The following is a 50,723-nucleotide window of genomic DNA, read 5'->3' as shown; positions in this document are numbered from 1 at the left end:
TGCAAGTTATATCATTCGAGCCAAGGCCAATCGTACCTTAGAGGTCGATGGAGAAGATACGACGTTACTTTGGGACTACATGACCAAACAGAAATCTGTTGGGAAATACACAGTAGATATCCCAAAACAGAATGGAGAGCCAGAAAGGGAAGCCAAGGTCAGTGTGTCCACTGCAGAAGTGAGATTACTGGGAAAAGGAAAACCGAAACGACCTCTTTCTCTCCACGCCGTCTTTGCTAAGGAATTGAATCCACCAGAAGGCAAAAAAGGCATTGAGTGGATGCTGCTGACAGATCTTCCAGTTGAAGACTTTAAGCAAGCGAGGATTATCATAGAGTGGTATAGAAGTCGGTGGGAAATTGAAACCTATTTTCGAGTAGTGAAAGGTGGATGTCAGATAGAAAGTAACCGCTTTAGAACTGAGCAGCGAATGTTGAATTGTATTGCGATCTATATGATTATAGGATGGCGGCTACATTCCATGACAACACGAGCACGAAGGCTTCCTGATGCGCCGTGCACGAGTGCCTATTCTGAAAAAGAATGGCGTATGATATGGATGATGCAAGGTAAAACTTCCCCACCAAATGAACTTCCAAGTATGAGAGATATAACTCGTATGCTGGCAGGCCTTGGCGGCTTTTTGGGGCGTAGCGGTGATGGTGAGCCGGGAGTTAAAACTGTTTGGCAAGGATACACAAAACTGCTTCATTACATGGAGGCGGTGGAAGCTTTAAATGGACTTAAATGATGTGTATAAAACACAGCAGTGGCGTATGGGGAATTATTTCTTCTCAGTATCATCAAGCCTCCAAGGCCGAAGACCACCGAATCTGGATTGCGCCACACTTACCTGTAACACTTATGGCAAAGGATTACTTTTCAGGCCAAGATTCAGCAATAAAGCAGATAACTAACGTAATTTAACAATCGCGCAAAAGTTCACCCTGATTCTACTTACCCTGAGAGAAACCCGATCATTTTCACTGTCGGGCTTTTTTGCTTCTACAGATATTGAGCACATAGATTTCTAGTTAAATTAGAGCTGCCAATTAATCACGGGGAAATGAGCTTTATCCTGGCATAACCAGATTATCGCTCGAACTCCAGACCGAAGACCTGATTGCGAATTCATGATCTTCTCCCAATCGTCCGTGTGAAACACCTTTCCCTGTAGGCGAAACTGCCCAAGAAGCTCTTTCCAGCTAGGCATTGTCAGTATTAATGATTCTTTAGTGCCGTAATCAGTGGCAATCCATACCTTGATGCTGTTATCTGTCCTTATTAATCTCGTCACCTCTCCCTGCCAAGAGGTCAACTGGTTTCTATCGCAATTAACATAATCCGGCACAGCGATTCTCTGAGCAGCTACGTCAGTCGCACGCGACAATATCAAGACACATAAGATAAAAAATAGGATTCTGTTCATAATTTACAGTGAATCGGGGGGAGTAATCCCCCCGATTAATTGTTAAAGGCCGCGATAAGTACTGCTTTGCTCGTCAGCCCGAGTGGCTTGGCCCTCTGTGAATTCATACATACAGCTATCCTCTGTGTAATCCATGAAATTTGTGATCGGATCCAGACCTTCTGCATTACTTCCCCTTGTACAGGAATCCCTACCTACTGGGCACCCATAAGCAGGCGATCTTTCTGCAGGGGTATCGGAAACATAGTCACCATTTCCGCCACAACCGCCCTGGAAAGTGTGATACAAACCTAACCAGTGACCAACCTCGTGAGTAAGAGTATCGCCCTCATTGTAAGGCGCAGCATTACCGCCAGGCACCGAGCCGGTTAAAATCACCACCCCATCATCTAGCGGATCAGAGGAATAATCGCTAGGGAAGGTTGCCCAACCGAGTAAGCCGCCACCAATATCAGCCACATAAATATTCAGATCTCCCGCATCACCGACACGTAAAGAGTTTTTCATGGCTCGCTCTGAAGAGGACCTATAACCAACGTTATACCAAGCGTTATTAGCTGTTACAGAAGTCGAGACCAGATTAAAGGTAAATGGTGTACCTGCGTATGCATCATTGAGCACTGCCATTTGTGCATTAATTACACTGCTGGGTAGAGAGCCATTATTTGAGGTATCAGTAATTATATGAAAGTACACATCAACTGTAACCGAGCCAGCAGGACGTAACGTGTGACTCCCACTACGAATATCCGACTGTCCTCGCAGTGTAGTGAAATGCTGTTCTTTCAAAGCAGCTTCTTGAATAGAGGGATGGTTAGTACCGCAACGCTTAAATTTAGCATTACCATTAGCATACTCAACTGCTGAAGCACTTTCAGCAAGCCCAACTGCAGGCGATACAAGTAAACACAATGACAATGCAGTTTTTATTGAAGTTGAAATATTAGCTTTTCTCATGACCTAAACCTTAATTTTTTTATTAAACTGAACCTCCTAGACAGCCCGCCAACCTTCCACCTTTAAACCAACTTGTGTCAATAGTACCAAATCCAAAAAACATAATAATGACATAAATTTCTTTTATCGGGCGGCGAGTTCGACATAAAGAAATCCACCACTCTAAACTAGAATCCAAACCCACGAAATAAAAGAAAATTACAAATACACCAATGACAGGAAAAATAGTTTCAAGAGAAATCATATATGGGATTCAAACAGGATGACGTTTAAAGGCGGCAACCAAGATCCACATTAAAAAATAATTGTTGAAAATACTAGAAAATACACAAAGTACTATAGATGTTTAACAGAGTTAACATTTTTAGCAATCTTCGGGATACATCAACGTAAACACTCTCAATGTAAACCATATTTTGATTGCACAGCCATCCATAAAAGCTAAATACCATAAGCACCACTATTACATCCAACAAAAGAGCCATTAAGCGATAGATTGGACTTCACACAAAAAACAACTATAGCAATTATTATCATCCATAATTTTTCCATATTTTTTATCTCCGCACTAATCAATCAATTTCCCACTGATATATAAGTTATTGTTATTAGCAATATATCTCAATGCTCAGTTATATATCATAGTTATTTCAATTTTAATCGTTAAGCAGAGCTTATCAATGACGGTCACAAAGATAATTAGAGTGAAGTCCAGAATGTATACTATTCAGGAAGAATGGTATGAAGGTGGTCTCAATCGGAAGAATACATCTGAATTTTCTGTACAAACACTAGAGCGAAACTAAAATTTCCATCGTCATTTAACGGAAAACGTATGCTTCTTTGTTGCCTTAGCATTGCCATTCATATAGGTATCTCCCCCCTTAACTGCCACCATCTCTTGGCTTTTTGAATTTACCTTAGCTAGACTTGGCCACACCATGCCCTCCCTTGGGGCAACAGTAATTTAAGCTTTGCATGAGCAATACTCTAGCGCCTGGAAATACTGACTATTTTTTGGCTTCCACTAATTACTGCTGGATTAGCTACTAGCGGAGCGACACCAGCCGTTCTATTGAAATTGATGCCTACCGTCTGTGGGATGCCCGACCGGTCCCGAGCCCCAGATAACAAGCACACGCTGGATATGAGCCAGTGGGGCACAAACCTCATCAATGCCAGTTGTATCATCACCGGGATTGATTGCAGGTTTGCCCAGTACGCAGCCTTTGATGACCCAGTGAGCTTTGGTGTGAAGTTTGCGTACAGGTATCAGTAATTTTCTGGTGCCCTGAAGTAAAGCGTAATAAAATCCCCGCTCCACTGAATTAGAAATGACCCCAAATACCATGACAAAAAAAATATCCTCCGCATTATTATTACTGGTGATACTGCTTGTTGCCTATCTCCTTTTCTACCCGGTTCCGGTTGACCCCAAGCGCTGGCAAGCAGCTAAAAACCCTGGCTATTCTGGTAATTACGCGTCGAACAACATTTTAAGTCAACTTGAAATCATTGATATCGGTAAGGATACCGGACCAGAAGATATCGCCATGGATGAACGTGGAAATATCTATGTATCAACCCATGAGGGCAATATCCTGCGCATAAATCCAAAAAATCTTAATATCGAGCTGTTTGCCAGTATTGGCGGCCGTCCATTAGGACTGGCATTCGATCACGCCAGTAATCTGATCGTGGCCGATGCGTATGACGGCCTGGTGAAAGTCGACCCAAACGGTAAAAAATCCAAATTGCTTAGCGAAGTGGACGGTGAGCCTTTGGAATATTCAAATAACCTTGATATTGCTTCCGACGGCACCATTTACTTCAGTGATGCATCCTCAAAATTTGGCGCCAAAGCAAACGGCGGAAGTTATCCCGCAAGCCTGCTGGATTTGATGGAGCACGGTGGGCATGGCCGTGTATTCAGTTTCAACCCTGAGACAGGTAAGGTCACAACTCTGGTCAGTGGACTGACTTTTGCCAACGGTGTTGCTCTGGCGCACGATGAAAGTGCACTTTATATCAACGAGACAGGTGAGTACCGCATACACAAACATTGGCTGAAAGGCCCCCAAAAAGGCCAGACGGAAGTCCTGATTGATGCATTACCGTCCTTCCCGGATAACATGACACGTGGTCAGGATGGGCGTTATTGGGTGGGACTCGTCTCACCGCGTAGCCGCCTGGTCGATAAACTCTCAGATAAGCCTTTTGTGCGCAAAATTATCCAGCGCATGCCTGCGTTTATCCGCCCGAAAGCTACCCACTACAGTCATGTAATAGCCTTTGATGACAATGGCAACATAGTTGCTAACCTTCAGGACCCAAGTGGTGCCTACCCTACCAATACCAGTGTGCTGGAAACCGATAAATACATCTATATTGGCAGTTTGACTGCAAAGGATTTTGCGCGTTTAGACAAATTGACATTGAATTCCATGAGCAATGATGGCTAATGCACCACACATTTTCAGGAATAGATGCCCTGCTTGATCGCATCGTGGCCAGATTCATTCGTTAGTCCGAAAAACGCGAACAGTGAATCCCCTAACCACTACGATAGTTCCCACGCACTCATTACAGTGCGTGCAACAGCTTTTAAAGGGCGCCTCTAAAAATTGCGCTTTCCTGAATTTTATCGCCTGAAGCTCCCATGAATCGGTGTTGACGGATGCCAAAAAAGTAAATTATAGAGATGCCTTAAAGTCGGCAGATTTTTCAGGTAGATCAGGGGCACTTAAAAAGCTAGTGCCAAACGGGATGCCATACTTCCTCAGCCGTTCAAAGCTATGAATTGTGTTGGCGCTACCAAAATAGATCACTACACAGTTAACGGCTGATTCAATCCGTTTTGAATATTCTAGAAAGTACAATTCATGATAGGAATAACTACGAAGCATAAAAGGCCCATCCAAACATAGAATCATACGCATCAATCGGCTCTTTTTGTACTTCAGCATAACCGGCAGTTTATTGTCGCCGCGAAACACGATCATCGAATTTATCATGCTAGTGTTGCCACTGGGAATAATGCCGTGTATGTCAGCCTAATCAAGCACGAGTTATAACCAATTCTGGTGTTTGAGGGTTTGAGGGTTTGAGGGTTTGAGGGTTTGGAAAAAGCAGCGTATCTAGTTGATTTGTTGTCGCCAAACAAACAACCCACCAGGAATACGCCGCTATGGACAAGAATAACGTTGTTGAGTTTGCAGGTCGACAGGAGGCAGCTAACCCATTGACAGAACGGGGCGCACGAGAGCTGCTTCCGCAGCCAGTGAAGGCAGAGTTGTCGACCTTCATGGAAGCATTCCAAGATCGTCGCCTAGACGACGGCCGTGCGGCTGTAGTCCGCAATGGCCACCTGCCGGAACGCGAGATTCAGACCGGGATCGGTCCGGTGAAGATCAAGGTACCGAAAGTCCGAAGTAAGGACGGCGAGCCGGTAAACTTCCGTTCTGCTTTGGTGCCCGCCTTACGTACGCAAGGCCCGCTCGCTGGAGGCGGCGCTGCCGTGGCTATACCTGAAGAGTGTTTCAACCGGTGAGATAGAGGAAGGCAAGCTCTGCGCGCTGGTTGTCATTGACGTGAACGAGCAAGGAGAAAAACACTTTCTGGCCATTGAAGACGGAGAGCGTGAATCGACGTTGAGCTGGAAAGGTGTATTGGAAAAGCTGAAAGAGCGCCCCCCAGAGTTGGCAATTGGAGATGGTGCCATGGGGTTCTGGGCGGGGCTGGAAGAGACCTACCCGGAGACGCGCCAACAGCGCTGCTGGGTACACAAGACGGCTAACTGCCCAAGTCGAGCCAACCTCCTGCACGACATCTGGCAGGCTGAGACAAGGGCTTATGCGGTGAAGGCATTCGACACCCTCATCAAGACGTACGAAGCCAAATACCCGAAAGTTGTCGAGTGCTTGTTAAAGGGCCACGAAGAACTGATGAGCTTCTACGACTTCCCGGCAAAACACTGGCAGAGCAACCGGACAACGAACCCGATTGAATCGACGCTCGGAACGATACGACACAGGACGAAGCGCTCCAAAGGCTGCCTGTCGAGAGAAGGAATGCTGCAGATGCTGTTTAAGCTGGGAGTGTGTGCGGAGAGAAAATGGAGAAAACTCCATGGCTTTGGCTACCTCGCCAAAGTCATCACCGGAGTGAAATTCAAAGATGGAGAGGAGGTGCCAACGGCCCACCAAGGCGCTGCTTGATCAGACTTGTTGAACACCAGAATTGACAATAACTCCGGAGGGAATTGAGTTTTTATCTATTAAAGTTCGGAAAAATTTATTTCGGTAAAGGCTCGCCCAGATCATTCCATGCATCCAGTAATAGGTTTAATAGATCACGAGTATCGGGATCTGCGTTGAGAATTGGAAATTTAGGATCTTCTGGTAACCCAAATTCATCTGCCCGCCGACTTTCGAAAAGCCAATTGCCGTCTACTTTAACCAATTCATTTCGGTATTCTGCAGCCATAGCGACGCGATAACCTGATCGGGTCGCTATGATAACTACAGTAGATGCTTTGCCTGAGGCCGATTGTCCGTCTTCTGAAATGTAATGTAGGGGTGAGCAGGTAATATGTCGGCTTCCTATTTTACTATGGACCACTGCATAGCGTTCTAGTTTTTTCCTTCCTTTAATCATGCGATTGCCGTTTATAAAGCGGCCATCAGGTGTAAACAGTGATGCCCAGCCATGAGTGTCGTGGTTATCAACGGCTAATGTGTAGCGAGCGAGCAAATCACTAATTGCAAACCGGTCCTTGAATAGTTGAAGCTCATTCATTTGTCTAGCTCGACTTTTTCACGAGTGGATACTAATGAGAATAGTTTCTGCAGCTAATTTTGTGAATATATTTCTCTAAAGAGTTGTTCGATATGTATTTGAACCGAGTGTTAACCTCAGAACTAAACATCAATCGATTGGAGTTTTTCGATACTGGAATAGAAAGGATCTATCCAAGTTACTGGATTCGACACATACTGGTAGTTGTTTACACCTCCCAATAACCCAATCGGGTCCGGCTGAGTAAACTCACCAACCTCTGGATCATAGTACCTAAACCGGTTGTAGTGCAGCCCGGTTTCTTCATCGAAGCATTGCCCCTGGAAGCGGATCGGCTGCTCTATCTCATTTTCATGGGCTAAGGCAATATTGCCATAGCTCTTGTAGGCAACACTCCATACCACTTCACCTTCCTGGTTCGTGAGGGTATCCGGGGTGCCGAGATGATCCTGATGGTAGTGGTAGACCTGTTCTTTATCTTGTTCGCTTTCCTTTAAAGCAACCGGTTTAAAGCTGCCCGGTTCGAAGTAATAGGTGCGGGTACTGAGGTCCTGTTTGGTTGTCCGGTTTGTTTTCCTTTAGGAGGACATCGCTATCTCAGAGGAATTCGGTTTGTTCGCTGTTCGTGGCTTTGCCAATACGGCGCCCCAGGGGGTCGTATTGGTAGTGGGTCACCTGCTGGAACTATTCTGCGCCCTTCTCTACCTTGAGTTTTTCTACACGGACCAGCTGTTGGCGGATGTTGTAGTGATAGCGGGTTTGCAGTTTTGCCCTTTACCACGTAGCTCGGCGATGCGGTTGCTGTAAATGTCGCACCGGTAGTGGGTATCACCGAGGAAGGCTTAAACGGTTACCTTTGACCTGAGTGGCGCTGGCCTGTTGTTTAGCTTCGTCTTTTGAGTTGGCGGCGGCAAGAATATTGTGTGCTGGGTCGTGTACAAAATATTCGGGGTTGGGGCCGTCCACCTGAGTCAGGTATCGATATACGCTTCAGGATTGAAGGGTGCGGGGTGATCAGTTGATCGGTATCACTGCCTGCAGGGCGGCGGTGCAGACTTTGGAATTGGCCGGCGAGGTTAAAGGCGAAGTTAAGTACTTCTCCATCATCCAATATGGTAGCTATAGCCCCCTAAACGGTATCCCTCTCGAGCCAATCTCAGGCTTGCCTGTCTGTGATGACGCGAACATTGGCATCATATGTTTCACTTCTTGAGTATTATCTCGGCCAGACCTAAATCGATCCACTTTCTTTGGTGTAATCCCTAACAAGAAATGGGAAAAACCACATAAAAATTCGCACTGAAAGCAACTCCCCTCCTTCATTAAAGGATAAATATTAAGCCTGTATTACAAATTAGTTTCCACCGAAATTAACACATCAAAAACAAAAAAATCAAGTTGACACGGACTTAAAGAGCCACTTTAAAACCAACCTCCTCCTATAAAACTAATTTCAAACTAGGTACATATATCGAAATATTTTTTGGCACAAAAGAGCCCCCGAAACCCACCAAAATTAGATCTTTTTAAAATTAACAATATCGCACTCTTCAAAAACTGGACTCCCTGCATAATATGCAACCAACTCATCTGCAAAATAATAAAACAAATGAGGTTTATGTATCTTTTTTATAAAATGGAATGGGATTTTCGACTCCCCATAGAAGGCTCCAGCCAATTGACCATATATAGCGCCAATAGTATCACTATCTCCGCCAAGGTTTACGGCTTTCACAAGCCCATCTTCAAAATTTGAAGTATTATAAAAAGCCCACAAAGCCGCCTCTAAAGAATCAATGACATAACCGGATGAAAGTATTTCATCTCTTGTTTTTTTCTTATAAGATCCAAGTGCTATTTTGTATACCTTCTCGCAAAGGGGGTGATATTCCCAATAGCAGTTAACTGGAGCATACCCTTCGCTCAAAAGTATATCTTTTTTCTCGCCATACAAAGCGCCAAGAATCAGAGCTGAAAAAAACCGACATGAATCCACACATTCAATTGCGGAATGAGTTGTTCTTGAACTTTCTCCAGCCATTCGGATACCATCCTGTGGCAGGCTAGCAAAAAAAAGTGGGACCGGAGCCAATCTCATCAGGGAACCATTACCTGCGGATCTTTCATGGTCAGAACCAGAAAATTCTTGCCCTGTTTCAGAGAATTTACTGAGGGCTCTCGCCGTAGCATTTCCTATATCAAAACATCTACCAGTGGAACTAAAAAGACCTTCCTTCCACCAGGCTAAATAAAGCTCCATTTGATTTCTTGCATCGAAAGATTTCTTATCAAGCAAGCTATAGGCTAGACAAAGAGCCATGCTAGTATCATCAGTCCACTGACCAGGCTTCAACTTAAATGGTCCACCCCCTACAATTTCTGTTAGATCCTCTTTATCCGGCCTCTCACCAAATTCCAGGGTTGTGCCCAGGGCGTCTCCAATAGCCAGACCTAATAAGCAACCTCTATATCGATCAGCTAGAATACTAGAGTTCTTCCCCATTGATCGTGTAAAATGGAATAAGTCTGCCTGTGATCGAGGAGATTCCCGATAGATAAAGTAGTTTAAAAGCCATTGATTTTTAGTTTGACTTTCTTCATTAAACTTATTAGATAATGGGGGAACACTCACCTTAACAGCCATTATTCTTCTTCCAAATCAATACGCCAAATACCATCTTCATCTTTTTCTTTCTTAGTTATTTTAAATTCTGTCCCCGGACGGAACAAAACCTCATCTTCGGAGGGGACTGCAGATATGTCTTGTATTTTTACACCTGTTTTAGATTTTATAGTCATTTGTACATTTCCAGAAAAAGCTTCATCTGGGTCTGAAGTTGAACTACTAAACCCTTTATCTGAATATGTTTTTCCCACACCAGGAAAACGCTCATGAACTTTCTCTTCTGTCATTGGGGCACCGCGATAAGTTATTCCTTCAAAATTTCTTAAAGGGTCAGCTGAAAGTTTTTCAAGTGCCCTACTTGCCGCATTATTAACAGGATCCCACGTCTCACTTATTTCGGGGTATTTTCCTCTCAGCACGCCATTCATCTGCCTATAGTATGGACCGGTATAAGTCCGAAGTGCTAAAAACTCATGCTGATAAAGATTATCCGGTAATCCCTCCAGAGAATTTTGCAACTGATTACTATTTTCAACAAAAGATAAGCCAGCATGTTGCTCAACGACGTTATTGACATTTAAATCTTCAAGAAAGTCAAAATCATCGGGTATTTTATTTACATCACCCTTAGGACAATCGTCATTATTTGCCGTAAGCCCAAACGGATCAACCCATCTAACTGGATTAGGCACATACCGATAATTATTCGATCCACCCAATAACCCAATCGGGTCCTGCTGAGTAAACTCCCCCACTGCCGGATCATAATACCTAAACCGGTTATAGTGCAGCCCGGTCTCTTCATCGAAGTACTGCCCTTGGAAACGGATCGGTTGTTCTATCTGATTTTCATGGGCTAAGGCAATATTGCCATAGCTCTTGTAGGCAACACTCCATACCACTTCACTTTCCTGGTTGGTTAGGGTATCCGGGGTTCCCAGATGATCCAGATGGTAGTGATAAACCTGCTCATCTTCTTTTAACGCAACAGGTTTAAAGGTACCCGGTTCGAAGTAGTAGGTGCGGGTATTCAGATCCTGCTTGGTGTGGATGTCGCTGTTGCTTTCCCGCAACAGGACATCACCATCCCAGAGGAATTCAGTTTGTTCGCTATTAGTGGCCTTGCCAATACGTCGACCAAGCGGGTCATATCGATAGTGGATAACCTGCTGGAACTGTTCTGTGCCCTCCTCTACCTTGAGTTTTTCTACACGGACCAGCTGTTGGCGGATGTTGTAGTGGTAGCGGGTTTGCAGTTTCTGCCCTTTACCACGCAGTTCGGCGATGCGGTTGCCGTGAATGTCGTAGCGGTAGTGGGTATCACCGCGGAAGGCTAAACGATTACCTTTGACCTCGGTGGCCCTGGTCTGCTGTTTGGCTTCGTCTTTTGAGTTAGCGGCGGCAAGGATATTGTGTGCAGGGTCATGCACAAAATATTCGGGGTTGGGGCCGTCTACCTGGGTCAGGCGATCCAGGGCGTCGTAGTGGTAACTGCGGGTTCCACGCAGGCTGTCTTCGATCTTGGCAATCTGGCCGGCTTTGTTGTACTGGTAACTGCGCTCCAGGATTGAGTTTGTGCCCTGGGTGGGGTCGGACACTGGGCTCTGGTTTGCACTGCTGGTTTTGCCCAGGCGCAATTTCTGCAGGCGGCCTTGTGGATCGTAGTCTCTCTGGCTTTCCAGTCCGTTGCCGTGTTGGCGTTGGCTTTCCCGGCCCTGTTCGTCATGGCTGATGCTGGTGATCAGTTGATCGGTATCACTGCCTACAGGGCGGCGGTGCAGGCTTTGGAATTGACCTGAAGGATTGAAGGCGAAGTTCAGTGTTTCACCATCGGGCAGAGTTGTGGCGATACGGTTGCCGGCGGCATCGTACTGGTGGCTGAGCTTGTCTTTTCCCTGCCAGTCGGTGGTAACGCGGCCATTGGCATCGTATTCCCAGCGCAGTTTACGGTGGGTATTTTCTGCTTCGATAAGTTGTCCGCTACGGTTGTAGCGGAAGTTGGTGATTCCGTCCGGGGTGGTTTCTTCCAATAAGCGGCCGAAGGGGTCACGTTCAAAAATGGTGTCGATGCCCTTGCCGCTGACTGTGTCGGTTACGGCTCTGGAACTTACCAGATGGCCGGCGCAGTTGTAGGCGTAGCGGGTAACACGACCGTCGAAGCCAACTTCTTCAATCAGGCGTTCGTTGAGGTCGTATTTAAGCTGGTAGTGCTCGCCGTTTTCATTGGTTAGGCCAATTAAGTTGCGCTCGCCGTCGTAGTGATACTCCAGGCGGCTGCCGTCCGGGTTGGTACGGATCTTAACCTGGCTGAGGCCATCGTAGGCGTAGCAGGTGCTGCGGCCTTCGGAATCCATTACTTCAGCCAATAACCCTTGGGGGTTGTAGCTGTACTGGGTGCGGGCACCGTCTGGAGTGGTCACCGCATGGATACGATCCAGGGCGTCATATTCATAGCGGGTTATCTGGCCCGGGGCGTGCTGCACTTCTGCCAAGCGACGAGCACCGTCGTAGCGGTAGTGCTGGGCGCGGCCCATGGGGTCTTTGACCGCTGCGAGCTTGCCTTCGGGATTCCACAGGTAGCGGGTGGTATTGCCGAGAGGGTCGGTAACGCTGCCGATCAGGCCAACGGGGTTATAGCCGTATTGGGTGCTGTTGCCGAGGGGGTCTTTGCTGGCAACGATCTGGCCATTTTTGTTGTATTCCCGTTGCCAGCTATTACCGGCGGGGTCGGTAACTTTTGCGGGCAGGCCTTCACCGTTGTATTCGATACGGTGGTTATTGCCGGCGGCATCGGCCTTTTGTATCAGGCGACCCTGGTCATCGTATTGGTAAATTTCTTCGCGCAGGCTGCCATCGTCGCTGGGCAGCTGTATTCGGGTGACCTGACCCAGGTCGTTGTAGCTGTAGAGAGTCTCTGCACCTTCCGGGTCGCGGTGATAAATCGGTAGGGCACGGTCGTTAAAGCGGTAGCGCTCTTTACCGCCGCGGGTATCGGTGACGGTAACGCCCTTGCCGTCATCGTCCCAGGCAAACTGGTAATTGTAGGTATCCTGCCCATCGATCGGGTCACCCCACTGGCGCACACAGCGGGCGGAGGGGCCTTCGGCATCCCATTCAAAGTGGAAGTGGTAGCCGGTTTTTAGGGTGCGCTGCTTAATGACGTGCTGGTGATATTGATACTCCTCACTGTGGCCGTCAGCATCAGTAGCTTTGGTCAGGTCGCCTTCATCGCTGTACTCATAATTTGCGAGTACTTTGATGCGGCCGTCACGGGTTTCTTTTTTCAGCTCACCGATGCGCTGGCTGTTTGGCTGCCCTTGCGGCGGGCTGATATGCAGGGCTTCACCGATACTGCTTTCGATACAGATCAGGCGTTCGTCGATATAGTGGAACAGGTAATAGTTACCGTAGCCATCGCGGATTTCTGCAAGCTTGAGGGTGCCTTTATCACCGGTGGCCCTAAAGTGTTTTTGTACTCCGTTGGGGGCGCCGTAGGGGGTCACTATCCAGTGATCATCATTAACGCGGGTGAGGCTTAACTGCTCCACTACGTTGTGGCTGCAGCCGCTGTCTCCTGGAGCGGGCAGGCTGATTACCCGGCCCTCGGCATCGTGGAACTGCACTGCTTTGCCTGGGCGCCACGCCAGCTTTTCACCCAGGGTGTGGGTCCAGCCGTGGCCCAGGCCGAAGTCTTTGGCATTACTGCTGCGGTAGGTGCGCGCCACGGTTAGTGGCAGTGGACCATCCAGTACGGCATCGACCAAAGTAAGGCGTTCTTCACCCGTTTTTAGGTTAATAGGGTCGCCACCTTCGCAGGCCTTGCCATTACATTGGGAGCTATCCCCGTTGTGGTTTTCCCCAGTCTGGCTATTGGCTTTATCCGCTTCGCTGGATTGGCTGGTCTTACTGCTATCGCTAGCCTGAGAATTATTGCTGTTATTACCAGAGCTATTTCCGCTTTGGTTGCTGTTATTGGCACTAGAGCTACTGGAACTACCACTGGAGCTTGAACTGCTCGAAGAGGGGCCATTCGAATTGGATGGGGCTGCTGCATCGGAAGAGCTCAAGTCGGAAAAGCTGGCTCCATTGCCCTTGGCATTACCACCTCGCTTTTTGGCAAGCAGATTACGTTGCTTTTTCAACTTGGCGAAGTCGAGCATCAAATCGCCTATGCCGCGGAAAGCTCCCAACAGGCGCGTATTTTTCGCCATGGCCGCCACAGCGCCAACGCCACCGGTAACCGCCGCCAGTACGATGGTGAGAATAATCTCAAAGGCACCACCACCAGCCATTTCGGTGATTTCAAGGCTGTGCTGAGCTTTTACATAGTCCTGGGCAAAGCGAAAAATCGAATCCCGCAGTGCCGGCTCGTCATAAATCACCTGGGCCACTTCGAGAGCCAGCTCCAGCTGCTGCCTGGTGATCTTGGAGGGATCAAAGCCAAGCACATCGACTGCTTCCCGATGCACTGCAGAGAGGTACTCTTTGCCGGATTCCTCGAAGCTCTTATCGTACAAAAGGTAGTTTGCTGTTGCCGTGCTGAGTTCCCTGGCCTGGCGCATGGGATTAACGAGCGCAGCTACTTCCATCACGTCCTTGCCCCAAACGGCCAGGCCCCAAGCGGCATTGCCCAAGCCGGTAGCACCGCGATCAATATAGGCACCCACTTTCTCTAAGGGGGAGCGCTGCTCGTGACGCTGCTGGATCAGCGCCGCCTCGGCTCTTTCTTGGGCGATAATCTGCTGTAAGCCCATGCGGATCTTGGCAATCAATTCTGACTGCTTGTCAGCAAGAGCGCTGGCTGCAAACGGAGCTTCTTCGATAATCAGGCGATTTTGGACCAGGGCCAGGTAAATTTCCTGCTCCCGACTGGAAAGGTGACCAGGTACTTCGCTCAACGGCCCCAAAAAGACAGTACCTGCCTGGCTTGACTGGATACTGACACTCAGCGCATTACAGGAGATACCATTCATACCAAAAAAGTATTCGTGGATCTCCTGGATTACAGCATCATCGAACATCGACAACAACTGGCTGGCATTGACCTTCAGGGGAATGCCCGTCTGGTACGCCCAACCAACTCTGACCATATAACGAACGCCTTGCCTGTTCTCGACACTTAGCTGCATGGATAATCCTTCAAACGCCGTAAGCCCGCTTTGCGCCAGCCTTTTACTATCATGTTCTGGTCCAATAAATCGTCTTGATTTATTTTTTCGTCTCTGTATTGGGGCCCCGGCTCTACTACCAGGTTCCTTCATTAGTACTGCTTAATTTGCAGCCAACAATAATACGTTCTGCACGGTTGAATCCCCCTAAATAACTTGTTGGATTAGGGTAATCGCAATTTGTGAAATCTTGAATAGTGAATACCATTGCCTATTTGGCTTATGGAAATTCTATTCGCCAATAGTATCAATTCACCGGTATTTGGATGAGGTGAGGCCAAAGCTACTGGCAGGAAATACCTGAAATTACGACCTGCCGGGCAGGTTACCGCAAATGGACCAACGGGGGTAGATAGCTGTCATTACACGAGTACTACAAATCAAAGAGAGAACTTGACAAAAAAAGATATTTAAAATTAATCGAATTTGGCCACCTCCTGGAACTGCTCCAAGCTGTGGGTAATTTCTAGAAACTAACCTAAGGGAAAATTAAATTACAAAACTAGGTCGTAACAAAAAATGATCTATATAAGGAAGAACCGACCTTACATAAGCCATAGTTTTCGGGCGGTCATAAGCATACTTATTCACCTTAACCGACACATTAGCGGCAATTAAGAATGAGATGTGAAACCGCCATAAAGCAGTTTTACTCAATAAAACGGCAAGCTATGGAAAGGGAAAGAAAACTTTTTTATGCAGCCAGCGCCCAGATTTTACATCTAAGACACTTTTGCCATCACCAATCCTGCAGAGATTTTGGCTGGTGATGGCTTACATCAAAAACCTACTATTCGATCTCTTTGATACGCATGGAACTGGTGTGCCCACCCACATTGAGGCGCTCACCCTGTGTGATCAGTACCCTTTGGCCTTTCTGCAGGTCGATGCGCTGGCTGAGTACTTCGATAATAGACTCTGTTAAATGACCTAGCGGGACCGCAGCCGGGTCAAAGCTGATAGGCTCAACACCACGCAAGAGTACCAGTTGGCGTGCAACATTTGGATGTCGTGTCATTGCGTAGATAGGCAGGCGGGTATTGGCGCGAGACATCATGCGAGGGGTGCGTCCGGACTCGGTCAGGGCCGCCACGGCACAGAGATTCTTCACCCGGGAAGCCACATCAATTGCTGCCTGAGCAATTACGGTATCAATACGGTCTGAGGCACCGTGCTCCTCCGGTGTACAGGGCACACTGCCTAGATACTGTTCAGCACCCACAATCACCTCACTCATGGACTCCACTGCCGCCACTGGGTAGTCACCAGCTGCAGTTTCGGCAGAGAGCATCACTGCATCGGTACCATCCAGCACCGCATTGGCCACGTCCATTACTTCCGCGCGGGTGGGCGTCGGGCTGGTGATCATAGACTCCATCATCTGCGTCGCAGTAATCACACCGCGATTGAGCGCATTGGCACGATTGATCAATTTCTTCTGTACGCCCACTAGAGCTGGATCGCCGATCTCCACACCCAGGTCACCACGGGCCACCATAATGGCATCGGATGCGAGAATCAGGGCATCCATCTCCGCATCGTCAGCTACAGCCTCGGCACGCTCCACTTTGGCCACAATCGCGGCCTGACTGCCGGCCACTTGCATGGCTTTGCGTGCGGTTTCCAGGTCTTCTGCACAGCGGGGAAAGCTCACAGCAAGGAAATCTACCGCAAGTTCAGCGGCCAACTCGATATCCCGATAATCTTTTTCTGTAAGTGCCGGTGCAGAAAGGCCGCCACCAAGTAGGTTGATACCCTTGTTGTTGGACAACTTGCCACCTTGCAGCACACGACAATAAAGTTTGCTCGAGGTAGTGCCAGTTACCTCTAGGCGGATCTTGCCGTCGTCCAGAAGAAGGATATTGCCTGATTTGCAATCGCTGATCAGGCTGGGGTAATCGACTCCTACGCGGTGCTCATCACCACCTTCGGGCGGGCAGTCGAGATCCAGCGTGAATTCGTCATTATTCTCCAGGTCGACACTGCCTTCGGCAAAACGGGCTATGCGAATCTTGGGCCCTTGCAAATCTCCCAGTACACCGACAGTTTTACCCTGTGCAGTTGCGGCATCACGCACCTCTTCCACCCTGCGGCGGTGGTCATCGGCAGAGCCGTGAGAGAAATTCAGGCGCACAATATTCACCCCGGCGCGGATCATTTCCTCAATTACGCGAGGCTTGTCTGTGCCGGGCCCCAAGGTAGCGACGATTTTTGTATGGCGAATCATATGGTCCCGTCAGGTGTTTATGAAAAGTTGAATTTGCCGGGCCGACCCGTCACCTTTTCGTGGGGGATTGATCGACCCTAAATGTACAAGGCGAGCTCACAGGTTTTCCCATACCTGTGCGCCGGCCCTACGGCCAGCGAATATCGATCAGTTCACTCAGGCGGACTCTGCAACCGGCAGACCCAGCTGCAGCGTGGCGGCCATGGCCAAACTGGTATCCAGCATGCGATGGGAAAAGCCCCACTCGTTATCGTACCAGGCCATTACTTTCACCAGGTTGCCATGTACACGGGTGTGATTGGCATCGAAGTGGCTGGAGGCACTGGTATGATTGAAGTCCACAGATACCAACGGCTGGTCACAGTAAGTTAGAATTCCATTACTGGCTTCTGCAGCCCGCTGCATTATGCGATTCACTTCCTCGACCGTAGTATCCCGCCCCGCAATTAGTTGGCAGTCCACCAAGGAAACATTGCTCACTGGTACTCGCACCGCCATTCCATCCAGGCGGCCTTTCAACTCCGGCAGTACCAAGCCAACAGCGGCGGCGGCGCCCGTCTTAGTAGGAATCATATTGTCAGCTGCCGCGCGTGCCCGATAAATATCCGCATGGACAGCATCCTGGGTATTCTGGTCATTGGTGTACGCATGTATGGTGGTCATAAAGCCACGCTCTATACCCAATTCACGGTGTAACGCCTGAGCCACAGGTGCCAGGCAGTTAGTCGTACAGGACGCATTGGAGACCACGCGGTGATCAGCCGTCAGGTTTGCATCATTTACGCCATACACTACAGTGAGGTCAGCGTCTTTCGAAGGTGCGGAAATCAGCACGGCACCGGCACCCGCTGCAATATGTGCGGAGGCGGAAGCCTTGTCAGTAAAACGACCGGTGCACTCCAACACCAGGTCCACGCCCAATTGTCTCCACGGTAATTTGGCAGGGTCGCGCTCCTGACAGACTTGCACTCGGTCACCGCCAATGACCAATGCATTACCATCCACTTTTACTTCGCTAGAAAAACGGCCATGAATGGTGTCGAAACGGGTGAGGTGCGCATTGGACGCAACCGGGGCGAGATCATTAATTGCAACCAATTGGATGCGATCACTGTAACCGGACTCGTAGATGGCTCGGGTGATGTTGCGGCCAATACGACCGTAACCATTGATGGCAATTTTAACTTTCATCTGGCTTTACCCTATTTATAAGCTTCTGGTTTCCCATGCTGCACCCATCAAAGAGCGCACTTTAAAAAACGTTTATGACGATTAACCTGGCAGTACAGCAAGCCATCTCACTTGCCCGGTTACCGTTTCTAAAACCCCAAAACCACACCTCTGGAAAGATAGTCGACCTAATGCTGGCAGCAGGTTAAGATTTTAATGTCGCAGCCTGCTTTGACAGCCGGGTGATCTCTGCCCAGTTTTTCTCCCGAACCAGCGTACTGGATGCCATCCAGGAGCCACCCACACAAACCACGTTATTAAGCGCCAGGTAATCGGCTGCGTTATCCGGGCTGATTCCCCCCGTCGGGCAAAAGCGCACTTCCGCCAAAGGGCCTGCGAGGGACTTCAACATGGGGACACCGCCGGCAGCTTGGGCGGGGAAAAATTTTTGGTAGCGATAACCTTGCTCATATAGGCGCATAGCTTCCGAGGCCGTAGCGGCACCCGGCAAAAGCGGTACTTCGCCAGCATCCGCTGCAGCCAGCAACTGCTCTGTCGCACCGGGACTCACCAGAAAGCTGGCTCCGGCATCAACGGAGCGACGCAGATCATCACCATTTAACACAGTACCGGTACCCACATGTGCTTCAGGTAAATGCTTGGCAATCTGCTCCACCACTCCCAGTGCGGCCTCTGTACGCAGAGTGACTTCGAGTACATTCAACCCTCCCTCAAGCAACGCAGTTGCCAGAGGTAATGCATCTTCAACCTGATCAACAACCAACACTGGGACAACGCCAGCAACCTGCAAAATGTCGGCGATATTTTTCTGCATCAATCAATTCCAAATCATTTGTTAAGGCGCCCAATAAACAGTGACCGGTTTCAGCCCCTGCTTGAGAATACTGCGCACCGGCATTTCTATTTCATCGCTTCCGAGTAGCGCCTCACGATAAACTTTCAGTTTTTCCTCACCAGTAATCAGTAGTTTGATATTTTTGGCCTGCAAAATCGCACTCAGAGTCAGTGACATACGCTCAGTATTTGCACCAGTTACTTCACTCTGTTTAGCGGTAATCGCACTGCATAGCTTGCCAGATTCCGGCTTTAACGCTTGCACAAGACCTTGTGCATCAGGGAACAACGAAGCGGTGTGGCCATCATTGCCCATTCCCAGTATGCAAACATCAAAAGGGCGTGATAGCTCGGCATAGGCACGCTCACAATCAGGCTGGCCTTCAGCTGCAGTTGCGTATAGGTTTTTCATGCCCAGCAATGTAGCTTCTGCCGCATAATTTTGGATTAAATTGTTTTCAATAAATGCCTGATTACTGCCACTATGAGATTTATCCACCCAGCGTTCATCTACCAGTGCGATAGTTATCTTTGACCAAGGCAAGGGGCGCTTGGACAGCTCCTGGTAAACCGGCTTAGGAGTACTGCCACCAGAAACCAGAAAGGTCGCCTGCCCCTGCTCTTTAATACCCTTTTGCAGCTCGCTGGCGCAGTCATGAACCAGTGCTTGTACCAAGCGTTCACGATCGGAATAAAATTTTTCTTCAGCCATGAATATTTCCATTTTTCCAGGGAAATGCGCCCTCTAGTGGCAGAACACCTCCCACAGTCATTACTTGGCGTTAAACCAGTGGCGGCCACTGGGGGCCAGTAACTCACTGGATTCCTTTGGACCCCAGCTGCCAGCGGTATAATCTTTTGGCTGGTTATTGGTCTCACGCCAGTGTTCAATAATCGGATCCACCCAAGCCCAGGCTGCTGCCACTTCATCACGGTGAATAAACAGAGCTGAATTATTCGCCGCCGCATCCAACATCAAGCGTTTGTAGGCATCGCTGTGGAAACTGTCGTAGGTATCCGAAAGGGTTAAATTCAATTCTGCCGGTTGTAATTCAGTGGTAAGACTGTCCATTTTCTTGGCCATTAATACCAGCTTGATACTCTCTTCCGGCTGCAAGCGAATGACCAGGCGATTGGGAATAACTTTACCGGCACTTTCGTCATAGACGTGGTGGGATACATTTTTGTACTGCACCACAATTTCTGCACAGCGTTTTTCCATGCGCTTGCCGGTACGCAAGTAGAAAGGCACACCAGCCCAACGCCAGCTATCGATATGTGCCTGAATGGCTACAAATGTTTCTGTAGCACTGACGCCGCCTTTTAATTCATCCAGGTAACCTGGCACCTGTTGTCCATCAATTTCACCGGCAACGTACTGTCCGCGTACTACATTTTTGTCCACATCCAACCCGGTAAGTGGCCGCAATGCCTCCAACACTTTAATTTTCTCAGCACGAATATTTTTCGCGGACATAGTATTGGGGGATTCCATCGCGATCAGGCACAGCAGCTGCAGTAGATGGTTTTGCACCATATCGCGCAAGGCTCCGGTTTCATCGTAAAAACCAGCGCGCCCTTCAAGACCTACAGTTTCTGAAATACTGATCTGGATATGATCAATACTTTTCGCATCCCACAAGTGCTCAAACAATACATTGCTGAATCGCAGCGCCAGCAGATTTTGTACCGTTTCCTTACCCAGGTAATGGTCTATGCGGAAGATGTTATTTTCCGGAAAATAGCTGGCAATCTTGCTGTTAATTTCATCGGAGGTTTGTGCGTTGTAACCCAATGGTTTTTCAACGACTACGCGGGAATTTTCACTAATCAGCCCCTTAACAGAAAGATTTTCACAGCAGGGACCAAACACCGCAGGAGGGATAGCTAGATAGAAAATTCGCACTCGCTTGGGATCAGCACCGAGGATATCCGCCAAGTGCTCCCACTGATCATCGGGCACGGCAATATCCAGTGCGATTGGGCGCAGTAATTGACTAAAACCATCCCAACTGGATTCACTGTACTCACCTTCGCGCAGATATTGCTGTAACGCCTGATGAGCCGTCTGTATATATTGGTCAGCATTTTCTTGACGGCGACATACGGGAAGGATTCGGCTATCACCAGCCAGGCTCCCTTCCCGATATGCGCGGTACAGCGCCGGGATCAGCTTGCGCAAAGCCAAGTCACCGCCGCCGCCAAACAACACCATATCAAATGGGTTATGCATAAATTTCGCTCTGAAATTGTTCTGTTGCGGTATCGTTCGACACCGCTTTAATTAAAAAAGAATACTGGCACCGCTCTCCGCACCACTGGCAATAGCACGCATCTTGGTGAAGAGTTCACGACCCATACCTCGTGCACTTTCGGACAAGTCACACTGCGCGGCTTCACGCGCGGTAAATTCTTCTTCATCCACATGTACGTGCAGTACCCCAGCTTCGGAGTCCAACTCGATAATGTCGCCGTCGCGCACCTTTGCGATGGGACCGCCCTCAACCGCTTCCGGCGACACATGAATAGCCGCAGGCACCTTGCCAGAGGCTCCAGACATACGTCCATCAGTCACCAGCGCCACTTTAAATCCGCGGTCTTGCAGCACACCCAAGGGGGGAGTCAGTTTGTGCAGTTCCGGCATACCATTGGCCTGGGGGCCTTGAAAACGCACTACCGCCACAAAATCTCGCTCTAATTCGCCCGCTTTAAAACGTTCCAATAACTCGTCCTGATTGTGCAGAACTATCGCCGGCGCCTTAACTTTAAGGTGCTCGGGTTTGATCGCTGAAACCTTGATCACACTACGGCCGAGATTGCCCTCCAGCAATTGCAGACCTCCGTGATGAGAGAAAGGATCACTTACCGGGCGAATTACCGAGGTGTCACCACTTTCTTCCGCAGTGGGACGCCATACCACCCCATCTCCAGTCTCATTAAGGAAGGGGTCATCGCAATAGGGCTTGAGTCCCGAACCACCCAGTACGGTATAAACATCGTCATGTAACAGGCCGGCAGAAAGCAGCTCACGAATCAGCAGCTGCATGCCACCAGCCGCGGCAAAATGATTGATATCTGCACTACCGTTCGGATAGACGTGACATAGCAAGGGCACCACTTCGGAGAGATCCGCCATATCCTGCCAAGTCAGCTGAATGCCGGCAGCTCGCGCCATGGCCACTAGGTGTAGTGTGTGGTTGGTGGAGCCACCGGTGGCCAGCAGCCCCACTATTCCATTCACAAAAGCTTTTTCCGTTAGGATTTTCGCGATTGGCGTATGCAGGCTGGGCTCGGTAATTTTTGCCAACTGGGCCACTGCTGCTTCGTTCAGGGCATCCCGCAAACCGGTGCCAGGATTAACAAAAGAACTGCCTGGTAGCTGCAGGCCCATGATCTCCACCAGCATCTGATTGCTGTTGGCGGTACCGTAGAAAGTACAAGTACCAGCACTGTGATAAGAGGCACTTTCGGCTTCCAGCAACTCTTCGCGACCGACCTTGCCTTCGGCATAGAGTTGGCGCACCCGCACCTTTTCCGCATTAGAGAGACCCGTGGGCATGGGGCCCGCGGGAACGAAAATGGAAGGTAAGTGACCGAAAGCCAGGGCACCGATGACAAGGCCAGGTACAATCTTGTCGCAGATACCGAGGAACATGACGCCTTCAAACACATCGTGAGATAGCGCCACAGCTGTGGACATGGCAATCACATCGCGGGAAAAGAGACTCAGCTCCATCCCCGCTCTCCCCTGGGTCACACCATCACACATCGCGGGCACACCCCCAGCCACTTGGGCCGTAGCACCGTGACGCGCCGCCGCCTCTTTCAGGCGAGCAGGGTAAGTGCCATAGGGCTGATGCGCGGACAGCATATCGTTATAGGCAGTAACAATACCCAGGTTGGGTCCACGCCCAGACGCGATCAGCTGCTTGTCTTTTTCTGGTGAGGCGGCAATCGCGTGAGCCAAGTTGCCACAGGATAAGTGCGCACTAGCTCGCCCCTCGATATGCGCCTTTTCCACCTGCGCCAGATACTGGGCACGAGTTTCCTCACTGCGTTGAATAATGCGATCGGTAACTGCCTGAACCTTGCTGTGAACCATGACTCTTCCGTATTAATTCTGCTGTGGCGCGGGCCTAAGCCAATTCGCTCGCGACATACTTTTGGAGGTGACTCAACCACCAGTAATCATCAACCTTTTGAAGGGCATACCATTTGGAAGATCCTCTCACTCCAATGCTTGGGTTGTAGTGCGACTGATGGCCTATCACCCAATATCAGTGCCTGGCCCTTTAGACCCTGACTGCGTGCGAAACCCGTTTTCTAGGTATCCGATCCAATAAAAAGAAAAAAATCGTCCATAAAAACTATTCCGGGCCTATTTACAGGGTTTTCTTGCTGCTATTCAGAATCCCAAATCACGCCCATACAGCCCGCCGTATCCTGTTTAGCGCCCTGCATATTAATAGGGGGCCGCTACCTCCTCCCTTTCTCTTCGGGGAGAAGCTCTGCACCCTGTGTTTCCAAGCCCCAGGTAAACCCAGTCCACCTTAGTGGAGCCCATTATGTAGTAAAACTACAAAACCAATCAAGGGTTTACTATTAGTCTTGGAAAACCAATCCATTACATGCCAATAATTATCGTGAAAGTGGCGCTAAACCCATCCAAATACCACGTTAAAGCCTTTTCTAGACAGACAGTGCAAAAATTTTGAGACCGACACATCAGTCATATGTAAGAATTTTACATAAAAAAGAAGGAGCTGACAGAGAGCAAGAGAAAGCAAGACACAAGCGATAGGTCTCACTCACAACCTGAAAAAGGCTTTACAGAGAAGGGTTAACCGCAACATTACTGATAGAATCCGGCGCTCGCTGGCGGTAATGGGATAACAGCAGCCACACTATTACCCAGGCAACTCAATGTACAACAGACTCAGACAACAAGGATCGATACACAATGAAAGTCACAATTAATGACGTGGCCGAGCGCGCGGGCGTATCGATTAAAACTGTCTCCCGGGTCATCAATAACGAACCCTCGGTGCGCCCAAGCACCCGCAAGCGGGTACTGGAGGTGGTGCAAGCACTTAATTATCGCCCCAACTTGGCGGCTCGCAACTTGGCGGGGACCCACTCCTACTCCATCGCCTTTATTTACGATAACCCTAATGCCTATTACGTTATCGATATGCAAAACGGTATCCTTGAAGCCTGCCGGACTCAGGGCTATGAACTTTTGATCCACCCGAGCAATGCGAAATCCAGCACCATCCATGATGAATTGCGCCGGTTGGTGGAGCAGAGCAGGATTGCGGGCCTGGTACTCACCCCTCCCTTTTCCGAAACTCAAGAAGTGATTGAGACTCTTAATTCCCTGGATGTTAAGTATGTACGGATTGTGTCATCCCATGGCACAGATGAGGGGGAGCACAACTGTATCCGCATTGATGACGCCGCCGCAGCTTTTGAAATCACGCAACACCTGTTGGGGTTGGGACACAGGCGTATTGGTTACCTGTCCGGAGGCACCGAGCACTTCTCCACCCTGGGCCGCCTGGAAGGTTATAAAGCAGCTCTGCAAAAAGCTGGTCTACTCTACGATGCGCAGTTAGTGGCACAAGGGGAGTATTCTTTCGATTCGGGCGTAGAGAGCGCAACTGCACTCCTGAAGTCCAGTCAGCCGCCTACAGCAATTTTTGCCGGCAACGATGAAATCGCCGCAGGCGCTTTATTTGCCGCGCGTAAGCTCAACTTCGACGTGCCCCGGCAGCTCTCTATCACCGGCTTCGAAGACAGTCCCTTTTCGCGCCAAACTTGGCCCAAACTCACCACCGCGCATCAACCCAATGAGGAAATAGCCCGCTGTGCGGCAGAGCTGACACTTGAGCAGGTTCACTGCAAGGGCAGTGGAGAGAGAGACAGCCAGAAAAAAATAAAGCAAGAAAAGACAATTATTCGCAGCTTCACCCCCAAACTGATCGTGCGGGAATCTAGTGGGCCAGCGCCTGAAAAAATATGCAGTAGTTAAGGCTTTCTATTAGGCCGGAAGTAAAAAATACACTTCTCTCGCGACATGCTGTGAATCCATCCTCATATGCTCATTATCGGTACCCATGCCTCATACGGTCCCGAGTAAAATGTATTCTTCCCCCGCCTTTTTAGTGAGTATGACTTTTTTAAAGTACGAGGAAATCATTTACCAAAAACAGGGCGGCCACCAATCCAGGTTTTTCGCACTCGAAATTGCTTGTCCAGCTGAATTAAATCCGCCCTTGCACCAGGGACAACCCTCCCTGTATTCAACCCTAGAAATTGGGACGGATACAGGCTCGCCATACGCAAGCCCTCGCCAATTTCCACATAACACCAGCGACAAATATTTTGCACTGCACCGATCATATCCAGATGTGAACCGGCCAACTCTCCTGTGCTAGAGGTTAACTTGTCTCCTTCGCGGGTAACCACCCGGTCGAATAATGGAAAACTAAGCGCATCGCTTCCCACCAGCGACATGGCATCGGTGACCAATATTAATTTACCGCGCGGCTTGGATTTTAAAGCAAGATTCATAGCCTCGGGGCAAACATGGTGGCCATCAGCTATCAACCCACACCAGGCCTCATCACTAATTAAGGCTGTCCCCACCATGCCCGGCTCACGGGAGTGCAGCGGTGACATGGCGTTGTAAAGATGGGTAAACCCCGAGGCCCCAGCCTCCAGCGCCGCACGCACGGTTTTCCCATCGGCATTGGAGTGGCCGAGACAGACAGTGACCCCCATTGATACCAACCGGCGAATATCTTCCACCGACACAGTTTCCGGAGCCAGAGTGATAACCTTGACACCCAGGTCATCACGGGCATACAGGGCCCATTCTGCATCGCTCAGGGAACGGATCAAACCCTGCTCATGAGTCCCCTTCTTAGGGATACTCAGATGTGGCCCCTCAAAGTGAATGCCAATCACCCCTGGAATCCCTTTTTTTAGTGCGTCACTCACTGCGTCGGCGGCACGCTGCATAACTTCGAGCCGATCGGTGATTAAAGTAGGTAAGAAGGCAGTAGTGCCGAATTGTGCATGGGCAGCACCAATGGTGCGCAGTGCCGCGACGCTGGGCTCCTGATTGAAGAGTACACCGCCGCCGCCATTTACCTGCACATCCACCAAGCCTGGAGCCAACAGGCCGGCAATATATTGCGCGCCACTCGGCGCGCTCTCTCCAATGGAAAAAACCTTCCCATCCTCTCCAACAGTCAGGGCAACTTCTTCAAGAATCTGCTCGCCGTCAAACAATTGCTCCACTAATAGGGTATAACCCACGCGCCCCTCCTTAATAATTCCCCTATTACGGGGGTTCTGTGGGCAAATTATTATACGGTCTGAGTCACCTTTTTCAGTCCCGCCGGTTCGTCCGGGTTTATGCCACGGCTAACGGCCACGTGGGCGACATCAATATAAAAGCGCTGCAGCAATGCCAGCGGCGCCACTCGTGGATGCACCCCTTTACGCGGTACATGCAGATTGACCAATGTGCCTCCCCGACGCACTATATCGTCAATCTGCTCACTGTGGCAGCGAAAAGATTCATCCTCGATTGGTACATTAACCACGGTCAATTTGCCTTCCACCAAGGTCACTGGGCCGTGTAAAAACTCCGCACTGGAAAATGACTCAGCGTGGATATTGCACACTTCTTTCAGCTTCAGGGCCAATTCGCGAGTAATTCCATAGCCGGGGCCACGCCCAAGCACGACCAGGTTTTGTACAGCGGCAAGGTCTTCGGGGCGCAACTGGATATCCGCATTCACCGCCGCTTCCAAAGTCTCCGGTAATTTATCCAACGCCTGCTTCAGTGCTTTATCCTCGGTCCAGTAGGCCACCAGTTGCAGGATTGCAGATAAGGTTGCCAGATAGCTCTTGGTGGCGGCTACCGCCTTTTCCGGGCCCGCCTTCAAGGGAATCACCTGATCGACGACCTCCTTAATCGGCGCCTGCTCATCATTCACTAGCGCAACAGTATAGGCACCGCACTCTCTGGCCATTCGAGCCTGGGCGAGGATGTCCGGGCTGCGACCAGACTGGGATATCACCAGTACCAGGGCGTCATCCAGTTTTAATTTGCGTCCGTAGACACTGGAAACCGACGGTGCCGCAGCAAAGGTAGGCGTACCCGTTTCTATCTCTATCAGGTATTTGGCAAAAACACCGGCATGATCGGAGGAGCCACGCCCCACAATCATGACAAATCGCGGAGGCTGCCCACGCAAGCGCTCGCCCAGGCGCGCCATATTTCCAGCATTGTTTTGTAGCTGCTCGGCAATTCTTGCTGGGGCCTCCCGGGCCTCAGCTTCCATGATTGTGGTGGCCATGCCGCCCTCCACTCGTACTGACACTGGTACCCAGTCCCTCATTCCCTTTATCTTCGTGGGAAAAACTAGGACCACAACAAATAGTCTATGCGTTAGCCACACACAGGTCACACCCATTTGTCACAATGGGTTGCCACTGTCATTCCCTTTCCCAAGCAGGGAAGGGCCGCATGGCCAATCCAACATTTTCAGCGCCAACTCACCAAGTAACAGTCCATCATCTATGCTTGGGGTTGACCCATCGGCAGCGGCCGAAAATTTCCACAGGAAAGAGTCGATGGCAAAGCCAGCTAGCACGCCAATAATGTATTTCTGGCGCACTGTTGCGCTAATTGCCACCTTTCTACTGATCAGCAGCTGCTCCAGTATTCAGTTCGTCTATAACAACATAGATTACTGGATACGATGGAAGGCTAGCGACTACGTCAATCTGGATAGAAACCAGAAAGGCGAGCTGAGCGCGGCCCTGCAAAGTTTCTTTCGCTGGCACCGGCAAACACAATTACCCCGTTACGCAGACTTCCTCACTCAGCTGGCGGAACGGGTTGATGAAGGTGAGCTGGAAAACCCCCAGCTGGAACCTGTAGAAAAGCAAGTTGAAAAGTTCCTGCTTACTGCCAGTGAAAATGCCTACAATCTTTTGCTGCCAATTGCCGCTCAGCTCAGCGAGCGCCAGATTAATGAGCTGCAAGGCAATCTTCTAAAAAAAGATCAGAAAAGCCTGAAAAAATGGCAAAAATCTCCGGAAAAAATCCGGCGTAAGCGGGATAGGCAGATACGCAGGGAAAGCGTCCGCTGGCTCGGCACCCTTACAGAAGAACAAAAAAACCTGATTGCCGCCTGGGTAGCCAAAATAGAATACAACCCCCTGCAACGCAGTGAGCAGAGACGCCTCTGGCAAGCAAAGGTCATCGAGTTATTACGTACAAAGCCGACAGGATACCTGGAGAGGTTGCGCAGCCTACTGCTTAACCCAGAGCAACTCTGGTCGCCCCAGTACCGTGAGGCTCAGGAAAAACGCAAACTGCAGGCGCGGGAACTGGGAGAACAAATATTATCCAGCACCAGCCCAGCCCAGCGTCGCCACCTCAGCAATACACTACGGAAATACGCCCTCGACTTCCGCACCCTCGCCAGCCAGTGACTATTCAACCGAAGCGACAAGTTAAAACATTCGGGCTTTAAGTACTACTGGGTCAGAAGGAAAGAATACCCTGCACTCAAGACGCGCGGTGAATACATCCCTGCAAGCTCGTAATCGGCATCCATGCCTCATACGGTCCCGAGCGCAGGGTATTCTTTCCTTCCCCCTTTTTAGTAGATTCAAAAGAAAAAATTTAACCCGTTCTAATACAGGGCTGACGAAGCCGCACACCGCCTGCTAAGCTCGCCAACTCCAATGACTAGCGAGGGGAAATCACGTGCAAATCGAATCCGCTACCAGCATCCAATTAGCAGAGTTAGAAAAGGAATTGAGCGCCCATTATGAGCGTATCTGCCAACACGAGCTGAGTTTGGATATTACCCGCGGCAAACCCTCAGCAGAGCAATTAAATTTATCCGATAATCTCGACGGCATCCTCGCTGCCGATTATCGTGCCGCCGATGGCACCGATACGCGCAATTACGGTGGCCTGATTGGCCTCACCTGTGCCCGTGAGCTGGGCGCTGATATGTTACAGGTACCCACAGAAGAGGTCATTGCCGCTGGCAACAGCTCCCTCACCTTGATGTATCATGCAGTAGTAACAGGTTACCTGTTCGGCTTTGCTGGCAATACCCCTTGGAGAGAATTGAAGGCGCCTAAATTTCTCTGTCCAGTACCCGGCTACGACCGTCACTTCACCATCTGCGAACAACTCGGCATTGGCATGATCAACATCCCCATGGATGAGGAGGGCCCCGATATGGACGCAGTAGAGAAACATATCCGCGAAGACAGCGAAATCATTGGCATCTGGTGTGTCCCTAAATACTCCAATCCCAGTGGCGTCACCTACAGTAAGGAAACCGTGGAGCGGTTGGCACAATTGGGGCAGATTACCAATCCCGGTTTCCGTATTTTCTGGGACAACGCCTACTCGGTTCATGACCTTGGCCACTATGTGAGCCTTCCTAATATCCGCTCCGCCACCCTGGAAAATGACACTGTTGATTCAGTGCTGCAGTTTGCTTCCACCTCCAAGGTTACCCATGCTGGTTCCGGGGTTGCCTTCGTAAGTGCCAGCAGCGCCAATCTGGCATCCTTGAAACACCAGTTGCAAGCCATGACCATTGGCCCGGACAAGGTCAACCAACTGCGCCATTCCCGTTTTTTTACCGAGTTCACCACCCTAAAAGAACACATGCGCAAGCACGCCAATATCCTTAAACCCAAGTTTGAATGCGTATTGGAACACCTTCAACACGGCCTGGGTGAATCTGATCTGGGTCAATGGGAAAAGCCTGAAGGTGGCTACTTTGTCTCTTTCAATACGCGCCCGGGTTGTGCTAAGACCGTGGTACAACTGGCAGCGGATGCAGGAGTAAAGCTCACACCGGCGGGTGCCACCTTCCCCTACCGAAAGGACCCTGAAGACAGCAATATCCGTATTGCCCCGAGCTTCCCATCCCTAGAGGAGCTCGATACAGCCATGTCTGTATTTGTACTCTGTGTAAAACTGGCAAGCGTTCGACAACAGTTGAAACAAGCAAGCTAATTGCCACCGGGAATTTCATCGAAGATACTGCGGAAAAGGCGACCAACACGGTCGCCTTTTTATTCATTATTTACTGCCGACAGCCTTATCCTGCTAAATAACGTTTGGCAAACTTTTCATCGGCCAAGTCGAGGTCGACTACCACCAACCCATCTACGGAGTCACAAAAATCCGGATCGATATTAAAAGCATGAAAACTGGTGCCTCCCGGCTTAGTGAGGGCAGCATATTTTTTAAAGAGTGGTGGCAGTACCACCCCTTCTTCTCGCAGTACTTGCTTTAGTTGGCGCATATCAGCTATCGAGTCTCCCTGTAATTCCGGTAGGGTTTCACGCCCCTGGAGAAAAGGCAGGCGCGCATCTCCCAGGGAATTTTTCGGAGCAAAGTAATGGGAGAAATAGCGAACTATGGCAGATTTGGCTCGCACGGAAAAAGTACCGGGCATGGAAACCGGCCCAAACAGATAACGTATTTTATTGCGTAAAACCCATTGGCCGATGGCACACCATAGTAAATCCAGCCCTCGCCCTCGCCAATATTCGGGCAGTAAAAAACTGCGCCCAAGCTCTGCAGATCCCGGCAGGCATTGGCGTGGTGGGCAGAGATAATTGAAAAGCGTACTACTATAAATTTCCCCTTCACCAAGAGCCTCCGTTCCCGCCAGGCGATAGGCCCCGGCAATGACTTGGCGCTCATGATCCCATAGCAACAGGTGATCATAATGGGCGTCGAAGGCATCCCAATCCCGGCTATGCCCCGTACCCTCCCCCACTGCCCGGAAAGCCACCTCTCGCACCCGGGCCAATTCACGCATCACCGGACAATCAGCCCTCTGCCGATAAAGACGTACGGAGAACTCACCTTGTGCTGTCAACGCTTCGCAACTTTCAATTATTTTTGCCACCTCGATTTGAGGTTCCGCCGCTGCAATTATCTCGGGGCCAAGAGGGGCGGGTGAACGCTGTAACCTATACACATGCTTGCGCCAGAGCGCTGCCTGGGCACGTGGAGTCAGGGGCCAACTGCGGAAATGCTCCGCTTCGAGCGGGCAACCAATTCGGATATCAATACCTCGGCTAGCCTGCTTAAACATCTCTCGAATCAACCAAAGTGTCGACAGTGGCTTATTCAGCATCGACAGGCCATAAAACCACCAGGAATTTCTGCCGAGTACCTGCACCGGAAGAATCGGTGCATTAACCTTTTCCGCGAAGCGTACAAACCCGGGATTCCATCGACCATCGCGCACTCCCTGAGGGGTCAAACGTGACACTTCCCCAGCAGGGAAAATAATAATGGCACCATCCTGGCCGAGGTGATCATAAATCCCCTGAACATCCGCACGGCTGGTGCGCCCCTGAAAATTGTCCACAGGTAAAAAATAAGGGCGCAGAGGTTTGATATTCCAAAGTAACTGGCTGGCAACGGCCCTTACATCTTTGCGCACCCTCGCCACCATATCGATCAGTGCAAGTCCGTCGAGACTGCCGAGGGGGTGATTGGCAACAATAACCAGCGGTCCACTGACAGGAATCCGTTCAAGTTCGGAGGGCGTTAACTCGTAGCGGAAATTCAATTCGGTAAAAAGCTGGCGGATAAAATCAATTCCACCCAAATGCGGAAAGCGTCGACCAAATTCCATTATCTGCTCTTCGCAACAAATTTTTTTCAGCGTTGCTGAAACCAACTTTCTGGTTGGCTTTTGCGGCGCGGCGCTATACCAGGCATTTTTCTGCAGGAGCGCTTCCAGTTGAATCATGCTGCCACCACCTCTGTCATTATACTGGCGATTTTGGGTGCCCGGTACCAATGCAACAGTTCCAGCCTGCCATCCTGCTGCTCCACCACAGCACTCATAGAGTCGACCCAATCCCCACAATTGGCATAGGTCACTGTACCCTTCCCGATATTTTCAGTGCGCAGTGCCGGGCGGTGGATGTGTCCACAGATAATTCCATCCATTTCCCGCGCTGCTGTCTCTGTTAAGGCAATATTTTCAAAATCCCTCATCATCTGCCGGGCTGCACCCACACGATTTTTTACCTGGCTGGCCAGTGACCACCAGGGTTTGTCAAAACGGCTGCGCCAGTAATTGATCCAGCGATTAAAGCGCAGCATGAGATAATAGCTGCGATCACCTATGTGGTAGCTCACGGGATTCATTTTTAGTTGGTGCTCAAATTGGTCACCGTGAGTGACCCAGTAACAGCGACCATCAACAGCAGTGTGTACCCAGTCCCGCTCAATGCGAATATTGCCGAGGCGCTTGCCGGCCCAGCTGCGCATTGGCGCATCGTGATTCCCCGGAATATAAATCACCTCGGGAGTGAGATTGCTTAATTCCGACAGCATGCCCAGTAACATGGAAGAGGCCTGGCACCAGGTACCTCGCCCTTGTGTCAGGGCATGCATATCGAAAATATCTCCCACCAGGTAAACCGTATCGGCACGGTTCTGCGCCAGAAAGTCCGCCAATCGATCAGGCTCACTGTCCCGACTACCCAAATGAACATCGGATATCCACAGTGCCCGGTAGCGATTGCTCATAGTTAAGAATCCAGCCTCTGACCAGTTATCACCCCCCGTGCAGTTACCATTATCGGTACAAAAGGGGGGCCACCAGCCCGACAAATACCATTAAGTTAGTTTTATGAATCAGTATTCAACGAGCTGCAATCGAGTGAATTTCTGTAAAATCATCGATTGCCTCGGCAATCACTTTGCAGCGATTTGATGACAGTCCGGAGGATTTTTATTGAAGCTTATATTGCAGAGTAAAAGAAGGGATTGCGGAGGCATTCGACGCCCAAATCTACCGAACCGAAGGCCCAGCAGATTTGGTGGGGCAAAAATAGAGAGAGGATTTTAGTCGGTATCCTGTGGATGCCTGACAGGAGGGGCAAACGGAAACTTCGCCACCTTGTCACCCTTGACCTCAACAATCTTGCCTGTCCCCTCTTTCTCCACTTCGTCAATACGCACGATACTATGCATGGGAATGTAGGAGCGGGTTACTGAGGCAAATTCGTTTTTTAGCTTTTCCTCACTGGGATCAACAACCAGCTGGGCCTTCTCCCCAAATACAAACTCCTCAACCTCGATAAAGCCGTACATATCGCTCTGATAGATAGCCCGGGCATAGAGTTCATACACTTGGTTCTGATTGTGGAAAATTACTTTATATATCGGGTTGGCCATAAGTCTCTCAGGAGGGGGTATGCCCCGAAGATCGAAATTGTTCAGAAACCGGGCAAAGCCCGAAAAAGCGCGCAAGAATAGCACAGCTTCTCACCCGCTAATATAGCCATCTATGCAGTACCGGGTCGTGTCGCTATAATGCCCCACCCTTTCAATTGACCAGTTTTTAATCAGGCGCGATATGTCCGATACACCGGCGAAAAAGCTATACATCAAAACCCACGGCTGCCAAATGAATGAGTACGATTCTGCCAGGATGCGCGATCTGCTTGGCGAGTCCCACGCCATGGTACCTACTGACGACCCCGAAGAGGCGGACGTGCTGCTGGTCAACACCTGTTCTATTCGTGAGAAAGCCCAGGAAAAACTATTCCACCAGTTAGGTCGCTGGAGACGCCTCAAAGAAAAAAATCCCGACCTGGTCATCGGCGTCGGCGGCTGTGTAGCCAGCCAGGAAGGCGAGGCCATCGCCAAGCGTGCACCCTATGTGGACCTCATTTTCGGCCCGCAGACTCTGCACCGCCTGCCGGACATGATGGAAACCCAGGAGCAGAAAAACGGCGTAGTGGTTGTGGATATTAGCTTTCCGGAAATCGAAAAGTTTGACCGACTGCCCCAACCCGAAGCTGACGGCGCTACCGCCTTCGTTTCTATTATGGAAGGTTGTTCCAAGTACTGCACATTCTGCGTGGTTCCCTATACCCGCGGGGAGGAAGTAAGCCGGCCAGTTGCCGATGTACTGGAAGAAGTTGCCCACTTGGCGGACCAGGGAGTACGCGAAGTCAACCTGCTGGGCCAGAATGTCAACGCCTACCGCGCCGCGGGCGAAGACGGTCATGAGGTGGATTTCGCCGAACTGATTACTTATGTTGCAGCGATCGACGGAATCGATCGCATCCGCTACACCACTTCCCACCCTGTGGAATTCTCCGACGCTTTGATCGACGTTTACGCCCAGGTGCCAGAACTGGTGAGCCACCTTCACCTGCCGGTTCAGAGCGGTTCCGACCGCGTGTTGATGGCCATGAAACGGGGCCATACCGCACTGGAGTACAAGTCCAAAATCCGCCGTCTTAAAAAAATACGTCCGGATATCTGCCTGTCATCCGACTTTATTGTGGGTTTCCCTGGCGAGACAGATGGGGACTTCGGGGCCACCATGAACCTAATCCAGGAAGTGGGCTTCGATATTTCCTTCAGCTTTATTTACTCACCGCGCCCCGGAACACCGGCGGCAGATCTGCCCGATGAAACTCCGGAAGAGGTCAAGAAAGAGCGCCTGCAACTGCTGCAAAATCGTATCAACCAGCAAGCTGCGGCTATCGCCCGGCGCATGGTGGGCAATACCGAGCGGGTTCTGGTAACCGGCGTTTCGAAGAAAGATCCCGGCCAATTACAGGGGCGCACCGAAAATAACCGAGTAGTCAATTTCTGCGCCGACAATTTGACCTTGATTGGCAAGTTTGCCGATGTTCTGATTGAGGAAGCCCTGCCCAACTCCCTGCGTGGCACGCTAATTACCTCAGAGTTGGAAGAAAATCTATTTTAAGACCCAGGAAACCGTTCTTCCCGGCAAGATGTGCTTCACAACCACCTCTTGCCGCCAAATTGGCCTAAGGCGTCTAATGAAATTACAAGGTGTAATTAAAATCGGGTAAAGTTAGAACTGATTGGTAGCACTCAAAGCTTTCCCATATGGGGAAAATGGGTATACCCTAGCAATGAACCCTACAGATTAAGGTGCCGGAAACCAGTTTGGAAACTCAAACCCTCGCCCACAGCATCACCCTCGAGCCCAACGACGCCCGCCGTCTCGCCAGTCTCTGCGGCCAATTCGACCAACATCTACGCCAGATTGAACAGCGATTGGATATTGAGATCCGCAACCGCGGCAACCAGTTTGCCATCTATGGCGCGCCCAAGCCGGCTAAGGCAGCGGGTGAACTGTTGAATTTCCTCTATAAGGAGACCGACTCACAGGATCACCTGACACCAGATGAAATCCATTTGGCCCTACAGCAATCCGGGGTGGAGGAGTTACTCAACCAAGGCGACCAAGGTGATTCTGCAGAAACCGACCAGGTAGTTTTAATCCGTACCAAGAAGTGCTCTGTACGCCCTCGCGGGTTAAACCAACGAAAGTATGTGCACGCAGTACAATCCAACGATATCAATTTCGGCATAGGCCCAGCGGGTACAGGGAAAACCTACCTCGCAGTGGCCTGCGCGGTCGAAGCCCTGCTCAAGGATCAAGTGGAACGCATTCTGCTGGTACGACCGGCGGTTGAGGCCGGTGAAAAACTTGGTTTCTTGCCTGGTGACCTGAGCCAAAAAGTCGATCCCTACCTACGCCCGCTCTACGATGCGCTCTATGAGATGCTTGGCTTTGAGACCGTAGGAAAACTGATCGAACGCAATGTTATTGAAGTGGCACCGCTAGCCTACATGCGCGGGCGCACACTGAATAACGCCTTTGTCATTCTCGACGAGAGCCAGAATACCACCCGTGAGCAGATGAAAATGTTCCTGACACGCATTGGTTTCGGCTCAACTGCGGTGATTACCGGTGACCCCAGCCAAGTGGATTTGCCGCGCGGCCAAGCCTCGGGATTACGCCATGCTGTTGAAGTACTCAGTAAGGTAAACGGTATTAGTTTTACCCATTTCGGCGCTAAAGACGTGGTTCGCCACCCTCTGGTGCAGCGCATTGTGGAAGCTTACGATATCCACGAAGCCAACCGGGAAGTGAATGTTGCCAATAGGGCCGACGAGAATGCCGCCTAAGGCACTGCTGCACTTTTATGATTGATTTAACTCTGGATATACAGCGGGCCAGCCGTTTTACAGACCTGCCCTCCGATGAAGACATTCGCACCTGGGTTACCACGACGTTATCCGGTCACCGGGAAGAAGCCGAGCTCTCTGTGCGGATTGTTGATGAGGAGGAAAGCCAGCAACTGAACCATCAGTACCGCGGCAAAGATAAACCAACCAATGTGCTGTCCTTCCATACAGACTTCCCGGCGGAACTAAATCTCCCACTGTTGGGAGACCTTGTAATCTGCGCTCCGGTTGTGCAGAAGGAAGCGGAGCAACAGCACAAAACGCTTTCGGCGCACTGGGCACATATGCTGGTCCATGGCACACTGCATCTGTTGGGCTATGACCACATCGAAGATACCGATGCCGTATTAATGGAAAAGCTGGAGACACAATTGTTGGAAAGTCTCGGCTTTGCAGACCCCTACGCCCCCTTTGAGGAGGCGGGTTAGCAGCACAGGCCTAACCACAAGCTACCTACTAACTGTTACTGATTACCAAGAGACGAGAGATACCCGGAGCATGGCCACTTCCATGACCACTGACGAGCCCCCAAGTAGTCACTCTTCCAATAAACCCCGATCGAGTGAAAAAAACTGGCTGGAGAAATTATTCGGCGCATTTTCTGCGGAACCGAAATCCCGCGATGAGCTGCTGGATATCATCAAGGACGCGGCTGACAACCAACTGGTCGATGCTGAGGCGCTATCCATCATTGAAGGTGCCCTGGATGTTTCCAGCCAGCAAGTTAGGGAGATAATGATCCCCCGCTCGCAGATGGTGGTTGTGGGCCTGGAAGACAAGCCCGAGACTTTGTTGCCCAAGATTATCGAATCCGGCCACTCCCGCTTCCCGGTTGTCGGGGAGAGCATCGATGATATCCGCGGGATACTCCTGGCCAAAGACCTGCTCCCACTGCTCCTCAAAGGCGTTAGCGAATTCCAGCTCGAAGATGTAATTCGCCCTGCCAATATCATCCCAGAAAGCAAACGCTTGAATATTCTCCTGCGGGAATTTCGCGAGAATCGCTATCATATGGCGGTTGTTATCGACGAATACGGCGGTGTCTCCGGCGTTGTTACCATTGAGGATATTCTCGAGGAAATTGTCGGAGAGATTGAAGACGAGACCGATGAGGAGGAAGAGGATAGCTTTATCCGGCGTGTGGGCGACAATGACTATATTGTCAAGGCTCTCACCCCCATCGAGGAATTCAATGATTTTTTTGAGTGTGAGTTCAGCGATGAAGAATTCGACACTATTGGCGGTCTAATCATGCAGTCTTTCGGGCACCTGCCTGGACGCGATGAAGTTACCCGCTTAGGTGACTTCATGTTCCGCGTGCTCTACGCGGATAGCCGACAAATCCATCTGCTGCGCGTGGCCCATATGCGCACACCGCCGGAAGAAGGTTAACCAACAAGCCTTCTCTGGGATCTACTGGCAGGATGTCGAATACTAGCGACGACCTGCCCAAGACTACGGCAGTGAGGGCAGGAAAGATTAGGTGCTCCGGCACTGCAGCTGAGCATCAATTAAGCGAGTCTATGCGAAGATTACTATTTTCCCTCGCCAGCGCTGGCGCTGGCGGGTTGATGACACTATCTCTCGCCCCATTCAATTATTGGATTTGCGGGCTGCTATCCCTGGCCCTGTTTTCCTGGCTAATTCTGCTGGCCTCTGGAGGGAAAACCCTACGCGGGCGAAGCACTCTGTGGCTGGCTTTCTGCTTTGGCCTCGGCTTGTTTGCCAGCGGGAGCTCCTGGGTCTATGTTTCAATCACCAATTTCGGCAATTCATCGGTCCCCCTTGGGCTCGCGCTTACCGGCAGTTTAGTTGCCCTGTTGGCAATTTTACTTGCCACCCCTTTTTATTTTCTCGGTCGCTTCACTGATAACAGGTTCAGCTTTGCCCTCGCCTTTGCCGCCCTATGGTTTATCAACGAATGGCTCCGCAGCTGGGTATTCACCGGATTTCCCTGGCTGTTTTCAGGCTACGCCCATCTGGAGACCTGGCTTTCAGGGTGGGCCCCTGTACTCAGTGTTTATGGCATTGGCCTGCTGATGGCTTTCACAGCGGCAGTGATAGCACTGGCGGCCAGCGGACGCTTGGTGCCACTCAAGCGGCGCAGTCATATCGCCCTGCTCGTGGCGGCCCTGCTTCCCTGGCCTGCGGGCGCCATCCTCACCAATATAGAATGGACCCGCGCCGAAGGCGGGATCATCACAGTGGGGTTGGTGCAGGCAAATATCCCCCAGGAGAAAAAGTGGCTGCCGGAATTTCGTGGCGAAACCATCAGCCGCTACCAGGACGGCACCCGCGCCCTAAACGATAAGGATGTGGATGTCATTATCTGGCCGGAAGCGGCACTGCCGATGCTTTACGGCCAGGCCCCTAATCTGATGCAAGCCCTGCAACGCAATGCAGAAAAAACCCAAACGGACCTAATCAGTGGCATTCTCTACGACAGCCGCAACCCCGATGAAGGCCGTCGCGTTGTGCATAACTCTGCAGCGGTTTTTGGTCAGAGCCCCAGTATCTATCATAAACGCCACCTGGTTCCCTTCGGAGAATATGTGCCCCTAGAAAACCTGATTCGGGGCACTATTGAGTTTTTCGATTTGCCCACCTCTTTTATACGCTCCGGGCCCGATGAACAACATCCCCTCAACGCTGGGGGAGCCAGCTGGGCACCGCTGATCTGTTACGAGATTGTCTACCCACGCTTGGTTGCCAGCAGCGCACTCTCCGCTCAGGTGCTCCTGACTATCAGCAATGACGCTTGGTTTGGAGAATCTATAGGACCTTTGCAGCATATGCAGATGGCCCAGATGCGTGCACTGGAAACCGGCCGCTACTTGGTGCGCGGTACCAATACCGGGGTGACAGCCATTGTGGATCCTCGCGGTCGTATCCTCGAACAACTGCCTCAATTTGAAAGGGCGAATATGACAGGCGATATTCGCGCTATGCGGGGCGCTACCCCCTTCATGCTCGCCGGTATCTCTATCGTCTTTGCCCTGGCGCTGCCGATGCTAGCGCTGGCAATTATTTTGCGCCGCAGGACAACGAGTAAAACCCGCAGCTCTATCACCGGCGAGGTCACCGACCAATAGCCCGCCTTTAAGGCGCCCACGATGTTCTTGCCCCGGCAAAGCACCGCGGCAAGAATAACTCCACCGCCGCCAGGGTCGCACCTCTACTGGGGATGACTGCTATGCTGCAAGCAAATTATCTTTAAAAAATTTGGCAGGGATGCCCTTCTATGCATTGTTTAATCAGTGGTGGCACCGGCCTCATAGGTAGACTTTTTTGCCAACGCTGGCTCGCCCGAGGCAATACAATCACGGTATTGAGCCGACACCCCGATAAGGTGCGTACCCTCTGCGGGGAATCTGTCGAAGCTTACAGCGAGCCCGAGGAGGTTAAACATCCAGTAGATGTCGTGGTGAACCTGGCTGGTGAACCTATCTCACGCCGCTGGACCGACAAACGCCGCAACGAAATTCGCAGCTCACGTCTGAATACCACCGAAAAGTTGGTGCGCTGGACTCTCGCTCAACGTAAGCGCCCAGATTACTTCCTGTCGGGATCGGCAATTGGTTACTACGGAGACCGTAGCGGGGAGCTACTCAACGAGGATAGCCCTCCCGGCGGTGGTTTTTCTGCCCAGCTATGTCGCGACTGGGAGGCTGCAACCCTTCCCCTGCAAAGGGCGGGAATCTGCGTGGGAATCATACGTACCTCTATAGTGCTCTCTACCCGTGGCGGCGCCCTGCCACAGATGTTACCGGCTTTTCGACTTGGGCTCGGCGGTCCCATGGGCTCCGGTGAACACTGGATGAGCTGGATTCATGAAGAGGATGAGGTGGGATTAATGCTGCACGCTATCGACAAGCATTTGTGTACAACATTCAATGCCTGTGCTCCCGAAGCGGTGACTAACAATAGCTTTTCCCGGCTGCTGGCCCAGCAGTTACACAGGCCTTCCTTTATGCGCTCACCGGCATGGCTCCTAAAGATCCTTTTCGGTGAAATGGCGGAGCAATTGCTGCTGGCCAGCGAACGGGTCGAACCCCGCACCGCCCTCGACAGCGGCTACAGCTTCCAGTTTCCGACACTGGAGCAAGCTCTGGCCGATTTAATAAATGGCAGCAGCACCAGCAAAGCCAGCGCTTAAGCACCTGTTAAAAAGGCGGCAGAGGCCTGCAAAGAGCTTCGTCAGGACGCTCAGGCAGCGGCCATGCTGCTCTCCAGCGCCTCCGACAAATAGCGGCGACTGGATTCGCTGGTTACGAGGTCCCCGTGACACTCCATCGGCGCAGAGCCCACCCACTGGGCATGCCAGCGATACCATTGGGACTCTTCAGCCCTCTCACGCAGCTCGATAAATTCCACTTCTGATGGGTCAAAGTGATACTCGCGGACAATTTGTCCCGCAAAGGTTTCAAAATTCTTACTTAGCTGAGCGCCACTCTCTGCGCCGGCACATAGAAATAACAGAGTTCGCCCATCCTGCTTCACGCGTTTGAAGCCAATCCAAACCGCACGGTTTAAGCGATTGTGCAGTTGAATAGGACTAAAAGAAACCGGGATGCCATTCATATTAAGGTTATCTCGTTTATTGTTATGTTTGTTATCCACAGTCGCTACTCCATATTAAAAGATAATCAGCAGGTTGGTTCTGTGGCGCCAGTCATCCTAAGTCCGGTACAACTAGCATTCAAGAGTACTTTTTATCTGGCTTGACGCCTGTTCCCTCATATCCTGTAGCCCTCTGAAATTCCTTTAGTGCAAAAGTTCCTCAACATTTCCGAATTGGCGGCAGGGGCCTAAAGCGATACCAAGCCTGCGCCAACAACTCTCGCCAATAGGTTTGTGTCCGCAACAGCGCCGCCGCGCTGGGTACCCAGCGCAACACGCCTTCCCGGGCCCGTGGCAAAAGCTCTGCAGAGCTTCCCACGGGTAGCGGCTGCACTTGCAAGCCCGCGCTGTTGAACACCGCGGCGGCCCGAGGCATGTGCCACCAGTGAGTGACCAGGACAATACTTTTCACATCAGCACCGTGCAATATCGCAGCGCTGTTTACCGCATTCTCCGCGGTAGTACGACTGCAATCGTCGCGCCAACTTACCGAACGGGACACTTCTCCCTCTAATAATGCCGCCATCATCTCAGCCTCGGCCGCGCGCTCATTTCGGAAAACCCTACCTCCCGAAACCATTATCGGCAGGTCTTTCGGCGCGTGTTGCGCAGCCCACAACGCCCGTTCAAGGCTCGATGCAGAGAGGCGTTCGCTACCGGATTCACCGTCCCTATAGCGCCCACCACCGAGGATTACGATGGCCTGTGGCGCTGCACCTGTGATATCCGGCGCACCTCCCAGTCGTTTTCCCAACCAACTTGAGAAAGCTGGAGTAGCGCTAATCCACAACACCGTGAAAGAAATCACCGCTAGGGGTAGGGAAAACTTTTCCAGCAGGGAACCTGCAGGCAGAAAACGCAGGAAAAATGCCAACAGCAACCCCAATAGAGGAGCCAGGGGTGGCATCAGCAGGCTGGACATAATTGTATGAAATTCGATCAATACTCTAGGCCACCCTCTATTTGTCGAAAACAGCCGTAACCACAGCGGTGGCACGGCGTTATCTGCGTATTCTCTGGTGGGAGAGCACGGTAACCACACCCCAGACACTGCAGCTCCTCACCAGCGCCCACATATTCACCGGCCAGAGCCCAAGGTTTACCCTCCCGGATACAGCGCATCAGGTTAGGCCAGGCCGTTTCCGTTGGGTCTGCTGCGTTAAGCAGCCAGTCGCCGCCGCGCTCCTCCAAAGTGCGCAACTCCCCGCCAAGGCCTTGGAGGTAATCCGAAGCGCGATGCAGGTCATCCTTTAGCCAGGCGCGAAGAAAAGCCACTTTATTAGCGGTAAGATCCTCGACTGCCAACTCTCCTTCAATTAAATTTTCCAGATCCTCACGAAACTCATCGGCCAGATCATCCTTCGGCGGTAACTTTGGTTCCTTCGTCACGGTATCCCTCCTATAATCTCGCGTTTACGCATCCTAATAGATGCTCCGGAGACGGCAATTGATCGCGATCAACCCCAAAGATTGCAGATCACCGGCAGTCCCACCCAGTACATTGCACGGTTTCCCCGCAAATTTTTGATCACAGAGTATAGGTCCCCAATCAATGGAAGAGCAGTACAACCCCTCCGCAGTCGAAGCTTCCGCCCAGGAATTCTGGGAGGCCGAAAAGAGCTTTGAAGTAAAGGAAGACGCCGGCAGGGAAAAGTTCTACTGCCTATCCATGTTCCCCTATCCCAGCGGCAAGCTACATATGGGGCATGTGCGCAACTACACCATTACCGATGTCATCACCCGCTACCAACGTATGCAGGGTAAGAACGTACTGCACCCCATGGGCTGGGATGCTTTCGGTCTGCCCGCAGAGAATGCCGCCATCCAGAATAAGACCGCTCCAGCCAAGTGGACCTACACCAATATTGATTACATGAAAGGGCAGTTGAAAGCCCTCGGTTTCGGCTTTGACTGGTCGCGCGAACTGGCTACCTGTCAGCCCTCTTACTACCGCTGGGAGCAATGGTTCTTTACCCGTCTGTACGAGAAAGGTTTGGTCTACAAGAAAAATTCCGCGGTGAACTGGTGCCCACACGACCAGACTGTACTCGCCAACGAGCAGGTGGAAGACGGAGCCTGTTGGCGCTGCGGTACCACCGTGGAACGCCGCGAGCTGGCTCAGTGGTTTATCAAGATCACCGACTACGCAGAAGAGCTGCTGCAAGATCTCGATAAGTTGCCCGAGTGGCCCGAGCAGGTGCGCACTATGCAGCGCAACTGGATCGGTAAGAGCCGAGGTGTAGAGCTGAGCTTCGCCCTGCCCAAGCCTGTGGCCGGTGTGGATCACTTTGATGTGTATACCACCCGCCCGGACACCCTGATGGGAGTTACCTATGTCTCCCTTGCTGCCGAGCACCCTATCGCCCTGGAGCTTGCCGAGTCCAACCCAGAGCTAAAAGACTTTATCGCCGAATGCAAAAAGCAGTCCCTGTCCGAAGCCGATATGGCCACCATGGACAAAAAAGGCATGGATACAGGGCTTAAAGCTCTTCACCCCATCAGCGGTGAAGAGGTCTCCGTATGGGCCGCCAACTACGTACTGATGGATTACGGATCTGGCGCTGTGATGGCTGTACCGGCACACGATCAGCGCGACTGGGAATTTGCCCAAAAGTACCAGCTGCCCGTAATGCAGGTTATCGAGGCCGCCGATGGCAAGCCCATTGACCTGGAGAAGGAGGCCTTCACTGAGAAAGGCAGGCTGGTAAATTCCGGCAGTTTTGATGGGCTGGATTTTAACGGTGCCTTTACTGCGATCTCCGAAGCACTGGTCGCTACCGACAAAGGACGAGTGACCACAAACTACCGCCTGCGCGACTGGGGTGTCTCCCGCCAGCGTTACTGGGGTGCACCCATCCCCATGTTCAATCTGGCTGACGGCGGCGAAATTCCTGTACCTGCAGAAAAGCTCCCTATCCTGTTGCCGGAAGATGTGGAGCTCGACGGTGTCCAGTCCCCCATTAAAGCTGACCCAGAGTGGCGTAAGGACGAATTAAACGGCACCCCGGTAGAGAGGGAAACCGATACCTTCGATACCTTTATGGAGTCCAGCTGGTACTACGCCCGCTATACCTGCCCAGATTTTGAAGAGGGCATGTTGGACCCGGACCGCGCCAACTACTGGCTGCCCGTCGACCAGTATGTGGGTGGCATTGAGCACGCTATCCTCCACCTCCTTTACGCGCGTTTCTTCCACAAGCTGATGCGCGATGAGGGGCTGGTAAACAGCGATGAACCTTTCAAACAATTGCTGTGTCAAGGCATGGTTTTGGCCGAGTCCTTCTATAAAGAAGAACACGGCCATAAAACCTGGATCAATCCAGCCGATGTAGATGTCGAGCGGGATGACAAGGGCAAACCCATCAAAGCCATTGAGCGGGCGACCGGCGACGAGATCATTGCTGGTGGCGTGGTCAAGATGTCCAAGTCCAAGAATAACGGCATAGATCCACATGCTGCGGTTGAGCAGTACGGCGCCGATACCGTGCGTCTATTCACCATGTTCGCGGCACCACCAGAACAAACCCTGGAGTGGCACGATGCTGGCGTAGAGGGAGCCAGCCGCTTCTTACGCAAGCTGTGGAAGACAGTTCACGCTCATATAGCAGTCGGCTCCCAGGGTACTGAAATTAATCAACAAGCCCTGAACGACAAACAGCAGCAACTGCGTCGCAAGACCCATGAAACCATCCAAAAAGTAAGCGACGACTACGGCCGCCGTCAGACTTTCAACACTGCGATCGCAGCAGTGATGGAATTGCTCAATGAAGTGGGCAAGCTTGCGGAGCGGAACAGCGAGCAGGGTCTCGCGGTTGAACGGGAAGCTCTCCAAGCCGCCGTACTACTGCTGGCCCCGGTCACTCCCCATGTCTGCCATCAGTTGTGGCTAGTGATGGGCAACCCCGGTGCATTGATCGATGCTCCTTGGCCCAAAGTGGATGAAATAGCGCTTGTACGCTCAACCATCACCCTCGTGGTGCAGGTCAACGGCAAAGTGCGGGCAAAATTGGATGCGCCTGCCGATGCGAATAAGGAGAACCTGGAAAAACTGGCTCTGGAAAATGAAAACGTCCAGAAATTTATCGGTGAGGCCACAGTACGCAAGGTTATTGTCGTACCAGGCAAATTGGTGAATATTGTTGCGAAATAGACCCGCAACCCGATAGCCGGGAGCGCCTGCTCCCTGCTCGCTTCGGCTGCGATTCGGATCGTCGGCCCAAATAAGCTAGGTAGTTTATGAAAAAAATCGCAAGTCGAATTGTTGCTTTACTAGCCGCCATTAGCATTGCCAGCTGTGGTTGGCATCTGCGCGGTGCACCAAAGAACTTTCCCCCGGGCAGCACTATTTACATTTCCAGCGAGAACCCTCGCAGTAATATCGCTGATGAGCTAAGCCGCTTGCTGCACAATGGTGGAGTCCCCGTCGCTGCATCACCGATAGAAGCAGACTACGTGATGGTTATTAACAGAGAGATTGAACGCAAGCTAACTGTTGCAGTGGATTCAGAGGGCCGTGCCTCCGAATATGAGTTGATCACCAGCGCTATTTACAGTGTCCGCACAGGTAGTGGTGAGGTTCTACTGAACAGAGCTCAGGCAGACGTCTATCGCTCTCTCGAATGGGACGTCTCGGAGATTGTCAGTAAAGGCGAGGAGGAGCGACTGCTGCGCGCTGAAATGCGCCGTGAACTAATCAGCCGTATGATTGACCGCTTGCGTCGAATTGACGTCAATGCCCCCCTGGAAGATAAAAGCTACTAAGTGCTTGTACAGTAATGCGCATCAACCCCCACCAGCTACAACAAAACCTCAACAAGGGGCTCGCTCCGGTTTATATCGTATCCGGCGACGAACCTCTGCTGGTACAGGAGTGCTGCGACCAAATCCGTGTTGCGGCAAAGAAAAATGGATTTAGCGAGCGCGAACTCCTGCATGCAGAACACAATTTCGACTGGGGATCACTGCTCTCTTCTGCAGGCAATATGTCCCTTTTTGCGCAAAAAAAGCTGATCGAAGTCCGAGCACCCGGCGGTAAGCCTGGAGATAAGGGGAGTAAAGCCTTACAGGAGTTTGCCGCTCTGGCCAGCCAGGATTTGGCCTTACTATTGATACTTCCAAAACTGGAAAGATCCCAACTCAATAGCAAATGGATCAAGTCTCTGGAGCAAGTAGGAGTACTGGTTCAAGTCTGGCCAATTACTGCCCAGGAAATGCCCCGTTGGATCAACCAACGACTTGGCACTACCGGCCTTTCCGCTGAACCAGCAGCAGTGCAAATTCTGGCAGAGCGAGTTGAAGGAAACCTGCTTGCCGCAAGTCAGGAAATCGAGAAACTTAAGCTGCTAAACAATGGTGGATCTATAACCGTTGAGCTACTGGAACACAGCGTTACCAGTTCCGCTCGCTATAGTGTTTTTGACCTTATTGACAGAGCGCTAGCCGGAGACGCGGACAAAGCCGTAAGAACTTTGCAGGGATTACGCACAGAGGGCATTGAGCCACCGGTAGTACTTTGGGCCCTGGCTCGGGAAATTCGCTCATTACTGGAGATTGGGGAAAAGCTCGACCAAGGCCAACCCCTGGCCCGCTTGGTGCGCATCCAAAAACGCCAACCTCTGATTCAAACGGCCCTTTCCCGCCTGGCTCCACGTCAGCTGGAGGCTCTACTTCTGAGAGCTCGCGCTATCGACACTGCTATTAAAGGGGGGGCTGAACAACAATCACCCTGGACAGGCCTACTGGAACTCACTTTGAATTTAAGCGGCCAACGTAGCGTTTAGACCCAAGCTATTTCACACTGCCAATACCCTTTCCTTATCGCAGCCAGAAAGTGCCTTTAACGCATAAGAGCCTCTCCATTTACAGGCGGAGGCTCCTACTAGCTACTTTTACCCGGCGTCAGCCAAAATTAATTTTGAGAAGTTGTAGCGACATTGCTATCGCCCAGTTGGAAAACACTGGCCATATTGTTTGCGCTGGTCTGAGTAACAAAGGTAGTGTTTTCGCTACCGATTTGGCCAAGGTATGCACTGTGCTCAACTCCATTCTGGGACAAAACTATTATGTTATCGCTGCTGCCCAATTCATATTGGCCAACCTCGGCGAGGTTCAATTCACCGACCTGATCGATATCTATAGTATTGGCAACGCCTTCGCTGGCACCTGAAACTGAGTTGCTGTTACCGGTTTGATCGATAGTTGCCAAATTCGTCTCGCCCCACTGGTAGAAGTCAGCCATATTAACACTACCGCTTTGAACCAATTTGGTGGTGTTATCGAAGCCAAAGGTTTGGATGAAACTAAAGTTATTGACACCATTTTGAGTGCCTATCACTACATTGTCATGACCGCCCTGCCAGACCCTGCTGTAGTGTCCCTTACCATCCTGGGTAACGGTAACCATGCTATTGTTACTGGCTCTTTGTATGACTTCCATGAAGTTGAAGTCGCCAGTTTGCACGAGGTAAGCGGTATTCTCTAAACCAAGCTGGAACAAGTCGCCAATATTTCCATTACCAACCTGACCTCCGTAAAAGACATTTGAATCAAACACCTGAAAACTACGAAAGTAATTGCCATCCCCCTCCTGCACTAAGGAACTCATGTTGTCATTGCCTCCCTGTTCCATATCTGCAAGGTTATCATTAGAGCTAACGTACTGATCGAGATATATGGTATTTTCTCTACCGGCCTGATAGGCATTGGCGGTATTTCTGGAACCACCCCATTGGTGTAAAATCCCCATGTTTCCCTCACCTTCCTGGTAAGTAAATGCCTCAGAGTCCTCCTGATTTACTTGTTTCGTCTCAGCCCAGTTACGAGTACCAATCTGTGACTGGTCGACGTAACTATTATCCGAAAAGGACTGGCCAACATAGGATTGATTGTTATCCCCTTCTTGCCACTGATAAGCAGTGTTATTCGTTGATTCACTGACTTGGCTTATATTTGCCTCGTTACTATTACCAGATTGAAACTGATTACCGTAGTTGCTACTAGCTACAGCCTGTCCAATACCTGCAAGCATAGTAATCGCAACACCAAGTAAAAGGATTTTCATTGATGATTCTCCTTCAGACCATTTAAAAAACACCAGAAAACAGGGCACTAATATTAATACACTTCCTACACTGAACGCTTGTCACGGAATCGCACGATAAATATAAATAATCCTTAATTTGAACAATGTTGACTGGATCACAGCAATCGTTCTGAAAAATAACAGTTCCAATCAACTAAGAATGGTTATTTTTTATTGACTCATGCTGAACTGTAAAGTAGTTGTAGATTTCGCGTCACCCACCTGTTCAATCCCCACTCTCATTGGACTTAATATCCTAGAGAAGAATCACCTGATTACTAGCAGCTTGTAAGCAAACGACATGGGAAACCTATTTATAATTGCCTTTTGCTAGCTGTCACGAAACGATCATTAATAAAATTGCCTGCATTCTTCAAATATATGCCAGTACGAGCACCTTAGAGACAAAAGATGAGAACTATCAACCGAAAAAAGGTCCTCTCCATTTTCTGGGGAGGACCTTTTGTATTACTTCTACGAGAAATTATCCAACATTAGTTTTGAGCAATCGTCGCGAGGTTATTACCGCCCATTTGATGAACGCTAGCCATATTGTAAGCACTGGTCTGATTGACATAAGTAGCGTTGTCATTGCCACTTTGCGCCAAATACGCACTATTATCAAAACCATTTTGGGACAAAGCGATTATATTATCACTGCTACCTAAACCATACTGTTCAACCACTGCGGTACTCAACTCACCGACCTGATCGATATCCACAATATTCGCAATGCCTTCACTATAGCCTAAAGTTAAGTTACCACTACCAGTTTGAGCGATGGTTACTGTGTTCATATCGCCATACTGGGTAAATTCAGTCGAGTTGACATCACCTGTTTGAACCAAAGTAGCGATGTTACCAACCCCCACCTGATAAATGTCACCGATATTATCGATGTCATATTGAGTAACTGAAATTACGTTGTCTTCACCGAATTGAAAGGCAATGCTGGACTGGCCAGTACCTTCCTGAGTAAGGGTAGTAACATTGTTGGTGCCATTTTGAACGACATCCAAGTAATGAACGTCGCCAGTTTGTATCAAGTTTGCAGTATTCTCCTGACCTGCCTGGAAAAGCCAACCAACGTTGCCATCACCTACTTGACCGCCATGAAATCCTTCTGCAGAGCCATCCTGACTGCTATTCCATACATTGTGGCCATCACCCAGCTGGGTACTTACAAAAAAGTTACCATCTCCTTCCTGGGTTAAGGTAGCCATATTATCACTGCCAGCTTGCAGCATATCTCCATAGTTACCATTTGCGCCAGTAATTTGATCTAGGTGCATGGTATTTTCACTGCCTATCTGATAGGCATAGGCGGTATTTCTGGAACCGTTCCACTGATGAATAATACCCTGGTTTCCCTCACCTTCCTGAGAAGTGAATGCCTCAGAGCCCTCCTGATTATACTGCCGAGTTTCGCTCCAGTTACGGGTACCAACCTGCGTCTGGTCTATATAGTTACTATCTGCTGAGACTTGGCTAGCGTAAGCTCTGTTATTATCCCCTTCCTGCCACTGGTAGGTAGCATTATTAGTCGATTCAATGACTTGACTGATATCCGCCTCATTCTTGTTCCCAGACTGTAGTTGGTCACCAAAATTTCCATCAGCGAAAGCCTGACCAGCAGTAACAATCGCGGCGATCGCAACACTAAGTGAAATCTTCCTCATTTATGCTTCTCCCTAAGACAAAATAAAAAATAAAAACATATGCTACAGCGAGCTAGTCATACTGAACTATCTCTACTGCGTGGTTGTCACCAAACTGCGCGACAAATCCAAATAGCCCATTTCCGTTTTGGATAATGTTGGCCGAATTTCCATTTCCAATCTGATTAATAAGGGCGATATTATCCAGCCCGTTTTGAACGAGAGTTGCTTGGTTATAAGCTCCGGACTGAGAAATAGCTGCATAGTTATAGTCACCACTCTGGTGAGCCACAGCCACATTAGAATAACCACTCTGTGTGAGGAATATCTGATTGTACTGACCTTTTTGAGCAATATCAGTTACATTGTTATCACCGATCTGCGTCACCTCAGCCCACTGTCCACTAATGGAATCATCTCGCAGAAGAAGTAAGTCAAGAGCCCCCTGACCAGACGATAACTCATTATGACTATCAATATCACCAGCACAGGTAAGTGAAACCGGCAAAAAAAGTAAGACCAGACAGCAGATAGCCGTTCTGATTGCAGTCACTCAGCTTCCCTCAGTCAAATTAAATTAACTATGTAAAGTTCGCCAACTGAGCCACTATAAAGACAACAACTAGGGTAATAAATCGGAAAAAAGCGTATTTATCCAGGGGAAAATGACCTTAAAAATACAACTTTCGTATTATTAACCCGGTGGCTCTATAGTTCTGTATAATACTCAAATGGATATTATTGATGCAAGAAAATTACCCGCTTCCGCGCAGGAAGAGAAACGCCGAACTGCCGTAAAGCTTTGGAAGAAATCAGAGTCTATAGCAGAAATTGCACGGACACTGGATGTCTCCAGTCGAGCAGTACAAAATTGGATCAATGCTTATAGAGCTGGGGGCTTCAAAGCATTGGCCGCTAAAAAGCGCGGCTATCCAGAAGGTATGAACCGCAGGTTAACAGCAGAGCAAGAAAGAAAGCTTCAAAAACAAATCGCAGATGAGCATCCAGATCAGCTCAAGCTT

Annotated in this window: 38 protein-coding genes and 2 pseudogenes; 17 read left to right on the top strand and 23 right to left on the bottom strand. The window is 50.4% G+C overall.

Annotation, left to right across the window (positions count from 1 at the left end; all coding sequences use genetic code 11):
- On the top strand, window positions 1-751 hold a 751-nt coding region (locus ACCI49_RS15285), incomplete at its 5' end, for an IS4 family transposase (RefSeq protein ID WP_371839933.1).
- 720 nt (window positions 752-1,471) lie between these two features.
- Here ACCI49_RS15285 and ACCI49_RS15280 read toward each other — a convergent pair.
- Together ACCI49_RS15280 and ACCI49_RS15275 are read right to left on the bottom strand one after the other, a co-directional pair.
- A complete protein-coding gene (locus ACCI49_RS15280) occupies window positions 1,472-2,386 on the bottom strand; it encodes a zinc metalloprotease (RefSeq protein WP_371839931.1) in 915 nt (304 codons plus the stop codon).
- A 1,072-nt stretch (window positions 2,387-3,458) separates the two neighbouring features.
- Window positions 3,459-3,737 carry a hypothetical protein gene (locus ACCI49_RS15275; RefSeq protein ID WP_371839929.1) on the bottom strand — a complete coding sequence of 93 codons (279 nt, stop codon included), beginning with the start codon at window positions 3,735-3,737 and terminating at the stop codon, window positions 3,459-3,461.
- On the opposite strand from ACCI49_RS15275, the gene ACCI49_RS15270 reads away from it, so the two are divergent.
- On the top strand, window positions 3,736-4,848 hold the full coding sequence (locus ACCI49_RS15270; protein WP_371839928.1) for an SMP-30/gluconolactonase/LRE family protein: 1,113 nt from the start codon (window positions 3,736-3,738) through the stop codon (window positions 4,846-4,848). The two genes, ACCI49_RS15275 and ACCI49_RS15270, sit on opposite strands and share 2 nt — an antisense overlap.
- Window positions 4,849-5,573: 725 nt before the next feature.
- Window positions 5,574-6,603: pseudogene (locus tag ACCI49_RS15265) on the top strand (transposase).
- A 76-nt stretch (window positions 6,604-6,679) separates the two neighbouring features.
- On the opposite strand, the gene ACCI49_RS15260 reads toward ACCI49_RS15265, so the two are convergent.
- Both ACCI49_RS15260 and ACCI49_RS15255 read right to left on the bottom strand, forming a co-directional pair.
- Window positions 6,680-7,183 carry a nuclear transport factor 2 family protein gene (locus tag ACCI49_RS15260; protein ID WP_371839927.1) on the bottom strand — a complete coding sequence of 168 codons (504 nt, stop codon included), beginning with the start codon at window positions 7,181-7,183 and terminating at the stop codon, window positions 6,680-6,682.
- Between the two features lie 122 nt (window positions 7,184-7,305).
- Window positions 7,306-7,602, bottom strand: a pseudogene (locus ACCI49_RS15255) (RHS repeat-associated core domain-containing protein); the annotation flags it as partial.
- Between the two features lie 193 nt (window positions 7,603-7,795).
- On the opposite strand from ACCI49_RS15255, the gene ACCI49_RS15250 reads away from it, so the two are divergent.
- The gene (locus ACCI49_RS15250) at window positions 7,796-7,990 is read left to right on the top strand and encodes a hypothetical protein (RefSeq protein ID WP_371839925.1); all 195 of its coding nucleotides are present in this window, start codon (window positions 7,796-7,798) and stop codon (window positions 7,988-7,990) included.
- 709 nt (window positions 7,991-8,699) lie between these two features.
- Here ACCI49_RS15250 and ACCI49_RS15245 read toward each other — a convergent pair.
- The 8 genes from ACCI49_RS15245 to edd form a co-directional block, all read right to left on the bottom strand.
- Entirely contained in the window at window positions 8,700-9,827 is a 1,128-nt protein-coding gene (locus ACCI49_RS15245; protein ID WP_371839924.1) for an ADP-ribosylglycohydrolase family protein, read from the bottom strand.
- Window positions 9,827-14,938 (bottom strand): RHS repeat-associated core domain-containing protein, encoded by a 5,112-nt coding sequence (locus ACCI49_RS15240; RefSeq protein ID WP_371839922.1) that lies wholly within the window; start codon window positions 14,936-14,938, stop codon window positions 9,827-9,829. Before ACCI49_RS15240 ends, ACCI49_RS15245 begins: the two co-directional genes overlap by 1 nt.
- An 829-nt stretch (window positions 14,939-15,767) precedes the next feature.
- Window positions 15,768-17,204: a pyruvate kinase gene (pyk, locus tag ACCI49_RS15235; RefSeq protein WP_371839921.1), complete on the bottom strand. Its 1,437-nt coding sequence runs from the start codon at window positions 17,202-17,204 to the stop codon at window positions 15,768-15,770.
- A 156-nt stretch (window positions 17,205-17,360) separates the two neighbouring features.
- A complete protein-coding gene (gene gap, locus ACCI49_RS15230; RefSeq protein WP_371839920.1) occupies window positions 17,361-18,395 on the bottom strand; it encodes a type I glyceraldehyde-3-phosphate dehydrogenase in 1,035 nt (344 codons plus the stop codon).
- 184 nt (window positions 18,396-18,579) lie between these two features.
- Window positions 18,580-19,209, bottom strand: a complete 630-nt coding sequence (gene eda, locus ACCI49_RS15225; protein ID WP_371839919.1) for a bifunctional 4-hydroxy-2-oxoglutarate aldolase/2-dehydro-3-deoxy-phosphogluconate aldolase — start codon at window positions 19,207-19,209, stop codon at window positions 18,580-18,582.
- 21 nt (window positions 19,210-19,230) lie between these two features.
- Window positions 19,231-19,941: a 6-phosphogluconolactonase gene (gene pgl, locus ACCI49_RS15220; protein WP_371839917.1), complete on the bottom strand. Its 711-nt coding sequence runs from the start codon at window positions 19,939-19,941 to the stop codon at window positions 19,231-19,233.
- 60 nt (window positions 19,942-20,001) lie between these two features.
- Window positions 20,002-21,462: a glucose-6-phosphate dehydrogenase gene (gene zwf, locus ACCI49_RS15215; protein WP_371839915.1), complete on the bottom strand. Its 1,461-nt coding sequence runs from the start codon at window positions 21,460-21,462 to the stop codon at window positions 20,002-20,004.
- A gap of 51 nt (window positions 21,463-21,513) precedes the next feature.
- On the bottom strand, window positions 21,514-23,331 hold the full coding sequence (gene edd / locus ACCI49_RS15210; protein WP_371839913.1) for a phosphogluconate dehydratase: 1,818 nt from the start codon (window positions 23,329-23,331) through the stop codon (window positions 21,514-21,516).
- An 858-nt stretch (window positions 23,332-24,189) separates the two neighbouring features.
- Between edd and ACCI49_RS15205 the strand changes: the two genes are divergently transcribed.
- Window positions 24,190-25,260 (top strand): LacI family DNA-binding transcriptional regulator, encoded by a 1,071-nt coding sequence (locus ACCI49_RS15205; protein WP_371839912.1) that lies wholly within the window; start codon window positions 24,190-24,192, stop codon window positions 25,258-25,260.
- Window positions 25,261-25,424: 164 nt separating this feature from the next.
- Here ACCI49_RS15205 and nagA read toward each other — a convergent pair whose 3' ends face one another.
- The gene (nagA, locus tag ACCI49_RS15200) at window positions 25,425-26,552 is read right to left on the bottom strand and encodes an N-acetylglucosamine-6-phosphate deacetylase (RefSeq protein ID WP_371839911.1); all 1,128 of its coding nucleotides are present in this window, start codon (window positions 26,550-26,552) and stop codon (window positions 25,425-25,427) included.
- 50 nt (window positions 26,553-26,602) lie between these two features.
- On the bottom strand, window positions 26,603-27,601 hold the full coding sequence (nagB-II, locus tag ACCI49_RS15195; protein WP_371839910.1) for a glucosamine-6-phosphate deaminase NagB-II: 999 nt from the start codon (window positions 27,599-27,601) through the stop codon (window positions 26,603-26,605).
- Window positions 27,602-27,878: 277 nt separating this feature from the next.
- Between nagB-II and ACCI49_RS15190 the strand changes: the two genes are divergently transcribed.
- Together ACCI49_RS15190 and ACCI49_RS15185 are read left to right on the top strand one after the other, a co-directional pair.
- Entirely contained in the window at window positions 27,879-28,745 is an 867-nt protein-coding gene (locus tag ACCI49_RS15190) for a DUF6279 family lipoprotein (protein ID WP_371839909.1), read from the top strand.
- A gap of 277 nt (window positions 28,746-29,022) precedes the next feature.
- Complete coding sequence (locus ACCI49_RS15185) at window positions 29,023-30,300, top strand: aspartate aminotransferase type Ic (RefSeq protein WP_371839907.1); 1,278 nt, start codon at window positions 29,023-29,025, stop codon at window positions 30,298-30,300.
- A gap of 85 nt (window positions 30,301-30,385) precedes the next feature.
- Here the strand turns inward: ACCI49_RS15185 and olsF are convergent, their stop codons facing one another.
- From olsF to ACCI49_RS15170, 3 genes are all read right to left on the bottom strand, one after another.
- The gene (gene olsF, locus ACCI49_RS15180) at window positions 30,386-32,059 is read right to left on the bottom strand and encodes a bifunctional ornithine lipid synthase OlsF (RefSeq protein ID WP_371839906.1); all 1,674 of its coding nucleotides are present in this window, start codon (window positions 32,057-32,059) and stop codon (window positions 30,386-30,388) included.
- On the bottom strand, window positions 32,056-32,847 hold the full coding sequence (locus ACCI49_RS15175) for a UDP-2,3-diacylglucosamine diphosphatase (protein ID WP_371839905.1): 792 nt from the start codon (window positions 32,845-32,847) through the stop codon (window positions 32,056-32,058). The genes olsF and ACCI49_RS15175 overlap by 4 nt, the downstream gene beginning before the upstream one ends.
- Before the next feature lie 318 nt (window positions 32,848-33,165).
- Complete coding sequence (locus ACCI49_RS15170) at window positions 33,166-33,498, bottom strand: DUF1820 family protein (protein WP_371839904.1); 333 nt, start codon at window positions 33,496-33,498, stop codon at window positions 33,166-33,168.
- A gap of 181 nt (window positions 33,499-33,679) precedes the next feature.
- On the opposite strand from ACCI49_RS15170, the gene miaB reads away from it, so the two are divergent.
- From miaB to ACCI49_RS15140, 6 genes are all read left to right on the top strand, one after another.
- Window positions 33,680-35,047, top strand: a complete 1,368-nt coding sequence (gene miaB, locus ACCI49_RS15165) for a tRNA (N6-isopentenyl adenosine(37)-C2)-methylthiotransferase MiaB (RefSeq protein ID WP_371839903.1) — start codon at window positions 33,680-33,682, stop codon at window positions 35,045-35,047.
- Between the two features lie 206 nt (window positions 35,048-35,253).
- Window positions 35,254-36,282 (top strand): PhoH family protein, encoded by a 1,029-nt coding sequence (locus tag ACCI49_RS15160; protein ID WP_371839902.1) that lies wholly within the window; start codon window positions 35,254-35,256, stop codon window positions 36,280-36,282.
- 17 nt (window positions 36,283-36,299) lie between these two features.
- A complete protein-coding gene (gene ybeY / locus ACCI49_RS15155; protein WP_371839900.1) occupies window positions 36,300-36,770 on the top strand; it encodes an rRNA maturation RNase YbeY in 471 nt (156 codons plus the stop codon).
- Window positions 36,771-36,840: 70 nt separating this feature from the next.
- Window positions 36,841-37,734 carry a CorC family transporter gene (locus ACCI49_RS15150; protein ID WP_371839899.1) on the top strand — a complete coding sequence of 298 codons (894 nt, stop codon included), beginning with the start codon at window positions 36,841-36,843 and terminating at the stop codon, window positions 37,732-37,734.
- A 32-nt stretch (window positions 37,735-37,766) separates the two neighbouring features.
- Complete coding sequence (lnt, locus tag ACCI49_RS15145; protein WP_371839898.1) at window positions 37,767-39,434, top strand: apolipoprotein N-acyltransferase; 1,668 nt, start codon at window positions 37,767-37,769, stop codon at window positions 39,432-39,434.
- Window positions 39,435-39,583: 149 nt separating this feature from the next.
- On the top strand, window positions 39,584-40,498 hold the full coding sequence (locus tag ACCI49_RS15140; RefSeq protein WP_371839897.1) for a TIGR01777 family oxidoreductase: 915 nt from the start codon (window positions 39,584-39,586) through the stop codon (window positions 40,496-40,498).
- 50 nt (window positions 40,499-40,548) lie between these two features.
- On the opposite strand, the gene ACCI49_RS15135 is transcribed toward ACCI49_RS15140, so the two are convergent.
- The 3 genes from ACCI49_RS15135 to ACCI49_RS15125 form a co-directional block, all read right to left on the bottom strand.
- Complete coding sequence (locus tag ACCI49_RS15135; protein WP_371839896.1) at window positions 40,549-40,962, bottom strand: hypothetical protein; 414 nt, start codon at window positions 40,960-40,962, stop codon at window positions 40,549-40,551.
- Between the two features lie 160 nt (window positions 40,963-41,122).
- Window positions 41,123-41,905 carry a YdcF family protein gene (locus tag ACCI49_RS15130; RefSeq protein WP_371839895.1) on the bottom strand — a complete coding sequence of 261 codons (783 nt, stop codon included), beginning with the start codon at window positions 41,903-41,905 and terminating at the stop codon, window positions 41,123-41,125.
- Window positions 41,902-42,351, bottom strand: coding sequence for a zinc ribbon-containing protein (locus ACCI49_RS15125; RefSeq protein WP_371839893.1), 450 nt, complete (start codon window positions 42,349-42,351; stop codon window positions 41,902-41,904). Before ACCI49_RS15125 ends, ACCI49_RS15130 begins: the two co-directional genes overlap by 4 nt.
- A 163-nt stretch (window positions 42,352-42,514) precedes the next feature.
- On the opposite strand from ACCI49_RS15125, the gene leuS reads away from it, so the two are divergent.
- The 3 genes from leuS to holA all read left to right on the top strand — a co-directional run bounded on the left by leuS (window position 42,515) and on the right by holA (window position 46,742).
- Window positions 42,515-45,112 carry a leucine--tRNA ligase gene (gene leuS / locus ACCI49_RS15120; protein ID WP_371839891.1) on the top strand — a complete coding sequence of 866 codons (2,598 nt, stop codon included), beginning with the start codon at window positions 42,515-42,517 and terminating at the stop codon, window positions 45,110-45,112.
- 86 nt (window positions 45,113-45,198) lie between these two features.
- Complete coding sequence (locus tag ACCI49_RS15115; protein WP_371839890.1) at window positions 45,199-45,723, top strand: LPS-assembly lipoprotein LptE; 525 nt, start codon at window positions 45,199-45,201, stop codon at window positions 45,721-45,723.
- Between the two features lie 14 nt (window positions 45,724-45,737).
- A complete protein-coding gene (holA, locus tag ACCI49_RS15110) occupies window positions 45,738-46,742 on the top strand; it encodes a DNA polymerase III subunit delta (RefSeq protein WP_371839888.1) in 1,005 nt (334 codons plus the stop codon).
- 128 nt (window positions 46,743-46,870) lie between these two features.
- Here the strand turns inward: holA and ACCI49_RS15105 are convergent, their stop codons facing one another.
- The 3 genes from ACCI49_RS15105 to ACCI49_RS15095 form a co-directional block, all read right to left on the bottom strand.
- Window positions 46,871-48,022 carry a hypothetical protein gene (locus ACCI49_RS15105; RefSeq protein WP_371839886.1) on the bottom strand — a complete coding sequence of 384 codons (1,152 nt, stop codon included), beginning with the start codon at window positions 48,020-48,022 and terminating at the stop codon, window positions 46,871-46,873.
- A gap of 515 nt (window positions 48,023-48,537) precedes the next feature.
- The gene (locus ACCI49_RS15100; protein WP_371839885.1) at window positions 48,538-49,722 is read right to left on the bottom strand and encodes a hypothetical protein; all 1,185 of its coding nucleotides are present in this window, start codon (window positions 49,720-49,722) and stop codon (window positions 48,538-48,540) included.
- Window positions 49,723-49,774: 52 nt separating this feature from the next.
- Entirely contained in the window at window positions 49,775-50,254 is a 480-nt protein-coding gene (locus tag ACCI49_RS15095) for a hypothetical protein (RefSeq protein ID WP_371839883.1), read from the bottom strand.
- A gap of 178 nt (window positions 50,255-50,432) precedes the next feature.
- Between ACCI49_RS15095 and ACCI49_RS15090 the strand changes: the two genes are divergently transcribed.
- The coding region (locus ACCI49_RS15090; RefSeq protein WP_371839882.1) for a helix-turn-helix domain-containing protein at window positions 50,433-50,723 on the top strand (291 nt) is incomplete at its 3' end.

Origin of the sequence: Microbulbifer epialgicus, from assembly GCF_041447265.1 — a bacterium.
Taxonomy (GTDB): Bacteria; Pseudomonadota; Gammaproteobacteria; order Pseudomonadales; family Cellvibrionaceae; genus Microbulbifer; species Microbulbifer epialgicus.
Note: the sequence above shows the minus strand (reverse complement) of the source record. Positions and strands in the feature narration are given on the sequence as shown.

Bases quoted from the DNA above. Each gene is read 5' to 3' on its own strand.
- olsF (WP_371839906.1), bottom strand. From the start codon at position 32,059: ATGATTCAACTGGAAGCGCTCCTGCAGAAAAATGCCTGGTATAGCGCC.
- holA (WP_371839888.1), top strand. From the start codon at position 45,738: ATGCGCATCAACCCCCACCAGCTACAACAAAACCTCAACAAGGGGCTC.
- edd (WP_371839913.1), bottom strand. From the start codon at position 23,331: ATGGTTCACAGCAAGGTTCAGGCAGTTACCGATCGCATTATTCAACGC.
- ACCI49_RS15170 (WP_371839904.1), bottom strand. From the start codon at position 33,498: ATGGCCAACCCGATATATAAAGTAATTTTCCACAATCAGAACCAAGTG.
- ACCI49_RS15275 (WP_371839929.1), bottom strand. From the start codon at position 3,737: ATGGTATTTGGGGTCATTTCTAATTCAGTGGAGCGGGGATTTTATTAC.
- eda (WP_371839919.1), bottom strand. From the start codon at position 19,209: ATGCAGAAAAATATCGCCGACATTTTGCAGGTTGCTGGCGTTGTCCCA.
- ACCI49_RS15205 (WP_371839912.1), top strand. From the start codon at position 24,190: ATGAAAGTCACAATTAATGACGTGGCCGAGCGCGCGGGCGTATCGATT.
- nagB-II (WP_371839910.1), bottom strand. From the start codon at position 27,601: ATGGCCACCACAATCATGGAAGCTGAGGCCCGGGAGGCCCCAGCAAGA.
- ACCI49_RS15100 (WP_371839885.1), bottom strand. From the start codon at position 49,722: ATGAGGAAGATTTCACTTAGTGTTGCGATCGCCGCGATTGTTACTGCT.
- ACCI49_RS15240 (WP_371839922.1), bottom strand. From the start codon at position 14,938: ATGCAGCTAAGTGTCGAGAACAGGCAAGGCGTTCGTTATATGGTCAGA.
- ACCI49_RS15190 (WP_371839909.1), top strand. From the start codon at position 27,879: ATGGCAAAGCCAGCTAGCACGCCAATAATGTATTTCTGGCGCACTGTT.
- pyk (WP_371839921.1), bottom strand. From the start codon at position 17,204: ATGATTCGCCATACAAAAATCGTCGCTACCTTGGGGCCCGGCACAGAC.
- ACCI49_RS15140 (WP_371839897.1), top strand. From the start codon at position 39,584: ATGCATTGTTTAATCAGTGGTGGCACCGGCCTCATAGGTAGACTTTTT.
- ACCI49_RS15115 (WP_371839890.1), top strand. From the start codon at position 45,199: ATGAAAAAAATCGCAAGTCGAATTGTTGCTTTACTAGCCGCCATTAGC.
- ACCI49_RS15270 (WP_371839928.1), top strand. From the start codon at position 3,736: ATGACAAAAAAAATATCCTCCGCATTATTATTACTGGTGATACTGCTT.
- leuS (WP_371839891.1), top strand. From the start codon at position 42,515: ATGGAAGAGCAGTACAACCCCTCCGCAGTCGAAGCTTCCGCCCAGGAA.
- zwf (WP_371839915.1), bottom strand. From the start codon at position 21,462: ATGCATAACCCATTTGATATGGTGTTGTTTGGCGGCGGCGGTGACTTG.
- ACCI49_RS15105 (WP_371839886.1), bottom strand. From the start codon at position 48,022: ATGAAAATCCTTTTACTTGGTGTTGCGATTACTATGCTTGCAGGTATT.
- ACCI49_RS15175 (WP_371839905.1), bottom strand. From the start codon at position 32,847: ATGAGCAATCGCTACCGGGCACTGTGGATATCCGATGTTCATTTGGGT.
- ACCI49_RS15260 (WP_371839927.1), bottom strand. From the start codon at position 7,183: ATGAATGAGCTTCAACTATTCAAGGACCGGTTTGCAATTAGTGATTTG.
- ACCI49_RS15150 (WP_371839899.1), top strand. From the start codon at position 36,841: ATGGCCACTTCCATGACCACTGACGAGCCCCCAAGTAGTCACTCTTCC.
- gap (WP_371839920.1), bottom strand. From the start codon at position 18,395: ATGAAAGTTAAAATTGCCATCAATGGTTACGGTCGTATTGGCCGCAAC.
- ACCI49_RS15280 (WP_371839931.1), bottom strand. From the start codon at position 2,386: ATGAGAAAAGCTAATATTTCAACTTCAATAAAAACTGCATTGTCATTG.
- lnt (WP_371839898.1), top strand. From the start codon at position 37,767: ATGTCGAATACTAGCGACGACCTGCCCAAGACTACGGCAGTGAGGGCA.
- ACCI49_RS15245 (WP_371839924.1), bottom strand. From the start codon at position 9,827: ATGGCTGTTAAGGTGAGTGTTCCCCCATTATCTAATAAGTTTAATGAA.
- miaB (WP_371839903.1), top strand. From the start codon at position 33,680: ATGTCCGATACACCGGCGAAAAAGCTATACATCAAAACCCACGGCTGC.
- ybeY (WP_371839900.1), top strand. From the start codon at position 36,300: ATGATTGATTTAACTCTGGATATACAGCGGGCCAGCCGTTTTACAGAC.
- pgl (WP_371839917.1), bottom strand. From the start codon at position 19,941: ATGGCTGAAGAAAAATTTTATTCCGATCGTGAACGCTTGGTACAAGCA.